This window comes from Microcella sp., from assembly GCF_040286215.1.
Lineage (GTDB): Bacteria > Actinomycetota > Actinomycetes > Actinomycetales > Microbacteriaceae > Microcella.
On record NZ_JAVKCK010000006.1, the window covers coordinates 1 to 54,927 of the forward strand.

Sequence of the window (54,927 nt, forward strand, 5' to 3'; positions counted from 1 at the left end):
CACGGGTGATCGAGGCTACGCCTCGCCGGCGCCGCCACGAGGCGCCGCATCCAGCGCTGTCACGGGTGATCGTGGCTACGCCTCGATAACTACCGGCAAGATAATCGGGCGGCGGCGGTTCTGGGTGTTTACCCAGCGGCCGACGACCCGGCGGATCGCCTGGCTGAAGGCGTGACTGTCGCGCGTGCCGTTCTCGGCGGCATCCGTGAGCGCCTTGATGATCTGCGGCTTGACGTCTTCGAAGATCGCCTCGTCGGGTGCGAACCCGCGAGCGTGGATCTCGGGGCCGACGACGACCTTGCCGGTCTGAGCATCCACGGCCACGAAGATGGAGATGAAACCCTCCTCGGCGAGGATGCGGCGGTCTTTGAGATCTGCGTCGGTGATCTCGCCGACCGTCGAGCCGTCGACGTACACGAAGCCGATGTCTAGCTGCCCGACGATCGACGCGACGCCGTCCTTGAGGTCGACGACCGTGCCGTCCTCGGTGAGCAGCACGTTCTTCTCGGGCACGCCCGTGTCGATCGCGATCTGCGCGTTCGCGACGAGGTGGCGCTGCTCGCCGTGCACCGGCATGACGTGGCGCGGCTGCAGGATGTTGTAGAAGTACATGAGCTCGCCCGCCGACGCGTGACCCGAGACGTGCACGCGCGCCGTGCCCTTGTGCACGACCTTCGCGCCGAGCTTCATGAGCCCGTTGATGACGCGGTAGACGGCGTTCTCGTTACCGGGGATGAGACTCGAGGCGAGGATGACCGTGTCGCCCTCCCCCACCTCGATCTGGTGCTCCAGGTTCGCCATCCGCGCCAGCACCGCCATGGGCTCGCCCTGGCTGCCCGTCGACATGTAGACGATCTTGTCGTCGGGCAGGTTCGCCGCCTTCTTCGCGTCGATGAGGGTGTCCTCCGGCACGTCGAGGAAGCCCAGATCAGCCGCGATCGTCATGTTGCGGATCATGCTGCGGCCCATGAGCGCCACGCGGCGTCCGTTCGCGTGCGCCGCGTCGAGCACCTGCTGCACGCGGTGCACGTGGCTGGAGAAGCTCGCCACGATCACGCGGCGCGGGGCCTTCGCGATCACCGTCTCCAGCACCGGCCCGATGTCGCGCTCGAGCGCCGTGAAGCCCGGCACGTCGGCGTTCGTCGAGTCTGTGAGCGCGAGGTCGATGCCCGACTCGCCCCAGCGGGCGATCGCCCGCAGATCGGTGATGCGGTCGTCGAGCGGCAGCTGGTCGAGCTTGAAGTCTCCGGTGTGAAGAACGGTGCCGGCATCGGTGCTCACCACGATGGCGAGAGCATCCGGAATCGAATGGTTCACGGCGATGAACTCGAGACTGAACGGGCCCAGGTTCTCGACCTGGCCCTCCTGCACGGTGAGCGTGTACGGCTGGATGCGGTGCTCCTTCAACTTCGCCTCGATGAAGGCGAGCGTCAGCCGGGAGCCGAGAATCGGGATGTCCTGCCGCATGCGCAGCAGGTACGGCACGGCGCCGATGTGGTCTTCATGGCCGTGCGTCAGCACGACGCCGAGGATGTCGTCGACCCGATCGCGGATGGGGCCGAAGTCGGGCAGGATCAGGTCGACCCCCGGCTGGGTCTCCTCGGGGAAGAGCACGCCGGCGTCGATGACGAGCAGCTTGCCGTTCAGCTCGTAGACGGTCATGTTGCGGCCGATCTCGCCCACGCCGCCGAGGGGGATGATCCTCAGGGTTCCGGGCTCGAGGGCGGGCGGGTCGAAGAGGTTCAAAGGCATGGGGCTCATCTCTGTCTCAGTGCCGGTCGGCACGGTGTGGGGCCGTCAGCCCCCTGGTGAAGTCTCTGTAGTTCGGTGGTGCGGTGGTGATGTGCGTGGCGCCGAACTGCGCTGACGCGGAGGTCAGCGGGTGGTGCCGGCGACCTTCGGCAGGGCGCCGCCAGCCGCAGCGTTGCGGTCGGGGCGGAACGTCGCGAGGTCGACGCCGGCGACATCGCGCACGAGAGCCATCTCGTCTTCGATGATCGCAGCCTCGTGGTCTTCAGGCCCCACGAGCGGCAGCCGCACGCGCGGCGAGCCGATGCGGCCGAGGCCGTGCAGCACGTACTTCGCCGCGACCGTGCCGGGCACGTGGGTCATGATGGCGCGCACGAGCGGCTCGAGCGTGCGGTGCTGCTGCGTGGCTGTCGCCAGGTCGTTGGCGTTGACCGCGTCGACGATGGCGCGGTACGGAGCCGGGGCGATGTTCGCCGTCACGCCGATGAGGCCCGTGCCGCCGATCGCGAGCGTCGGCAGCGCGTTGGCGTCGTCGCCCGCGAAGTACATGAGGTCGGTCTGGTTGAGCACGCGGCTCACCTCGCTCAGGTCGCCCTTCGCATCCTTCACGGCGAGGATGTTCGGGTGCTTCGCGGCGCGCAGGATTGTCTCGTAGCGGATCGGGATGCCGGCCCGGCCCGGGATGTCGTAGAGGATCACGGGCAGGTCGGTCGCGTCAGCGATCATCCTGAAGTGCGTGAGCACGCCCGCCTGCGTGGGCTTGTTGTAGTAGGGAGTGACGACCATCGCGCCGTCGGCGCCGGCCTTCGCGCTCGCCTTGTAGAGCTCGATCGCGTGCGCCGTCTCGTTCGACCCGCCGCCCGTGATGATGGATGCCCGGCCACCGCTCACGGACTTGCCGACCTCGACCAGCCGAACCTTCTCCGCGTCGGTGAGCGTGCTCGTCTCACCGGTCGTGCCGGTGACGACGATGCCGTCCGCACCCTCGGAGATCACGTGGTCGATGTGCTTCTCGACCGCGGGCCAGTCGACCTCGCCGTCGGCGGTCATGGGCGTGACGAGCGCCACGAGCACTTGGCCGAACGGGTTGCGGGTCTCAGTCACGCCCTCCAGGCTATCGCGGCGCGGGTCGGTGCCGCGCGCGGGGCGGCCCCGGGCATCCCGCACCTGCTGCCTGTGCCACCTCGACTCCGATCGCCGACCTGCCGCAGGGCGCCGCCTGTCGCGCCTCACCAGCGGAGTGGCGCGCCCGCACTGCGATGCGAGTCGAGATGATGCCCACGCGCGACGACCGCCACGACAGCGTCGACCACCGCCCCGACGTCGTAGAGCACCTCCGCCGCATCGACCCGCAGCGGCAGGAAGCCGAGAGCATGCGCATCCAGGTCTCGGCGGCGATCGGCGCGACGCTGCCGCGGAGTGCTGTGGTGCTCGTCGCCGTCGACCTCGATGACGAGACGATCGCCCACGAGGAAGTCCCAGCGCTGCAGGTCAGTGAGCGCGACGCGGGGCTGCGAGACGACCGGGATGCCCGCGCTCGCCAGTGCGATGCGCAGCACGCTCTCGGCGCCCGAGCCGGAACGCGGGTCGGTGCGTACGACACGAGCGCGCACCGCGGCAGGGGCATCGGCGAGCACACCGTGCAGGTCGGCCTGCGTCAGCGCCGTGCGCCGCAGCACCGAGTCGAGCACGGCGATCGCGAACTCCTCGCGCTCGAGCGCGGCGGTCGTGCGCACCACGCTCACGAGCGGGGCGACACCGAACCTGCCGTCGACGAACCGCTCGCGGAGCACCGTCACGGCAGCGGCGGCGGGGAGCGGCGCATCGGCTCGATCGGGGTCGAACGCGCGCACCCGCGGCGGCAGCGCCACGCACAGCTGGGACTCGGCGCCGGGCGGAACCCAGAGGCCGTGGCGGTCGAGCGCCGAGGTGTGCGCGAGGCGCCCGCCGACCCTCGCCGCGCGCGCGATGTCGACGGGCAGCGACGGTGTCGCGAGCACCCCGCGCCTGAGCCGCACGACCTCTCGGCGCCGAACCGCGCTCGCGAGCCGGTCTCGACTCAGTCCCGCGCGAGCAAGCTCGACCGTGGCGGCCACCCCACCGTGCGTCTGCACCGCGTCGAGAACGGCGAGGGCGTTGTGCGGGGACGGCATCGACACAGGGTGGATGCTCGGCAGGAGTCACCGCGCCACTCCCGGCAGCTCGGCGGGACGCGTGCGGGCTCGGGTAGCTGGGGAGGGGTCGACGCCGAGCGCGGGAGTCGAGCGGCGCGCCGGGTCAACATGCGTCGCGTGCGGCGTGTCGACCGCACCCTGCAATCGGAGTCGAGGTAGCCCGGCGGGCGCCGCGCAGCAGCCGGGCGGGAGCCGGCAGGACTGGAGCAGGCAGGACTGGAGCAGGCAGGGCTTGAGCCGGCAGGGCTTGAGCCGGCAGGACGCGCGGACTAGGGGGCGACGCGGCCGTTGGCGTTGAAGGTGTCGTACGTGAGCGGCATGAGGCGCGCGAAGTGCTGCTCCATTTGCTCGGCCGCCATCTCGATCTCGCGCTGCGGGAAGGAGGGGAAGTGCGTGCCCTCGCGCTTGGTGCGCAGCGACAGGAAGTTCATGAGCGAGCGAGCGTTCATCGTGACGTACATGGAGCTGTAGATCGTCACGGGGAGGACCGCGCGGGCCACTTCGCGCGCGATGCCCGCGGCGAGCATCCGCTGATAGGAGGCGTAGGCCGCCTCGCACACGCCGCGCACCTCCTGGTCGACGAGCGCGGTCTGCTCCGGGGTGCCGGGCAGAAACTCGTACGCGCCAGGCTTGCCGACCTGCACGAGGTTGCGCTCGGGGCCGGGAACGTAGAACACGGGGCGCAGCTCGCGGTAGCGGCCCGACTCCTCGTTGTAGGAGGCGATGCGGTGGCGCATGAACTCGCGGAAGACGAAGATCGGCGCCTGCACGTAGAAGGTGAAGGAGTTGTGCTCGAAGGGCGAGCCGTGGCGGTCGCGCATGAGGTAGTTGATGAGCCCGCGGTCGCGGTCGGTCGCCTCGGCTCCGCTCGCCGCCGACTCGAGCGTCTGCTCGCCCTGCGTCGAGACGCGCGCGGCGAACAGCACGTCGGAGTCGTGCGCGGCGGAGCGCACGAGCTCGACCGTCACATCGGAGCGGAACTGGATGTCGTCGGCAGCCTCGGTCACGCTCGTCACCCTATCGGGGCAGTACGGCGTCACACTGCGTCACACTCGGGAATAACCTGCACCCTCTGCATAGTTTCGACAGTCATGGATATCGTCTCGGCCCTCGTGGTCATCGCCTTTCTGCTCGCCGGGGCTACCGCCCTCGGTTTCGTGGTGCGCGCGCGCAGCACTCGGGTGGCGAGCGGCTGCGGCGGCGACGAGCACGATCTCTCGGTGGACGGCGCCACGGTGACGCTCGTGCAGCTGTCGAGCCCGGTGTGCTCGGCGTGCGTGGCCATGCGGCGCGTGCTCGGCGCGCTCGCGACCGCTGATGCGTCGGTCGCGCACCGCGAGCTCGACGTGACCGACCATGCCGACGTCGCGCAGCGCCACTCCGTCTACTCCACTCCGACGACCCTCGTGCTCGATGCGGAGGGCCGCGTGCGGTCGCGCCTCATCGGCGCAGTCCGCCCCGACGAGGTGCGCCGCGCCGTCGATGCGGCGCGCGGTGCGCTGGTGACGGCATGAGCGCGCCCGTGCCGCCCGTGAACGCGCATGCCCGGCTCATCGATGCGCGAGGCCCCCGCTTCGGCGCCGCCGTGACCTCGGTCCTTCTGCTCGTCGTCATCCTCTTGGGCCTCACGAGCCCGCTCTCGAGCTCGGTGCTCGGGCGGCTGACCGAGCCGGGCGCGCTGCTGCTCGCCGCCCTCGTGGCGCTCTTCGCGTGGGGGGCTGTCGCGGGCGTGCAGCGCCACCCCTACGGCGTGCTCTTCCGCCGGCTGGTCGCGCCGCGCCTCGGGCCGCCGAGCGAGCGGGAGGATCCCGCTCCCCCGACATTCGCCCAGCTGGTCGGCCTGCTTGTCACGGCGACGGGTCTGGTGCTGCACCTCGCCGGGGTTCCCGGTGCGCTCGTGGTGGCCGCCGCCGCCGCGTTCGTCGCGGCCTTCCTCAACGCGGCCTTCGCCTACTGCCTCGGCTGCCAGCTGTACGTGCTTCTCGTGCGCGCGGGACTGGTTCGCCGTCGCCCCGCCGCTTAGGCTGAGGTGATTCCGCCCGCGACAAGAGGAGCACGCTCATGGCTGTCACCAGCGAAGCAACGACCCTGTGGTTCGGTTCGCTCACGGAGGGGCACGGCACGACCTCGCTGGATTCGTCGGATGCCGCCGAGTTCCCGGTGACGTGGGCCGCGCGCTCGGAGGGTGAGAGCGGCAAGACGAACCCCGAAGAGCTGCTGGGCGCCGCGCACTCGGCGTGCTACTCGATGGCGCTCTCGCACGCGCTGTCGGGCGCCGGGCACGCGCCCGAGAGCCTGCAGGTGACCGCGGCGGTGACGTTCGTGCCCGGCGAGGGCATCACCGGCAGCCACCTCCTGGTGAGCGCGAAGGTTCCGGGAATGAGCGCTGAGGAGTTCCAGACGTTCGCCGAGGAGGCGAAGACGGGCTGCCCGGTCTCCGCGGCTCTCACGGGCACGTCGATCACGCTCGAAGCATCGCTCGCCTAGTGGGTGCGCCGCGACCGCTGCGCGTCCTCATCGGGGGCGCTTCGGGGATGATCGGCTCCGAGCTGCAGCGTCAGCTGCGAGCCGACGGCCATGAGGTTCTCACGCTCGTGCGCCGCAAGCCCGCGCACGAGCGCGAGTTCGCGTGGGCGCCCGACTCGCGCGTTCTGGACTTCAGGATTCTCGACACGGTCGACGCGGTCGTCAACCTGTCGGGGGCCTCGATCGCGCGCATCCCGTGGACCCGGGGCTACCGCCGAGAGATTCTGCAGTCTCGTGTGCAGGCGACGCGCGCGCTCGCCGAGGCGATGTCGATGGCGAGCACGCCGCCCGCCGTCTTTCTGAGCGGGTCGGCGGTCGGCGTCTACGGCGACCGGCCGGGTGAGCGTCTCACGGAGGACGCCCGCGCCGGTGAGGGCTTTCTCGCCGAGGTCGTGGAGGCGTGGGAGGAGGCGGCGAGCCTTGCCCCGGAGGCGACGCGCACGGTGCTGCTGCGCACGGGGCTCGTCGTCGGGCCCGGGGGTGCGATGACGCCCCTGCGGCTGCTCACGGCTCTCGGCGCGGCGGCGCGCATCGGCACCGGCGGGCAGCACTGGCCCTGGATCAGTCTGTACGACGAGGCGGCGGCGATCCGCCATCTGCTGACCTCCCGCGTGCGGGGGCCGGTCAATCTCGCCGGTCCGACCCCGGCGACGAGCGACCGCATGACGCGGGCGCTCGCGGCGGCGATGCACCGCTGGCACCTGTTCGCGCTGCCGGAGCGGCTCATCGGGCTGGCGATGGGCGACGCGGGGCGCGAGCTGCTGCTCGCGAGCCAGAAGGTCGTGCCAGCGAAGCTTCTCGACGATGGCTTCGCGTTTCGCGATCGGACCGTCGAAGACGCGATCGCCGCGCTTACGACGAAGGGCTCTCGTGGGGCGGCGGGTCGGCGGGGCTCTGACGAGCCTGACGCGCCTGACGCGCCTGACGCTCGAGCTTGATGGCGGTGCGCACCGCCCAGCGGGCGCGGGCGCGGTCACGCGACGCGTCGTAGGCCAGCCCGAGGCGGAACCAGCTCTGCCAGGAGTCGGGTTGCTCGCGCACCTCTTCCGAGTACCGAGCGAACGCCGCCTCTCGGCTGTCGCCCTCCGCATCCGGCGCGTCGCGCTCGCCCGCCGAGACCCCCGGGATGCCCCCCTCCTGCTCGAGCAGGCGGGCAAGCCGCTCGGCGCGGATGCCGAAGCGCAGTTCGACCACGAGAGCCCACGCTCCGAGGAGGGGCAGCACGATGAGCGCCCAGCCGATGCCCCGCACAATGGGCAGCGGATCGGTGACGAGTCTCACCGCGTAGAACGTGATGAGCACGAGGTAGAGGGCGAGCAGCACGGCCATGCCGAGCGCCGCCCACCGTGCGCGCGTCATGCGCCGTCGTCCACGTCGTCGTCCACGTCGTCGTCGACCTCGCCGCCGGAGACGGTGGAGGCGAGGTCGATGAGCCGATCGAGGCCGACGATGAGCCCGGTGCTCGTGGCCGCGGCGTGCAGGGCGACCAACATGCCGGCCTCGTACGAGCTCATGCCGTGGGTGTCGTGCGTGATGGTGAGTTCTTCGCCGTCGCCGCCGAAGTGCACCGACTGGCGGGCGGCAATGCCCTGCAGGCGCAGCGAGTGGATGGGCACGCTCGCGACCTGCTGCCCGCGGGCGCTCTGATCGATGTGGGGGGCGAGCACGGGCCCGATGTCGGCGCGCGCGTGGCCGATGAGCTCGGCGGTGCGCACGGCGGTGCCCGACGGAGAGTCGACCTTGGCGGCGTGATGCGCCTCGACGATTTCGATGGACTCGTAGAACCGCGCCGCGATGGTGGCGAAGTGGGTGGCGAGCACTGACCCGAGCGAGAAGTTCGGCACGATGATGACGCCCGCCTCGGGCGACGCGTCGAGGAGGGGGCGCAACGCCCGCTGGCGCTCCTCGCTCCAGCCGCTCGTGCCGACGACGACGCTGAGCCCGTTGCGCACGGCGTGGTCGACGACGGTGGGTGAGACGCCGGGGGTGGTGACGTCGAGGACGACGTCGGCGCCGAGCATCTCGCCGAGGTCGCTGCTCGAGTCGAGGCGCGCCACGAGCGAGAGGTCTGACTGCTGCTCGATGAGGCGGCAGGCCGCGCTTCCGAGACGACCGGTTGCTCCGACGACGGCGACACGCGTGACCATGCGCCCAGTCTAGGCTGGGCCGCATGGTGACCTGGCGCGAGGCCCGCACGACCGACGAGGCGGCCGTCGCGCTGCTCGACCAGTACTTCTCCGCTCGTGAGCACGGGTTCCCGCCCGAGCAGGGCGAGTACCGGCGGGCGTCCCCTGATCCTGCTCAGTTCGCTCCCCCGCGCGGGGTCTTCCTGCTCGTGGAGGGCGAGAACCTCTCCGGCGAGCCGGCCGACGTCGGCTGCGGGGGCATCCGCCGCATCGAGGACGGCCCGCGCGGAGGAACGCGGTTCGAGCTCAAGCATCTGTGGGTGCAGCCGCATGCGCGCCGCATCGGCCTGGGCCGTGCGCTCGTCGTCGAGCTCGAGCGCCGGGCGCGCGAGCTGGGCGCCGCCGAGCTGGTGCTGGACACGAACGACAGCCTCGCGGAGGCCGCCGCGCTCTACCGCGCGCTGGGGCTGACGCCGATCGAGCCGTTCAACGACAACCCGAACGCCACAGCCTGGTTGGGCAAGCGCCTGACGGACTCCTGAGGCGGGTGTGCCCCCGGGGAGCGCACCCGCGTCACGCGAGGCTCAGGAACAGCTTCTCCAGGTCGGCCAACTCGACGTCTGATGTCTCGCCGGTCTCGTCGCGCATGCAGTCCTTCATGGCCGCCGCGATGATCGCGAATCCGGCACGGTCGAGGGCGCTCGAGACGGCGGCGAGCTGCATCACGATGTCCCGGCAGTCGCGCTCCTCCTCGACCATGCTGAGCACGGCGCCGAGCTGACCCTGGGCGCGGCGCAGGCGGTTGGCGATCCTCTTCGCCTCGCTCGCCGGCACGCTGCTCACGCGGCGCTCCCGCGCTCGACGTCGAGGCCGCGCTGCACCCAGGCGGAGGTTCCGCCGGCGACGGAGACGGCGTCGACTCCGACGCTGAGGAGGTAGTCGGCGGCCCGGAGGCTGCGGGCTCCGGAGTGGCAGATGACGTACACGGTCTGGTCGCGCGGAAGGCTGTCGGCCTCGTCGGGCACCGTGGCCAGAGGGATGAGGCGCACGCCCGGTACGTGCCCCGCGGCGTACTCGTCCGGCTCGCGCACATCGATGATGGGGTGCCCCTGCTCGCGCAGCAGCACGAGCTCGTCGACGTCGATCTCTTTCGCCATGGTGTTCTTCCGTTTCGCTCGGGTGGTGGGGGTCAGACAATGAAGGGAGGGAGGGTAAGCGTGGTGGGGAGGGTCAGACGGTCGGGGCGGGTCAGGCAGACGTGGGGGCGAGGACGCGGGACGCGGTGCCGGAGCGCCAGGTGGTGTACCCACCGTCGAGGTTGGCGACGGTCACACCGTACTGCCGCAGCAGGGATGCCGCGGTGTGGCCGCGCTGACCGACCTTGCAGTGCACGATGACCCGCTCGCCGCGCAGCGACTCGGCGTGCTCGCGCAGGGTGTCGAGCGGCACGAGCTCGGCACCGGGGATGGCAGCATCCTGGTGCTCCTGCTCGGTGCGCACGTCGAGGAGCCGCCAGCCCTCCGCGAGCCGGGCGTCGAGCTCGTGCCACTGCACGCTGTCCTCGCCGTCGAGCAGGTTGTCGTCGACGTAGCCGAGCATGTTGACCGGGTCTTTGGCGGAGGCGTACTGCGGTGCGTAGGCGAGCTCGAGGTCGGCGAGGCCGCGAGCGGGAATGCCACCCGCCATCGCCGTCGCGATGATGTCGATGCGCTTGTCTGCCCCTCCCCCAACGGCCTGGGCGCCCAGGATCGCGTCCGTGCGGGTGTCGACGATGAGCTTGAGGGCGAGGGCGCTCGCACCGGGGTAGTACCCGGCGTGATCACTCGGGTGGGTGTGGATGACCCGCAGCTCGCGGCCCTCCTCCCGCAGCTCGCGCTCGGTGCGCCCGACGACCGCGGCGGTGAGCCCGAAGAGCCCGATCACGGCGGTGCCGAGCGCGGGCACCGCGCGGTGCGGTCGGCCCGCGATGGCATCGGCGGCGAGCCGGCCGTGGCGGTTGGCGAGGCCGGCCAGCCAGACGGGAGAGGCGGGCCCGTCGGCGCGCTGCTTGAGGACGGCGTCGCCGACAGCGTAGATGTGCGCGTCGCTCGTGCGCTGGCGCTCGTCGACGATGATGTAGCCGCGCGCGTCGAGCTCGAGCCCGGCCGCGGCCGCGAGCGAGCTCTCGGGGCGCACGCCCACGGAGAGCACCACGAGGTCTGCGGGCAGCTGCTCGGCGCCGTCGCCGCGATCGGCCGTGCCGTCGATCTCGACGCCGGACTCGGTGATGGCGCGCAGGGCTGAGCCGAGTCGCACGGTCACACCGTGCGCACGCAGGTGCTCGGTGACGATCTGGGCCATCTCGGGGTCGAGCGGGCGCAGCAGCTGGGGCAGCATCTCGACGACGGTGACGTCGAGACCCGCGTGCACGAGGTTCTCGGCGAGCTCGAGGCCGATGAAGCCGCCCCCCGCGACGACGGCGCGCCGGGCATCCTTCGCGGCGGCGATGATGGCGTCCATGTCGGCCAGGTCGCGCAGCACGAGGCCTCTCTCGACCCCGGGAACGGGGATGCGCACCGGGCTCGCACCCGGGCTCAGGATGAGCGCGTCGTAGGGCAGCGAGGTCTGCTCCCCTGTGCGCAGGTCGCGCACAGCGACCGCGCGGGCCTCTCGGTCGACGGAGACCGCCTCGGTGCGCGTGCGCACGTCGAGGGCGAAGCGGGCCGCGAGCGACTCGGGGGTCTGCAGGATGAGCGAGTCGCGATCGTCGATGACGCCGCCGACGTGATACGGCAGGCCGCAGTTGGCGAAGGAGACGTGCTCGCCGCGCTCGACGACGGTGATGCGCGCCGATTCGTCGAGGCGGCGCAAGCGGGTGGCGGCCGACATGCCGCCGGCGACGCCGCCGATGATGACGTAGGAGCGTGGTGGGGTCATACGGGAAGCATATACCCCCAGGGGTATCCTGTCCAGCGCGCAAGGCCATTCCCAGGCTACGCGCGAGAGCCGCTCAGAGCGATGTGCGACAGTCATGACCGTGCAGCGCCCAGCCCTCCTCACCCGCGCTCGCGGACGCATCCTGACGCTCTTCTCGGGCGACCCCGCCGGCGAGCCCGCCTGGGTGCGGGCGCTGGAGACCGGGGATGACGCCGGGTACTTCGGCCCGAACTCGGCCGTGTGGGAGGTGCACAGCGGTATTCCCACGGTCGTCGCGGGTGTGCGCGCGCTCCTCATGCAGACCCTGCATCCGGGCGCGATGGCCGGGGTGCACGACCACTCCCGATACCGCGACGACCCCCTCGGACGCCTCTCGGGCACCGTGCGATGGGTGCTGACCACCACCTTCGCCGACACGGCGCAGGCGCAGGCGGGCTGCGAGTGGGTCTCACGCCTGCACGGCCGCGTCTCGGGCACCTACGCGGCGACGAACGGCGAGGAGCGCACCTACGCCGCTGGCGACGCCGACCTGCTCGCGTGGGTGCACTGCGTCTTCGCCGACGCCTTCCTCGGCTGCCACGAGACCTGGGGCGGGGCCATCCCCGGCGGCTCCGACCAGTACGTCGCCGAGTGGGCGCAGGCCGGTGAGCTCATGGGAGTCGAGAACCCCCCGCGCTCTCGCGCCGAGCTCGATGCCGCCATCGCCTCCTACCTGCCCGTGCTGCGTCGAGACGAGCGCGTCGATGAGGCGGTGCGGTGGCTGCGCAGCCCCCCGCTGGGCCGTGGCGTCGGCCCGGCGTACCGCATCCTCTTCGCCGGAGCGGTCGCCTCGCTGCCCGCGCGGTACCGCCGACTCCTCGGCCTGCGCCGACCCTGGTGGCCCGCCCTGACCGCGACCCGCGTGCTGCTGATCGGGATGCGCGCGCTCCTGGGACGCGAATCCTCCAGCCGCGCCTACACCCGCCGACGGCTGGACCGCCTCGGCCTCGCCTAGAAAGGCTGGTCGACCGGGAGGCCCGTGCGCAGCTCGGCCGGAAGGTGCCCAAGATCGTTGTGCGTGACCAGCACCGGCGGCTTCGCCGAGCGCACCCGGATGATCGTGAGGCCGCAGTTGGCCTGATTCACGCCCATCCAGCGCCAGGCGGGTGCGCCGAAGGCCTCGCGCACGAACCAGGCGATGACGAAGTTGTGCGTGATGAGCAGCTCGTGGCGATCATCCCGAGACGGCGACAGCCACTCCGCGACCGCATCGGCCATCTGCGCCTCGCCCGCCACGATCTCCTCGTCGGTGACACCGCCGAAGAACGGCTCGAAGGCGTGGGGCATGTCCGCCGTGGGGCCGGACGGAATGCAGTCCATGAGCAGAGCCGAGATCTGGGGCTCCATCGCCGGCATGAGCTCGGTCATGTACGACGCCGTCTCCACCGCCCGCTGCAGGGGAGACGTGTGCACGCTCGCGAACGGAACGCCGCTCAGCCGCTCCGCGATCGCGCGGGCCTGCCGCTGGCCGCGCCCGCTCAGTGGCCCGTCGGGAAGACCGTGCTCGGCATCCTGCTGCTCCCCATGGCGAACCAGATACACGTACCGCGACACAACGCTCAACTCCTTCGACGACCCCGTCGAGCCTAGGCCATCAATGCACCCCGGATACGGACGATTCTGCGGACAGACAACTTTGTCTGTCCCCTCTGCTACAGTATTTTCGACGCCCTCCCCCGAACGGCGTCGAGACGGCGATGTCGCCGAACGAACAAGGAGGCACGCCGTGTCGGTCACAACCCCCCTCGCACCGACGCGGCGTGTCGCCCCGGCGAAAGCACGCATCCTCGAGACGGCCATGACGCGCTTCTACCAGGATGGCATTCGCAGCGTCGGCGTCGACAGGCTGATCGAAGAATCGTCCGTTACGAAGGCAACGTTCTACAAGCACTACGGCTCCAAAGATCGTTTGATCAGGGACTACGTCGACGCTCTTGCGACGCGCGCCCTCGACGACTTCGACACGCGCGCGGGCGCCGCAGTCACCCCCGAGCAGCTGCTGCGGGAGTGGACGGATCACCTCGTCGACTACGTGCACGGCGAAAACTTCCGCGGCGACCCTTTTCTCAACGCCGCAGCGGAGTTCGCCGACCCCGCGCACCCCGTCCGCGAGCGCATCACCGAGCACTTCGAGCTCGTAACGGAGCGGTTCGCGAGCGTGCTCGAGCAGCTCGGCCACCCCCTGCCCGGCGCAGCGGCGGATCGACTCCTTCTCGCCACACTGGGCCTGGAGGCCTGGAGCTACACCGGTGACGTCATCGCCGCCTCCGCGGCCTTCCGCAGCGCGGTCGAGGGCCTCATCGCTGAGGCGGCGACGGCGGCACCCTGACCCACCCGGGGCCTCTGCTCGACCCAGGCGAACGCTACTGGCTCACCCTGTCGAGCTCGGTGAGCTGCTGGCGGCTGAGCGCCAGGTGTGGGGCGGCCATCGCGGCGTCGAGCTGGTCGGGCGAGCTGACCGACACGACAGGCGCCACGACGTGCGGCCTGCTGAGCAGCCAGGCAAGGGAGGCGGTCGCCACTGCGCCGCCCGTCTCGGCCGCCACGCGGTCGAGGGCGTGCAGGATGCGCAGGTTGCGGCGCGTGAGCATCGCGGCGACCTCGCGGCCCCGACGGTGCCGTTCGAGATCGGCGCGATTGCGGTACTTGCCCGAGAGCAATCCCGAGGCGAGCGCGAAACGGGGCATGACGCCCAGATCGAGCTGGGCGGCGACGCGCGCCAGCTGAGCCTCGTACTCCTCCCGGTGCACGAGGTTGTAGTGCTGCTGCAGCGCGACCATGTGCGCGACGCCCGACTGGGCGGCGGCGATGCGCGCCTCGATGAGACGATTGCCCGTGTGGTCGCTGCCGCCGAAGTAGCGCACCTTGCCGGCGCGGATGAGCTCGTCCACGGCGAGCAGCGTCTCGTCGAAGGGCACCGTCGGGTCGTCGATGTGCAGGTACAGCAGGTCGATGGCGTCGACCCGTAACCGCTGCAACGACTGCTCGACCGCGCGCTCGATCGATCGGGCCGAGACACCCGGGTTGTCGGGGTTCTTGCCGACCTTCGTCGCAATCGTCAGAGAGTCGCGGTCGCTGCGGCCGTGCATCCAGTTGCCGATCATGATCTCGCTGCGCCCGCCGGCATACGAGTCGGCCGTGTCGATGAGGGTGCCGCCGAGCTCGACGAACCGATCAAGGATGCCCGTGGTCGTCGGCCCGTCGGCGGTCCAGCCGAACGCGGTGCCGCTCAGCGCGAGAGGGAACACCACGAGGTCGCTGGGGCCGATGCGTCGCGGGAGGGGCGTCGGCCCGGTTTCCAGCGCGACAGCACCCGGCTCGGGGGCACTCGTGCGGTCGTTCACGCTGCTGCGTCTTTCTCGGAGCCCGATTCAGGGGAGTCCGCGGTCGTTGATGCCGAGGGTAGCGCGCAGCGGGGGTCGACCCCGACTACGGCTCACGATCGTTACCGTGCCGTGTTGCGCTCCGCGGGCGCCGCACAGCACTGCGGGCGGGATTGCACCGGTGTGCTGATCCCGCCCGCAGTGTCAGTCGAGCCAGGGTGGCGCGGAGCGCTCAGGCGCCCTGCGTCTGGATACCGCCCTGGGCTTACTTGACGCCGACAGACCCCTCGACGCTGCTCTGCTTGGCCGCGCGCACGGCGACGATGCCGAAGCCGACCTTGTTGAGCACGTCCGCGATCACGTAGATGATCGCGGCGATGCCGATGGCGAGGGCGGCGTCGCCACCGCTGACCTCGATGAACTCCTGCGTCGCGGTGCCGATCGGGTAGATCGACCAGCCCACGATGACGAACCACTTCATGATGGTCACCGCGCGCTTGACGTGCGCGGGGCCCGTCGACACGTTCACCGTGAAGACGATGTACACGATGTAGAGCCAGGCGAGGACGGAGAGGATGAAGAAGATGTAGTTGCCGGCCGACCCGGGCTCGCCCACCTCACCGAGGTATCCGAAGACGATCATCGCGATGTCGGCGATGATCAGCTTCACCAGCAAGCCCTTCTTGAGCGCGCCCGCGATCGCGACGATGAGGGCGAACTCCACGAGCAGGAGCGGCGTGGTGAGCAACCAGTCGATGTAGCGCAGCGGCAGGGTGGCTTCGACGTCGGCTGACGTCGCGTTGCCGCCCGGGAACAGCACGACGTCCTTCATGACGTAGTACATGATCGCGGCGATGAACGTGATGACCGCCGCGTAGGTGGCCACCGACCTCAGTTCGGGCTTGAGCTCATTGCGCTCGAGGTAGAACCACAGGGTGCCGGCCGCCATGGCGACGAAACCGAGCATGAAAAAGGCCTGGACGATTTGGATGTCCACAATTCTCCTTTGAATGGTGCCAACCGTCCGCGGGGGCGGGCTGTCAGCGTGCAGGGTGAATACGATGAATTTTCATTCTTCGATACACGCTGGGATCGGGGCCAGTGCGTCTCGGAGCACTGCTGACTCTACGTCGCTATCGGGCCCGACGGGGAGGGAGTTTGCTGGGAGTAAGATGCGTGTCACCTGACACGAGCACGCTTCATCGGAGCGCCGGAGCGTTGCGGCCGAGTGAACGATCGTTTAGAATTCTGAACATGCGTTCAGCGGGCGATGATCTCACAACCAGAGCGCGCATTCGGGATGCCGCTCTCGCGCTGTTCGGCGCGCACGGCTTCGACGGCACGAGCGTGCGGGCGATCGCCGCGCGGGCCGGCGTGAGCGCCGCACTCGTGATCCACCACTACGGCAGCAAGGACGCCCTGCGCACGGCGTGCGACACGGCGATCGTCGACGAGATCATGGGGCGCAAGAAGAGCATGCTCGCCGAGGGCGACCTCGCGACCACGATGCAACGCTGGCTCACCGACCTCGTGACCTTCCGCCCCAGCCTCGACTACCTCGCGCGCATGATCATCGACGGTGGCGACGCGGGCCAGGCGCTCTTCGACCAGCTCGTCGACCGCACAGAGGCGATGATCAGCCAGGGCGTGGAGGACGGCGTCATGAAGGCCCCGAGCGACCTGCGCACAACGGCGGTGATCGTCGCGACGCACGGACTCATGCCCCTCGTGCTCGAGCGACATATCGGGCGCGCTCTCGGCGGCCTCGGTCTCAGCGGCCCCGGCCTGAGCCTCGACGTCGTGCGGCGCCTCACCCTTCCCACCCTCGAGCTCTACACGCACGGGCTCTACGCGGACGACTCCGCACTCTCCGCCGCACGAGCGGCACTGCAGGAAAGGACACCAGGGCCATGACCCCAGCCATCGACATCTCGGCGCTCACGAAGCGCTACGGACGCACCACCGCCTTGCACGGCGTCGACCTCGCCGTCGAACCAGGTCGGGTGTTCGGCGTCATCGGACCCAACGGGGCCGGCAAAACCACGACCATGCGGATTCTGCTCGACATTATCCGCCCCACCTCGGGTACGGTGCGCGTGCTCGGCGAGGACCCACGGCACGCAGGGCCCGCGCTGCGACGCCGCATCGGCTATCTGCCCGGCGAGCTCGCCATGGATGCCCGGCTCAGCGCTCGCGCGCTGCTCACCCACTACGCGCAGCTCAACGGCAGTCGCGATACCGCGCGCATCGAGACGCTGTCGGAGCGCCTCGGCCTCGACCTGAGTCGACCGGTGCGCTCGCTCAGCAAGGGCAACAAGCAGAAGGTCGGGCTCGTGCAGGCCCTCTCCCACTCCCCCGACCTGCTCGTGCTCGACGAGCCCACCAGCGGGCTCGACCCGCTTGTGCAGCAGGAGTTCCTCAGGCTGGTGCGCGAGGCGCGGAATGCCGGCCAGACGGTGTTCTTGAGCTCGCACGTCATCAGCGAGATCGAGCAGGTCGCCGACGAGGTCGCCGTGCTGCGCGACGGCCGCATCGTCGACGTCAGCACGGTCGAGCGCCTGCGGGCCGCCGCTCTCCGCGATATCCGCGTGACGGTGCCGGCCACGTCGGGAGCAGCGTTGGCGCGTCGGCTCGAGCAGCTCGACGCGGCGCAGGACGTCGCAGTGACCGTCGACGCCGGGCGCGAGATCGTGAGTGCTCGACTGAGAGACGGCATTCCCGCCCTGCTCGCGGCGCTCGCCGAGACCGAGGTGCTCGACCTCGTGGTGCAGGAGCCCGACCTCGAGCGCGCTGTGCTGCAGTTCTACGGCGCCGGATCCGCGACGGCCGAGGAGGTGCCGGCATGAGCGCGCTTCCCCTCTTCCGCCGTGCTCTCGCCGACTCGTGGCGAGGGCTCCTCGGCTGGGGCCTGGGCCTCGCCGCCGTCGTCGGACTGTACCTGCCGCTCTATCCCTCCATCGGCGGCAACCCTGAGTTCCTCGCGATCATCGAGAGCCTTCCGCCCGAACTGGTCACCGCCCTCAGCTACGACCAGATCACCACGGGATCGGGCTACACCCTCGGCACCGTCTACGGGCTGCTCGGCTTCGTGTTGCTCACGATCGCCGCCGTCGCCTGGGGCGCCAGCGCTATCGCCGGGGACGAGGAGCGCGGCACGCTCGAACTCACGCTCGCGCACGGCGTCAGTAGACACCAGATCGTGCTCGAGCGCCTCGCCGCGATCATCGTCAAGCTCGTGGTGCTCGCCGCCTGGGTGACGCTCCTCGTCTCCGCCGTCAACGGCCCGAGCGAGCTCGACCTCAGCACGGCGGGCATCCTCGCCGGTGGGGTCGCCCTGCTCGGCACCGGTCTGCTCACCGCGACGATCGGGCTCGCGGCCGGCGCCGTGACGGGCCGACGGATGATCGCGATCGGCACGGGCGCAGGCGTGGCCGTGCTGGGCTATGCGCTCAACGCCCTCGGCAATCAGAACGCCGATCTGGAATGGCTGCACGCCGCCTCGCCCTACCACTGGGCGTACGGCGTCAACCCTCTCGAGGCGGGGCTTGAGCCGAGCGTCTGGCTGCTGTACGCCGTCGCCGCCGTGGCGAGCGTGGTGGCCGTGCTCGCCTTCCGCCGCCGCGACGTCGGCGTCTGATCAGCCGGCTTCGGCCCGAACGACGGATGCCCGCCCCGAGCGATCGGGGCGGGCATCCTGTCGTTCTGCGGGGGTGGTCGGCGCTTAGCCGTCCTCACCCTCGGCGGGGGCGTCGCCGCCCTCGCCCTCGGCGAGCACCGGCGCGAGCGAGAGCTTGCCGCGGTCGTCGGTCTTCGTGATCTCGACGAGGATCTTCTGACCCACCGCGAGCACGTCTTCGACGTTCTCGACGCGCTTGCCACCGGCGAGCTTGCGCACCTCGCTGATGTGCAGCAGGCCGTCCTTGCCGGGCAGCAGCGAGACGAACGCGCCGAAGGCGGCGATCTTCACGACCGTGCCCAGGTACTGCTCGCCGACCTCCGGGTTGACGGGGTTGGCGATCGCGTTGACCTGCAGGCGGGCGGCCTCGGCCGAGGGGCCGTCGACCGCACCGATGTAGACGGTGCCGTTCTCCTCGATGGAGATCTGCGCGCCCGTCTCATCCTGAATCGAGTTGATCGTCTTGCCCTTCGGCCCGATGAGCTCGCCGATCTTGTCGACCGGAATCTGCACGCTGATGACGCGCGGCGCGGTCGGGGCCATCTCGTCGGGAGCGTCGATCGCCTGGTGCATCACGTCGAGAATCGCGTGGCGCGCCTCGCGAGCCTGGGTCAGCGCGCCCTGCAGCACCGACGACGGGATGCCGTCGAGCTTCGTGTCGAGCTGGATCGCCGTGACGAACTCGCGCGTACCGGCGACCTTGAAGTCCATGTCGCCGAGGGCGTCCTCGGCACCGAGGATGTCGGTGAGGGCCGCGTAGCGGGTCTCACCATCCACCACGTCGCTGATGAGGCCCATCGCGATGCCCGCGACCGGCGCCTTGAGGGGCACACCCGCGTTGAGCAGCGAGAGGGTCGACGCACACACCGAGCCCATCGAGGTCGAGCCGTTCGAGCTGAGCGCCTCGGAGACCTGGCGGATCGCGTAGGGGAACTCCTCGCGGCTCGGCAGCACCGGCACGAGCGCGCGCTCGGCCAGGAAGCCGTGCCCGATCTCGCGACGCTTCGGGGAACCGACACGGCCGGTCTCGCCGGTCGAGTACGGCGGGAAGTTGTAGTGGTGCATGTAGCGCTTGCTCGTCACCGGGCTCAGCGAGTCGATCTGCTGCTCGAGCTTCAGCATGTTGAGCGTCGTGACGCCGAGAATCTGCGTCTCGCCGCGCTGGAAGACGGCCGAGCCGTGCACGCGCGGGATGACCTGAACCTCGGCGTCGAGCGCGCGGATGTCGGCGAGACCTCGGCCGTCGATGCGCACACCCTCGGTGAGAACGCGCTGACGCATGATCTGCTTCGAGACCGACTTGTAGGCGGCGCTGAAGTCTTTGAGCGCCTCCTCGTCGAGTTCTCCCGCGGCGACCTTGCCCTCGATCGCGACCTTCGTGCGCGCCTTGAGCTCGTCGTCGGCCGTCTGACGCTCCACCTTGTCGGCGATCTGGTAAACCTTCGCGAGCTCGTCGTGCGCGAGACCGTCGACGGCGGCGTAGAGCTCGTCGCTGTAGCTGAGGAAGACCGGGTAGTCCTGGATCTCCTTCGCCGACTGCGCCGCCAGCTCCTGCTGCGCCTTGGCGAGCTTCATGATGAAGGGCTTCGAGGCCTCGAGACCCTCCGCCACGATGTCCTCGCTCGGCTTGACGGCACCGCCCTGGATGAGACCCCAGCTGTTCTCCGTGGCCTCCGCCTCGACCATCGTGATCGCGACATCCTCGCTGCCATCGGCGGCCGTCACGACGCGACCGGCGACGATGATGTCGAACACGGCCTCCTCGAGCTGGCTCGCCTTGGGGAACGCGACCCACTGGCCGCCACCCTTGCTGTCGGGCATGAGCGCGAGGCGCACCGAGGCGATCGGGCCGCTGAACGGCAGCCCGGAGATCTGCGTCGACGCGCTCGCGGCGTTGATCGCGAGAGCGTCGTAGAACTCGTCGGGCGCGATGCTCATGACGGTGATGACGATCTGCACCTCGTTGCGCAGACCCGTGACGAAGGTCGGGCGCAGCGGGCGGTCGATGAGGCGGCACACGAGAATCGCCTCGGTCGAGGGGCGGCCCTCGCGGCGGAAGAACGAGCCGGGGATCTTGCCGGCGGCGTATGAGCGCTCTTCGACGTCCACCGTGAGGGGGAAGAAGTCGAAGCCCTCACGAGGGTGCTTGCCGGCGCTCGTCGCGCTCAGCAGCATCGTCTCCTCGTCGAGGTACGCGGCGACGGCGCCCTGCGCCTGCTGCGCGAGACGACCGGTTTCGAATCGGACGGTGCGGGTGCCGTACGTGCCGTTGTCCAGCACGGCTTCGGCGAACTTGATTTCAGGACCTTCCACGAGGTCTTACTCCTTTGCGTCTGTGCCCACCCGCCCCGTATGGGCGGGCGTGCGAGAACGCGCAGAGCAGGAGCGGGCAGGAAGGGACTGTGTCGGCGAGGGACGGTGTTGCTGTGTGTCGCCGGACGTCTGTTTCTGGCCAACAGTAGACATCCACCGAATCATGCGAGAGTCGGGAGATCACCACCGGTGACCAGCTTCGAGCCGGCCTGCTCCGTGCGGTTTTCAGTTGATGGCGCAGAACTGCGCCGTCGGACAGGCTATCAGGGCGTTCTGCGGGTTCCTAGCGAACGACGCGCTTGCGCGCCGACAAGATCGCGACGGCCTGATCTCTCCGGAGGCATCGTGGCCGCGCGGGATCAGCACCGGTCACGAGAGACTGTCGGGACGATACGGGTCGTGGGGCGCGCCGTCATCACGGTCGGTGCCGGTCGCGCCGAGATCACGGGAGTCGAGGTCGTCGGGCCCGGGTGGAAGGCCCGTGTGATCGATCACCCTCAGGCCGATGACACCCGCGAACGCTTCGATGCGCGCTGACCCCAGTCTGACGCTGAGAGGCATGATCGGCCTGCGCCCCTCGAGCACCCACAGTCGGGGCCGTTGCCGTCGGTCGAGCCAGCGGCCGATCGTGAGGCCGTCGTGGAACGGTACGACGCTCGCGCCGAGCGGCCCGCGCACCACGAGAGCCTCGCCGTCTGACCGGATGCTCGTGCGCCACCTCACCGTGACGGCCCACACCGCAGCGGCCAGCCACCCGAAGGCGAGCAGCAGCGCCACAGCGACGACGAGTCGAGCGGTAGCGGGGATCACGCCGTCGAGTCCGAGCGCGAGCGCACCGCTGACGACGACGCCGAGAGCGAGGACGAGAGCCGCGCCCCAGCGGCCCAGCGGAGCGCGCAGCACGGCGCGTGGTCGCGCTGTCACGGCGCCTCCGCCCCGCTCGCGCCCCTCGGCAATGGTGGGATGCTCGCGAGAAGGCTCGAGGGGTGCGGGCACAGCGCGCTCAAGCGGGCGCGCTCGGCGATATCGCCTCCGGCCGCCGCGTAGGGATCCCACCCCGGAGTGCTTCCGCCGGAGAGGATCGCGAATGGCCCATCGGGGGCGGGCGGGGCGTGCACGCCGCTGCGCCGCAGGCACGACGGCAGGCCCACGCGCACATACTCGGTGATCCAGGCCACCTCGACCGGCCCTGGGTCGTTCACCGCGAGGCTCGGAGGCGGAAAACGTGATTCGCAGCTGTACGTCGCCAGGTCGAGCGCGCGAGCCCCGTCGGTGACACTCGTCAGTTCGTAGATGCACCGCGGGTAGACCTGCCCCCACTGGCCCGGCTCGAGCCACGCCTCGACCTCGTGCTGCGGCAGCTGCATGTCCGGCCAGCGGCTGCGGAGGTACGCTGCATGGCTCTCCAGAAGCACCTCCACGCGGCTCTCCAGCCGGTCATAGCGCTCGGTTGCCACATCGTCGAGGTCGAACTGCGGCGAGGGAGCGGGCGCGCAGGCTGTTAGTACTGCGCCGACAGCGAGTGCGAGCATCCCGACAACGGCGTTGCGCCCCGTCATGACGCGCCCTCCAGCACAACCTCGGGGGGCGGGCACTGCGTGCGGGCTCGCTGCTCGAGCACGGGGTCGGCGGCGAGTTCCGCGTACGGATCCCAGGCGTCGTCGGCACCCCACTGCGCCAGGAACTCCGATTCGGGTGGGAGTGCCGGCGGCCGGTGGCCGAAGGCGAGCAGGCACGGCACGAGCACCTCGCGAGCGTACTGCCAGGCCCACGGGCCCTCGATTCCGGCAAGCTCGTCGGCATACCAGCCACGAGAGGGGTACCGCGATTGGCAGACGAGCACCGCCACATCGGCGAGGAAGAGCTCGCGGGGCCCCTCGGCCCGCACCCCGCTGAAGTCGATCCGCTCGCCGTCGTCGGCGGGGCGTGCGCCGACGACACCCTCCCCCTCGAGACAGGTCGATATGACCTGCGCCCACTCGCTCGCTCCCACCCAGCGCTCGACCGAGGTCTCCGGCAGCGTCACCGGGCCCCACTTGTCGCGCAGAAACCTGGTCGCCCTGTCGAGATCCACCTCGAACGATTCTGCGGCGGCACGATCGCGATCCACCACCGTCGCGGTGAGCGAGTCCTCCACCGCCCCGCTGGGAGCGGAGCAGCCAGCGACGACGCTGAGGATGAGAGCGGATGCCGCCGCGCCGGCCACGCGACGGCGCGCGCGCCCGCCGCGCCCGGACGCCGCACCGCGAAGCATTACGCCAGGTTCGCACGAGTGGCGCCGAATCCGCTGACAACCGGGGCAGCCGCCGCGCGCGGTGCGCCGCTCATGTTGTAGCGTTCGAGTCGGATGCCGACTCGCGGCGCCGTCGGCCTCCTGGAGCAGCCCGTGTCAACGCCCGCCGATCGTTTCGCACCCATCGAACCGCCGACCCCCGAGCGCGAGCACGAGGTGACGGCGGCGCAGTCGGCCCATCCGACGGCGCCTCGCACCCCGGTGAGTCGAGAGCGCGCCCCGTGGTCGACGTCACGGCGGTGGACCCTCGGTGTGGGCATCGCCGCGGCATCACTCGGCCTGCTCTCCGCGCTCGTCGCCGGGGTCGTCGCCGTCGGCGGGGCGATCGTGGAATCCGCCGGAGAGTGGGGAATCCTGCCTCCCGAGGAGGTTCCGCTCGTGGTCGGGGATGAGCCTGCGCTTGAGCCTCTCGAGCCCGAATCGTGCCCGGAGCGCTGCTTCGGGCCAGAGGCCATCGATGCCTCGCGCCTCGACGCCTCGCTCTACAACGACCTCGGGCTCTCCGTGATCTACGGCGGCATGGGGTGGCAACCGCAGACGCAGGGCGCGGAGGCCTTCGATATCGCGGCCAACGCGTGGTCGATCGAGGACGGCGCGCCGGACTCGTGCTTCGTCACCTATTCCGAGGCTCCGCTCGCCTATGCCCTCGACGATGGGCCCACCGTCGGCGCCGATACCGTGCACTACATCGCCTCGCGCGGCTCGGAGGACGAGCAGAACGTGCTGAGCCAGACTCTGCGGCTCTTCCCGACCGGGGACGAGGCAGCGGCCCACATGAGAGATCTGCACGGTCTTCTCAGTGCCTGTTCCCGCTACCGACTCGGAAGCGGCTGGAACGCCGCCGTCAGCACCTCGCCCGCCCTCTCGGTACCCCCGACGGTCGTCGGCGTCGGCTGGGTCGAGGTCGATGAGTTCGGCTGGCGGTACTACTCGTTCGACCTGCAGCGGGGCAACGCCGTCTCTCGCATCGCCCTCTCCACGGATACGAGCATCAGCGAGAGCGAGTTCCGAGACCTCGTCGAGTCGGCCGCGGTCGACATGGCGGGGTGGAGCCTCACGTCGCCCTGAGTCGTCGACTCGCCGACAAGGGGGCCGCCTTGGCGCGTTATCCGCGCCGCTTGAGCAGCCATTCGACGACGTAGCTGAACACGAGCGCGAGCGCACCGATCACGAGCAGGAGGCGGAAGACGCCGCGGAACGGCCCCAGCCAGTTGGCGAACGCGAGCACGATGGTCAGCAGCAGCACCCCGACGATCACGATGCGCAGCGTGCTCAGTCTCCGCACTGCAGAGCGAGGTCGGTCGCGGTTCACCGCCCTATCGTCGCAGATGCGACGGCGCTGCCTCCCGAGTGCGCGCGCGTGGACTCGGGAGGCCAACGCGCCGGGTCAGCACTCTCGCAGAGCGAAGACTCTGCTCGACAGAACCGCGGTGCCGCCGAGGAGGGTCACGGTGGAAGGATCCACGCCATCGGGACCCAGTTCACTCAGCACACCCGAGGGCACGCAGTTGGAGGGAACGGAGAACAGCGCCGCGTTCCGTGCTCCGGCAAGGGCAGCACCGGCGAGAGCGTCAGCGAATCCCGTTCCGGTCGCGAAGTACGCCGTGCTGAAGGTCTTGGAACCGGTGCCGTTGATGAGCAGGGACGTCGCGTAGCGATCAGCCCCGCCCAGGCGCGTCACCGCCGATGAGCCGAAGGCGCTCCGCAGCTGCGAGGCGATGCCGGAGGAGACAGCACTCGTGCCGCCGGCGATGATGATCTCCGTCGCGCCGCTCGAGGTCAACCACGAGAGCTGCGAGGTGGACAGACGCGACGCGTCGCCGTCGACGAGCACGACAGGCCAGTCGAGTCCGCCAGCGGATGCCGCCGCCGCCAGTGCATCGGCGTAGTTTCGGCCCGTCGCGATGAAGGCACCGTCGAAACCCGTGGGGAACGCATCATCGACGAGCAGTCGGGCGGTCGAGTAGCGATCGGCGCCACCCATGCGGCGCACAACCGGAGCGAGAGCCTCGAGTTGAGTCTGTACTCGAGCGGAGACGACGCTCGTGCCGCCCGCGATCACAATCTCGCCCGGCTGGAAACGCTGAATCTCTGCCTTCACTGCGGCTGGCAGCGAATCCGAAGGCGTCAAGAGCAGCGGGCTGTTGAATTTCGCGGCAAGCGCGGCTGCGGCCAGGGCATCCGGGTAGTTGCTGCCGGCGGCGATGTACAGGATGGCTCCGGGGTCTCCGCTCGCCGTATCGAACTCACCCGACACCGCCACCGCGGTGGCGTAACGGTCGGAGCCCGACAAGCGGTCGACTGTAATCGGCCCGAGGACGGACATCTGTGCGGTGAAGGACGCCGAGCCGTTGTTGAACAGGGCGATTTCCTCGGCCTCCGCCGCGAGCTTGGTCTGCGAGTGGTACATCGTGCGGTAGTTGGTCGAGCCGAAATCGAAGTAGCGAATCTGGAATCGGCCAGGCTGGACGTTGTCCACGCTCCAGTTGCCCGACGCATCCAAGGGGAAGACTAGACTCCCGCCGCTGTAAAGCCACGTTCCAAAACCGTTGTCGACGAGGATGTCAATGCTGACGCTCCAGTCGTTGCTGGGACCGTTCTCGCCCGTGACGGTGCCGCTGAGGCTGACACCCGTCACCACCTCGATGTCGACCACCTCTGTATCACTCTCCGCGAGGGCAAAGGTCCCGGACGATGAGACCGTCGGCTTGTAGTCCCAGCAGACGTTGGCGTGGATGGGAGTCGCCCCGCCGCCTTGGACGCAGACTTTGTAGTCGTCTGCTGCCAGGTCGGGGAATGCGTAGTTTCCGGACGAATCGGTCGTGTCGAAGGCGACCGTTTGGTTGATCGAATCGAACAGGATGACCGTCGAGTTCAACACCGGGGCACCACCGGGAAAGAACGTCACGACGCCCTGGACGACCGCGTCATCGGCGGCCTGCGCTGGCGCTGCGGGAATCAGCAGAGCCGCTCCGACGAGGACGCTTGTGAGGAGCGCGGGCCAGCGCGATCGCCGTGCGGTGGATTCGGTAGATGCAGCTGACGTCATCGTCATCTTCGGCTTCTCTCATCAAGGCGTGAAAACGACTCTAGTTCTTGCCGATCATCCACCGCTACCCGCACCTCGAGAGGGCAAGCCGCGTTGGCGATGGCAGAGGGGCCGATCGAGACCCGCGGAACGACGAAAGCCGCCTCCCGACGATGCGGGGGCGGCCTTCGCGCAAGAAGTTCGCGGTGTCAGTCGCTTAGCGGCGCAGACCCAGGCGCTCGATCAGCGAGCGGTAGCGCTCGATGTCGATGTCCTGCAGGTAACCCAGCAGGCGGCGGCGCTGGCCAACGAGCAGCAGCAGGCCACGACGTGAGTGATGGTCGTGCTTGTGCTCCTTGAGGTGCTCCGTGAGGTCCTTGATGCGACGCGTGAGCATCGCCACCTGGACCTCGGGGGACCCAGTGTCACCGGGGTGGGTTGCGTACTCGTCGATGATCGCCTTCTTGACGTTTGCTTCGAGTGCCATAGAGGGGATCCCCTTCCTGCTCGTTGCGCGGCGCCCTGGGCGGGATGCCCGAGCTCTCTTGACCCGCGGCCGTTAGACGGCAACCTTGCGATACTAGCAGGCGGTCAGATCGCGCACTCCGTTGGTGAGGACCGCAGTGCCGCCCAGCAGCCAGATCTTCTCCACCTTCATCGTTTCGAAGAGGTCGAGCACATCGGAAGGCACGCACGTACGAGGAACAGTGAACAGGGGCGCCGAGGGGTCCTGTGCGCCCGCGAGAGCGGCCCCGGCGAGAGCGTCGGCGAAGCCAGTGCCGACCGCGAAGAAGGCGTTCGGGTCATCCCCGACGTCCTGAGTCACGAAGAGCTCGGAGTTGATGAGCACCGACGTCGCATAGCGGTCTGCGCCTCCGAGGCGCGTGACGCTCGAGACCGAATCGATACCGGCCAACGAGGAGCTGACTCCGTTCGAGACGACGGCCGTACCGCCCGCGATGTAGACATCCGTGACACCCAGTCCTCCGGAGCCGATGAGCGAACGAGTTGCCGACGGCACCGACGAGGCCGTGCCATCGACGAGGATGACCGGGGCCGACTTCTTCGCGGCAGCAGCGGTCGCCGCAAGCGCATCCGGAAAGTTCGCGCCCGTAGCGATGAACGCGTCGCTCGCGCTCGGGAACGCATCGTCGACCAGCAGACGCGAGGTCTCATAGCGGTTCGCGCCGCCGATGCGAACGACGGTGTCGACGACGGCGTCGATCGCCGACCTCACCGAATTCGAGACGACGGCGCTGCCGCCAGCGATGATCACGGTCTCTGGCTGCAGACGAATGAGCTCGTTGCGCACCGCCGTCGGCAGGCTGGTGCCTTCCGTCAGGAGGAGGGGGGCATCCCGGAATGCGGCAGCCGGACCAGCGCTCAGCGCATCCGGGTAGTTGGCACCGCTCGCGATGTAGACGTAACTGCCCTCAGCGCCCGCGAACGAGTCGAACTGCTGCGAGACAGCCACCGCCGTCTCGTAGCGATTCGCCCCCGAGAGGCGTTCGTTGGCGACCGGACCGAGTGTGGTCATGGTGACCTGCGGCACGTCGAAGACCTGGCTTGACACCACCGTGATCTCGACACCGTCCTCGAACGCGAACACATTGTCGTAGACCTCGGTGCGGTACGTGCCCGGTCCGTCAGGGCGCTGATCCGAGAAATTCAGGACGTAGGTGCCTGGGAGCAGGTCGATCTCCCAACTCACGGGGTTCGTATCCCACTCGACCAAGTCGCCGCCGACGGAGGTGTACTCGCCTCCGTCTTCCTCCCACGCCTGCACAAAGAGCTCGTCGCCTGTCGGTCCGTCCGCACCGACCACGGTTCCCTGAATCGTGGCCTCTGTCACGAGCTCCGCATCCGCCACGAGCGTTTCCGCGTCCGCGAGCGTAAAGGGGGTCGCATTAGGGAAGAACGTTCCGCTGGGGTACCACGCCGGCCGATAATTCGCCGTTGGCCCGACACCCGTGAACGAGAGTTTGTAGGTGCCAGCGTCCAGGCCCTCTAGTGAGTATTCACCGTTCTCGTCGGTCGACGCGTTCGCCACGTCGGTGAGCGGGAGATCAGAATTCCAGAGCGTGACCGTAATGCCCTGGATCGGAAGGGTAGAACCCTGGTCGATCACCGTGCCCGAAATGCTGGCCGTGCCCGCGGCGCTCGCAGCGGTCGGTGCGACGAGAAGACTGCCCACCACCGCCACGGTCAGGACTACAGGAGCGAAACGGCGGCGAAAACGAAGTGCGACGGTCTTATCCTGAGCTCCCTCACCACGAAAACGAATCAGGTTTCGACCCTAACTGACGGGAAGGTCGTGCGCCAGAACCGCTCACGCCAAGCTACCCGTGCCCGTGTAGCCTTCGGCAGACTCAGCCGCGGCCGGGCAGCCTGCAGCGGCCGCGCCCGCGCCTTCCGCGTCGGCGGCTGGGGCCGCCCGCTCGCCGCTCGCACTGTGGGCGATGATCTCGGGCATCGTCGCTATCGTGAGCGCGGCCATTTCGGGCCTGAGCTTCGTGGCCTGAATTCCCGGTGTTGCCCGCTGGCCCCGACTCGATCGGCGTCGCGACGATCACCCACAACGGCAGCCGCGACGTTGCGATCTGGTCGCTCAACGAAGGACTGGAGCAGAGCGACCTGCTCGTCGACGAGATCGGCAACTACATCGGCCAGGTGCGCTGGCAGCGTGGGAGTGCACTGATCCAGGTGTCGACCGACGGCGACTGGTCGATCGACCTGCAGTAACCCATTTCGGGTGCGGACATGCGACCCCTCGCCCGCACCCGCGACCAGGTTCTCCGTTCATCGCCCGCGCTGAACCTTCCGGTCACGACCCGGGACCTTCGTCCTCATCTCGCCTGCAACGCTCGCGCACGCGGCGCGCGGCGCGCAGACTGGCCTCATGCTGCTTCCCGCGATCATCCTCATCACCCTCGCCCTGGTCTTCTACACGATCGGCGTGTGGGCCGAACGCGCGCAGAAGGTGCTCAAGGCCTGGCACACGGTGTTCTTCGGGCTCGGCCTCGCCGCCGACGCGAGCGGCACCTACCTCATGAGCCTCATCGCCGAGGGCAATCGCGAGGCTGGCGTCGAGCCGGGCATCCTCACCCAGATCATGGCCATCAGCGGAGTCATCGCCCTCGTGCTCATGGCGGTGCACTTCGTCTGGGCGATCGTCGTGCTCGTGCGCGACCGCGAGGCTGAGAAGCACCGCTTCCACCGGTTCTCCGTCATCGTGTGGGCCATCTGGCTCGTGCCGTACCTCACGGGCGCGGTCGGCTCGAGCCTCGGCTGAGAGGGCTTCCCATGACGTCCGCTGCCCTGACCTACCGCGTGAGCGCCCGAGCCGACGTCGCATCGGCCACCGTGCGTGCCGCCGCCGACGAGCTGACTCTCGACACCCGATGGCAACCCTCCGAGCCCAGCGGCCACCCCGGGCCCGCCGAGCTGCTCGCGAGCGCCTTCGCGGCATGCCTGCTCAAGAACGTCGCGCGCTCGAGCGCGCTGCTGCCGTTCGCGTACGAGAGCGCAGAAGTCACGGTCGTGATGCATCGACAGGATGCTCCACCGCGGTTCACCGCCCTCGAGTACGCCCTGCACCTGGTCACGAGCGAGCCCGCGCACCGCGTCGAGCTGCTGCACCGCAACCTTCAGAAGTTCGGAACGGTGTACAACACTCTTGCGGCGGTGTGCGACGTGAGCGGCGCGGTGACGAGCAGCCCGCCCGCATAGAGCACGCGTAGCCTGGGCCCCGTGACCGCACCCCCGTCGAGAGAGCCATGACGGCCGTGCTGCCGCTCGTCATCGACGTGCTGCTGATCCTCGCCCTGCTCGGCGCCGTCCTGCGCGGCGCGCGCGCAGGCTTCGTGTACACCCTCGGGTCGACGATCGGCGCCGTCGTCGGAGCCCTCGCCGCCGTCGTACTCGTGCCCGCCATCGCCTCGTGGGTGCCCGACCCGCAGTGGCGCATCGGCGCCGTCTTCGCCGCCATCGCGCTGCTCGTCATCGGAGGCTTGAGCCTCGGCGAGGTGATCGGGCACCACTGGCGGCGCCGCGTGCGCAAGAAACTGCGCAGCGTCGACCGTGTCGTCGGAGCAGTCGCGGGCGGCACCGTCGGGGTGCTCGTCGTCAGTCTGCTCGCCCCCACCGTCACCGCACTCGGCATACCCCTCGTCTCCCCCGCCGTCGCGAACTCGACCGTGCTCAGCACGATCGAGAAGTACACGCCAGACCCGGTGGCCCGAGCGCTCGGGCAGGTGCGCGGGCTCGTCGTGGGCGAAGGCATCCCCCGCATTGCGGACGCCCTCGGCGCACTCGACACCGGCCCGCCGCCCACCATCGACGGCGGAAGCGCCGCCCTCACGGCCGCCGCGCAGTCGGTGGGAAGGGTGACAGGCGCCGCCTACGCGTGCGGCCAGACGCAGTCCGGCAGCGCCTTCGTCATCGCCGAGGGGCGGCTGCTCACCAACGCGCACGTCGTCGCGGGCGTGACCGAGCCGACCGTCGACATGCCCGGAATCGGGGGCATCGCCGGGCGCGTCGTCTACTTCGACCCTCAGCAAGACATCGCCGTCATCGCGATCGACGGGCTCAGTACGGCCCCGCTCGCGCTCGGGGAGACGCTCTCCAGCGGCACCGTCGCCGTGCAGGGGTATCCCTACGGAGGGCCCTTCGCCTCGACCGGTGCCGAGATCGTCGAGGTGCGCACGATCGAGGCGGCGAGCATCGACGGCGGCAGCCGCGCACCCCGCGAGTCGTACACCCTCGCGGCGGACGTCAACCCCGGAAACTCGGGCGGACCGGTGCTCGACCTCGACGGGGCCGTCATCGGCATGGTGTACGCCCGCTCTGCCACGCGCGACGACATCGGGTACGCGCACACCGTGCGCGAGCTGGACAAGGTCATCGCCGAAGCGCCCGAGCTGACCGACACCGTCGACTCGGGGCGCTGCACGACCCGGTAACCGACTCGCGGAACCGGGCAGCGATCGTGGCGATGCGATCGGCCAGCACGGGAGCGGCGACGGTGATCGCCTCGATGTCGATCATCGTCACGCGGCCGGCCCACCGGTAGCGGACCGCGCGAGCAACCAGTACGCGAGAACCGGACGTCATGCCGCCGCGCTGGGCAGGCATCGGCGTCGATATCGGGACCTTCGCCCCTACCCTCGCGGCGCCGGCCGGTCTGGGATAGGGGCATCGGTACACGCGACGACGGGAGTGCGATCATGGTCATGGGATTCGGGGAAATCACCGAACTCGACGCCGAAGACTGCTGGCAGATGCTCAGCACGACCGACCTCGGCCGCATCGCCGCGAGCGCCGGAGACTCGATCGACATTTTTCCCGTCAACTACGCGATCGACGATCACACGATCATGTTCCGCACGGCGCCCGGCACGAAGCTGCTGGAGCTCGCGATCAACGACCGCGTGGCGTTCGAGATCGACGGCCACGACGATGAGACGGCGTGGAGCGTCGTCGTCAAGGGTCGCGCCGAGCGCATCGAGCGGCAGAGCGACATGGATGCCGCCGAGGAGCTAGGCCTGACGCCGTGGATCCCGACGCTCAAGTACCGCTGGGTGCGCATCGCGCCGACCGAGGTCACGGGTCGCCGGTTCGCCCGAGGGCCCGAGCCCGAGAGATTCTGACGACCGTCAGGCGCTGAGCGAGCCCCGCACGATCGAGTCGCCCGAGTGCGTCGGGTCGCCGTCGAGCGGCTCCCAACTGATGTCGACGACCGAGAACCGCGTCAGATCCACCGACTCCGGAACGACGAACTCGCCCTGACTGCCAGCCAGAAGCCCGAGGCTGATGAGGCCGTCCACGTTCTCGGTGAGCAGCCAGACCTCGCGCACGCCGTCCCCCGACGCCGTCGCGTCGAGCGAGACGCGCAGAACGCGCTCCCCCGACGCGGTCTGGGCGACCTCGGCGGAGCCCGTCGAGTCTGTCCACTGCGGGAGCGCCTCCAGTTGGGCGCTCGCCAGAATCTGCTCGCTGAGGCGCGGCGCTGCGGCGTTCCAGGTGAGCGCGGCGCCGACGACGAGCGCCGCGGCAGCGGCGACGCCGATCAGCGGAGTGACGATGCGACGCGCGAGACTCGGGCGCCGCCCACGAACGTCAGAGCGATCACGAGCGTCAGAGCGATCACGAGCGTCAGCGAGCGAGACGACCGACGCAGACGGCGCGGTGGGAGTGATCGAGGGCGACAGACCCAGTTCGCGCTGGATGCTCTGCCAGACCCGTGCGGGCGGCTGCTGCAATTCTGCCTCCCCCAGGGTTGCACGAGCCACGGTCACGGTCTCCTCGAGTTCGGTGACCTCATGTCGGCACTGAGTGCACGACGCGAGGTGCGCGCGCTCGGACGCCCTCGCAGGCGGCTCGCCGAGCGCGAGCAGGGCAGCGGTATCGGGATCAAGATGCTTCATGGCTCACCTCCAGCCGTCCTCTCAGCCTCACCAGACTGCGTCTGATGTGGGATTTCACCGTTCCGATCGGCATCTGCAGCCGTTCGGCGATCTGCGTGTGTGTCAGATCGTCGAAGAACGCCAGATGCACGACGGCGCGAGCCGTCGGTTCGAGCTTCGCCATCTCATCGGCGATGAGGAGACGGTCTGCGAGGTCGATATCGGATGCCGGTGCGACCTCTTCTCGCGTGATGGCCGTGACTTCCGCGGTGATGGTGCGCTCGCGCCCACGAGACGCGTGCGTGTCGGCGATCGTGTGGCGCGTGATGCCCACGAGCCAGGCGCCGAGCGGCGAGCGTTCGGCGTCGTAGCGATGCCGGCCCTGCCAGGCGGCCACGAAGACCTTCTGCGTCACGTCCTCGGCGTCCGTTGCGTCTCCCAGCGACCGCACCGCCAGCGAGTAGATCAGGGACGCCCACCGGGAATACATCTCGGCAAGTGCCGATTCCTCTCCGGCCGCAAAGCGTCGGGCAAGGTCGACCGAGGCCTCGTCCGTCATGGTCGTCACCGCGGTGTACCGCCTCTGATCTTCCTGCCGGGCTGGGCCCGATGCGCTCGTGCGCGCCATCGTAGCCTGTGCGACTGTCATGAGACCTTCTCCGCCGTCACGATGTAGTTGTCGAGGTACTGCCCTGGCCCTCGCCAGTCGTATTCGCCGCCGCAGGTCACCAGAACCAAGTGGGGTTCTCCTGTGGCCGTGAAGACGCGATCGAGGGGAACCTCATCTTTGTCGATGCGTTCCACCGAGACGACGCGGTACTCGTGCACCGTGCCCGAGTCGTCCGTCACCGTGATCGCCATGCCCTCCCGGGACTCGCGCAGACCCGCGAAGGGGCCGATGCCCTCAGGCAGCGAGTCGACGTGCGCCGCGATCACAGTCGCGCCCATGCGGCTGTCGGGTGCTGAACCGTAGGCGTACCATCCGGCGACGAACGGACTCTCGGGAAGCGACATGTATCCGTCGTTCTCGATGCCATGAGCCTCGACCCGCATGTCGATGCCGAGGTCCGGCATTCGAAGGCGAGCCGGTGGGGTGGCCACCTGCTGCAGCAACTCCAACGTCGACACGGTCTCGACGTCGGAGAGCACGATCTTCGTCTCTCGCTCAGAAGCGCCCCGCTCCCGGGCCTCTGAGGGCCCGAGAGCGGAGCAACCGGAGAGAAGCAAGAGGCTGGCCATGGTGAACCCGATCGTCCGGGCCAGCCCCTTGCTTCGGCTCATGGTCGGCACTGCTCCTTAGCGCTGCGCCGACGCGGTCTGACGACGGACGATGATGCCCGCCGCGACGAGGAGCATCAGGAGGAGCGCGGCTCCACCAGCGGCCCAGCCGGCACCGAAGCCAGCACTCTCGTCGACAAGACCGGCACTGCCGGCAGGAACGCCGTCGGGGGTCGTGAGACCGCCGATGGTGAACACGACGGCCGAGAAGGCGCCCTCGTCGGGCCCGAAGGCGTGCACGAGGATGTTGGTGCCGGCGGGAAGCGTGACGTCGCTCAGCTCGATCGCCGGAGTCTCGGCGTCGGGGCCTGCGTAGACGTTCGGGTAGGTCGCCGCGGGAACGTCGAGAACGCCCTCGTCGCCGTTCGCCAGCGGACCGGCGAGCTCAGTACCGTCGGAGAAGACGCTCACCGGGCCCACGTTGGCGGTGTGGCGCACGGTGATGAGACCGTTGCCGACCTCGCTCGTCGTAAGCTGGTTCTCGAAGACCGACACGGTGAAGTCACCGGCGGGCTCGGTCGGGTGCGCGACGACCGTGTACGACACACCGGCCATGAGCGACAGGTCGCTGTTGAACAGCTCCGAGTCGTCGGCGGTGTTCGTGATCACCACGTTGTAGTCACCGGGTGCGAGACCACCGAGGGCGTCGACGCCCACGTTGGGGCTCGCGAGGCCGGGGCCAGCTGCAACGCCGGGGCCGACGTCGTCGAGCGTAATGGCGCCCGAGGCGATGTTGATGTCGACGGTCGCGCCCGGGAAGGCGTGGACGATGTAGACGTCAGCCGTCTCATCGGTCACAGCGTTCGCGGGGGCCGCGAGGCCGACGGTGGCGAGGGTGGCTACACCCAGGCCGGCGAGAATTCGATTGCGCATGGTTCCTCCTTGATCTGTGCCTCGCGGGGGGAACCGGCGAGGCTGTCGGCGGAAGTGCCTTCACTCATCACTTCCCCCGGAAGCCCGCGAACGGATGCGCCCCAACCTGGCAACCCGCTGTGAGACCGCTCAGGAGAGGATCACTGAATACCGCACGAGGGTGACCGCCAGACCGACGACCCACAACACGACGTTGACCGCACCGGTCGCCAGACCCGCCAGCGCGAAAGGGCGACCCCTCATGGCGCCGCCCCGCGTCTGGCGGAGAGCGCGAAGGCCCAGCACACCGCACAGCACGAGCAGCGCGGCATTGACCAGGAACATCAGCGTCAGGGTGGTCAGGAACGGCGCCCACGCACCATCGGGGCGCCCGGCGTTGATGGCCTCGACCGCCTGAACCCCGAGCAGGGAGGCGAGAGCGTTGCCCCCGACCGAGACGAGCAGAGGTGCCACGCCGGCGAGCAGCGCCCCCACCGCCGCACGGCTGAACGGGGCGGCTGCGACAGGCGCGGGCGGCGGGATGCGCGCGGGAATCGCGGGCTCGTGCGCCGCGGGCGAGGCGGCGGAGGGCGCAGGCCGAACCGGACTCATGGGCGGCGCAGGGTTCACCGACTCGGCGCTCGACGGCTCGCGGGGCGCCGCCGCGACCTCGAGGACGGCAGGCGCGGGCGCATCCTCGACGAACTCGACCTCAGGGCGCGGGGCGACCGCCGTGCCGCACCGCGTGCAGAACCGTGCGCCCTCCCGCACCGGACTGGCGCACGCGATGCAGTTCACCATGCCAGCCCCCGCTCCGACTATCGACGCCTCTGCGCACGCGATCGCGCCTGTCGGTCAGGCTAGCAACGCACTGCCTCTTGACGAGCGTCCCCAAGAGGGGGACGATGATGACCAGATCAACTCGCCGCCCAGGCGCGCCGGAGGCATCGCCCCGCCACTGGGCGGCGAGTCTGTTAAGCGCCGCCGCGCAGAGCGTGGCGCGAGCGCGCCAGAGCAGCCAGAAGGGCCGCCTCATCGGCGCGCGCGCCGATGTCATCCCGATCGCCGAGGATGCGCTGGCGCGCGTACGCGAGGCGGGTCGCGTCGCGGATGAACGCCGCCATCAGAGCGCCCACCCCGTGCCGCTGCGCCCACGCCGTGGCCTGCCGCCGCCCGGCGGCACTCGCGATCATCGCAACCTCCTGGGGGTGCAACCAACCGACCGCGGCGTACTCGGCGAGGCGCTCCTCGGTGAGCTGCCGCTCCTGGCCGCGCAGCATCGCCACGATGCCGACCGCGACGAGGAACAGAGGAACCTGCACGAGCAGGTAGTAGCCGTAGAAGTCGCCGACGAAGAACAGGGCGCCATTCCAGAAAGCGTGCAGGAGCACAGCCGGAACGAGGCCGAGCACGAAGTACCCGAGCACTCCGACGGCACCCGTGCGCCGGGCGGCGAAGCCGAGAGCGGCCCCGAGGCACGCCGAGAACATGACGTGCGCGAAGGGCGACATGAGTCCGCGCACGACGAAGGTCTCCACGGTCGTCGCCGTCGACCCGTCGAAGAGCGACTGACCGAAGTAGAGAATGTTCTCGGTGAAGGCGAACCCGCCTCCCACGCACGCCGCGTACACGATGCCGTCGACGGGCCCGTCGAAGTGCCGCCGCACCGCCCAGAACAGGATGAGGACCCCGAGACCTTTGCCGACCTCCTCGACGATGGGGGCCTGCACCGCGGCGGCGATGAAATCGAAGCCGGGCCCGGGGCCGCCCACCGCGGCGAGCGCATTCTGGATCTCCGCATCAACCGCGAGGGCGATCAGCACACTGGCGCCCGCACCCCACAGGAAGGCGAAGGCGAGCGCCGACCGCGGCTCGGGCTCCCACCGGTCGATCCACCGGATGCCCAGCACGACGATCGCCAGGGGCACGAGCGCGAGCAGGCCTCCCACGACGGCGCCGGCTGTGCCGAGCGCGATCACGAGGTACGCGAGCACGACCAGCAGCACGAGCGCGAGCGCGATGAATCCGAGCACGGCGAGCACGATGAGGAGCGGGCTCGTGCGCCGCGGTGCGACTGCCAGCCCTGGCTGGGCGACGCTCGCCGCTTCTGACCGCACCGGCTCCGGCGCGCGCGAGACCGCCGGGGCGGGCGCCCGCCCCACCCCGGTCGCGGTGTAGTCGGGCAGTCGAGGGGAGGCGGTCATGTGCGCCACTGTAGCCGCGCTCGCCCGATGAGAGTGACAGAGTGCCGCGTCCGATTCCCGTTGGTGCCGGCGCCCCGCAACTGGCACGCTGGCACCGTGCCCACGCTCGATCACGACCGCTGCTACCGCGTGCTCACCGCACGTGACGCCCGGTTCGACGGGCAGTTCATCGCGGGCGTCCACTCCACGGGCATCTACTGCCGGCCCAGCTGCCCCGCCACGACGCCACGCAAGCGCAACGTACGCTTCTACCCGACCGCGGCCGCCGCCCATGAGGCCGGGCTTCGGGCTTGCAAGCGATGCCAGCCCGACGCTACCCCGGGCAACCCGCAGTGGAATCTGCGCGACGACCTCGTGGGTCGCGCCATGCGGCTCATCCTCGACGGCGTCATCGAGCGCGACGGCGTGCCGGGCCTCGCCGCGCACCTCGGCTACAGCCCGCGCCATCTCACCCGGGTGATGACGGCGGAGCTCGGCGCCGGCCCCCTCGCCCTCGCCCGCGCACACCGCGCCGAGACGGCCCGCACTCTGCTGTCGGCAACCGAGCTGCCTGCCGCCCAGGTGGCCTTCGCGAGCGGCTTCCGCAGCATCCGGCAGTTCAACGACACCGTGCGCGCGGTGTACGACCTGACCCCGAGCGAGCTGCGAGCGCTCGCGCGTCGAGAATCCCGCAGCGCCCGGCCCTCGTCGCAGACCGAGGGTCCAGGCGGCACCGGCACGACCATCACCCTGCGCTTGGCCGCCCGCGCGCCGTTCGACGGCGCTGGCGTACTGCGCTACCTGGCCGACCACGCCGTGCCGGGCGTCGAGCGCGTCACCGACGAGGGCATCGAGCGCTGGCTGCGCCTGCCCGGCGGACTCGCGCACGTGCACGTGCGCCTCGACGAGGAGCGGGCCGGCGTGCGCTGCACGGCGACACTCGCGACGCTCCAGGACGTCGCCCCGCTCACGGCGCGCGTGCGCCGCTGGTTCGATCTCGACGCCGACGCCGCCGCGATCGATGCCTCGCTGGCGCGGGATGCCCTGCTCGCGCCCCTCGTCGCCGCTGTGCCGGGCATCCGCGTGCCGGGAGGTCTCGATCCCGCCGAGACGCTGCTGCGCACCATGGTCGGCCAGCAGATCTCCCTCTCCGCCGCGCGCACCGTGCTCGGGCGCATCGCCGCCGACATCGCGCAGCTCGACGGCACGCCGGCGGCCGACGGTGCCCTGCTGCCCTTCCCCACAGCCGGGCAGCTCGCCCTGCACGGCGCCGCGGTGCTGCGCGGCCCCGCATCCCGCGTGCGGGCGATCCTGGGCGTGAGCGAGGCGCTTGCGAGCGGCGAGCTGGCCCTCGACGTGGGGCTGACCGCCGCTGAGTTGCGCGCGCGGTTGCTCGGCCAACCCGGCGTCGGGCCGTGGACCGCCGACTACGTCACCATGCGCGTGCTGGGCGCACCCGACATCCTGCTGGCGAGCGACCTTGTGCTACTCGCCACGCTGCGCGCCCGAGGGCTCGCGTCAACACCGCGGCAGGCGGCCGAGCTCGGCGAGCGCTGGGCGCCGTGGCGCAGCTACGCGACCCTGCACCTGTGGCGTGCCCGATGACCGGGTAGCGCGCGGAGCGCGTGCCGAGCACAATGGTGCCCACGCCGAGCCCGGCGCTTCGAGCAGCTCGCGACCAGATGGGGAGGCCAGCATGGACCGGGAGTACGAGCCGCACAGCGACGACGAGCGCGAGGTCGACCTCGACCCGATCGACGAGACGCTGCCCCCGCCGACCATCGACCCGGACGAGCGCGTCGAGCTGCCGGGGGTCGAGCACGGCGAGCAGCCGGTCGACGAGGACGACAGGCCGGCCTGAGCCGAGCCTCAGTTCTCGGGCGGCACCATCGGCAGGGCGATAGCACCCGTGGCCGGCACCACCCCGCTCAAGCGCTCCGGCGAGAGCACCTTAGCGATCTCCGCCTCCGTCATCAGGCCGCGCTCGATGACGAGCTGCCGCACGGGCACGTCAGAGCTGAGCGCCTCGTAGGCGAGCGCGGCCGAGCGCTGGTAGCCGATGTACGGCGTGAGCGCGGTGACGACGCCGACGCTCGACTCGACCATGCTCGTGAGCCGCTCCACGTTCGCCGTGATGCCGTCCACGCAGTTCAGACGCAGAGTGCGGCACGCGTTCGTCATCCAGGCGAGAGACTGCAGAATGCTCGAGGCGATCACCGGCTCGAAGGCGTTGAGCTGCAGCTGCCCGCCCTCCGCCGCAGCCGTCACCGTCGCATCGGCGCCGATGATCGAGAACGCGACCTGGTTGACGACCTCCGGGATGACCGGGTTGACCTTGCCCGGCATGATCGACGACCCCGCCTGGCGGTGCGGCAGCGAGATCTCGCCGAGGCCCGCCTGCGGCCCGCTCGAGAGCAGGCGCAGGTCGTTGCAGATCTTCGACAGCTTCACGGCTGCGCGCTTGAGCGTGCCGGAGACGGTCATGAAGATGCCGGTGTCGCTCGTGGCCTCGATGAGGTCCGGTGCCGTCACCATCGTGTAACCGCTGATCTCGCTCAGGTGCCGCCGCACCGACTCGGCGTAGCGCGGATCTGCGGTGATGCCCGTGCCGATTGCCGTCGCACCCAGGTTGATCTCGTTGAGCCACGGGATGATCTCGCCGAGCCGCTCCTGATCCTCACCGAGGGTCGTCGCAAAGCCGCGGAACTCCTGACCGAGCGTCATCGGTACGGCGTCCTGCAGCTGGGTGCGGCCGACCTTGAGGATCGAGGCGAACTCCTGCCCCTTCGCCGCGAACGCCTCGATGAGCAGCCGGTGCTCGTCGAGCAGGCTGCGCAGGCTGAAGACCATGGCGAGCTTGATGGCGGTCGGGTACACGTCGTTCGTGGACTGACTGCGATTGACGTGGTCGATGGGGTGGAAGTTGTCGTAGTCGCCCTTCGGCAGGCCCATGAGCTCGAGGCACCGGTTGGCGATGATCTCGTTCGCGCACATGTTGGTGCTGGTGCCCGCGCCGCCCTGCAGCACCCCGAGCACGAACTGGTCGTGCAGCTCGCCCTCGATGATCTCCTGGCACGCCCGGTCGATGAGGTCGGCGCGCTCGGGCCGAATCACCCCGATCTCCTTGTTCGCGCGAGCCGCCGCCTGCTTCACCATCGCGAGGGCGATCACGAGATTGGGGTGGTTGGAGAGCGCCCGGCGCGTGATCGGGAAGTTGGTCAGGGCCCGCGCTGTGTGGATGCCCCAGTAGGCATCGGCGGGTATCGGCATCTCGCCGAGCGAGTCGGACTCGACGCGCATCTCGCGCGGAGCATCCTCGTCCTCGTCCAGCCCCGGTCGGTAGACGGGCTCTCCATCGTCGCTCGTCATGAAGCTGGGGGCGGGGCCGGTTGTGCGCACCATGGGATGACTGCCTCTTCCTTGCAGATCGATGAACAGTGCGGTGGCGACGCTCACTCTAGCCCCTGGCGGCGCCGTGCGGGCTTGCTACAGTCTGCGACGTGTCGACATCCTCTCCCCTTGCCCGAGCCCTCGACCTCGCCGTGCGCAACGTCGCCGCTGGCGGGGGGCCGTTCGGCGCCGTCATCGTGATGCCCGACGGCAGCGTCGTCGAGGGCACCAACCGCGTGACGCTCGACAACGACCCGACCGCGCACGCCGAGGTGGTCGCCATTCGGGCGGCAGCGGTGCGCTTGGGCACCTTCGATCTGAGCGGATGCTCGCTCTACAGCTCGTGCGAACCCTGCCCCATGTGCGGGGCCGCCGCCCTGTGGGCACGGCTCGACACCGTGATCTTCGCCGCCGACCGGAACGATGCCGCCGCCGCAGGATTCGACGACTCGGCCTTCTACGCGCTCTTCGAGCAGCCTGGCGGCGACTGGCCGACCGCGCTGCGGCACGAGCCCTCCCCCGACCGGCTTGCGCCCTTCGAGGCCTGGAGCAGTTTCGCGGAGCGCACCGAGTACTGAGTGCTCGCGACGGCGTGCCCGGCGCTGCAACCCGAGTCGGCGACTAGCCGATCGCGGTGACGCGCACCCGCCGCGTCACGAGCCTGTCGGGCACGGGCGTATGCGAGATGATGACAACCCCGCGATCGTCGCCAATCGCCCTCACCAGCTCCCCCAGCAGCGCCTCTGCGCGCGCGGGGTCGACGTTCGCCGTCGGCTCGTCGACGACCAGCACGGTCGCCGACGACAGCAGTGCACGGGCGAGGGCCAGACGCTGCGCCTCGCCGCCCGAGACGAGGCGCCCCCGCTCACCGACCGGGGCATCGAGCCCGCCCCGCTCTCGGCACCACTGGCCCAGACCCACGCGATCGAGCACCCCGAGAAGGTCGGCGTCGGTGGCCGTGTCGCACGCGAAGAGCAGGTTCTGCCGAATGCTCGTGTCGAACAGGTGCGGCGACTGCTCGCACAGCACCACGTGGCGGCGCACGTCGTCGGGGTCGAGACGGCGCACGTCGACGCCGCCGAGCAGGTAGTCGCCCTCGTGGTCGAGGAATCGTACGAGCACGTGCGCGAGCGTCGACTTGCCGGCGCCGCTGGGCCCTTCCACGATGACGCGATCGCCGGGACCGACCTCGAGGTCGAGCGGCGCCATCGCGGGCGTCGACTGGCCCGGCCAGCGGGCGGTGACCCCACGCAGGGTGAGCGGCGTCGCCGAGGCAGGCGGCGGCGCGGGAGTCGCGGGCGGGCCCGGGATCTCGGGCGGGACGCGCGCCGGCACGGCAGCCGCGATGCGGTCGGCACTCGCCCGCACGCGCCACCACGCAGCCATGGCGAGCGGGAGCGCCGCCGCCACCTCGAGCACGGCGAGCGGCACGAGCACGAGCAGTGCGAACTGGGGGCCGGTGAGCGCACCGGTCGAGAGGGCCGGCTCCGTCGCGACGAGCGTGACGAGAGCGGTGGCACCCGCGCCGAGCGTGAAGAGGGCCGCCACGCTGCCCGCAGCGGCCGACTGCCGCGACTGCGCACGACGCAGCTCGCCGTCGAGGTCGAGGATGCTCGCCCGTCGCTCCTCGGCAGCGCCGAACGCGTTCAGCACCTCCCATCGTGTGACGTACTCGAGCACGGCGTCGGCAAGACGCGCGCGCAGCGGCGCGATGCGGGCGTCGGCGGCGCGACTGAGCAGATGCAGCACACCGAATGCCGCTGCGCTGGTCAGCAGCAGTCCGAGTGCCAGCACGGTGCCCGACACGGGAGAGAGCCAGGCGACCCCGACAACGGCGAGCCCGGCCACGATGCCTCCGCTCACGAGCGGTTGCGCCACCCGCAGGGGGAGGTCCTGCAGCGTGTCGACGTCGCGCACGAGCGTCGTCAGCAGATCGCCGCGTCGCACTCCGCGCACGCCGTCGGGGGCGAGGGGCAGGAGCCTCTGGAAGATCGTGACCCGCAACGAGGCGAGCGATCGGAACGCGCCATCGTGCGCGACGGTGCGTTCGAGATAGCGGAACACTGCCCGGCCGAGCGCGAAGGCGCGCACGCCGACGATGGCGAAGCCGAGGAACAGGATGGGCGGCTGCTCCGCTGCTCGAGCGATGAGCCACGACGAGGTCGCGAGCAGTGCCACGGCGGAGCCCGCGGCGAGCACCCCCAGCGCGAGGGCGGCGAGCACGCTCGCCCGCGCGGGCATCGCGGCGCGCAGCACGGGGCGCCGGCTGGCGCGATGTGCAGCGCGACGCTCACGAGCGGACGCGCTCATGATGCCCCCAGTCCGGCCTGAATCGGCTGGAGATCGAGGTGGAGGTCGGCCGCATCGACGACCGAGCGGCGGTGCGAGACCACGATCACGAGACGGCCCTCATCGGCGAGCTCGCGCACGCTCGCGAGCACGGCAGTCTCGGTCACGGTATCGAGGGCGGAGGTCGGCTCATCGAGCAGGATGATCCGGCAGTCCCGGGCGCGCGCCCGGTAGACCGCTCTCGCGAGCGCCAGCCGCTGCGCTTGACCGCCGGAGAGCCCGTCTCCGGCGGGCCCGAGCACGGTATCGCGCGGCAGGTCCTGCAGCCGGGCCCAGCGCAGTGCCGCGTCGACCGCGGCGCGGTCGGCCCTCGCGCCGCCCAGAGCGATGACCTCATCGAGCGTGCCCTCGGTGAGATCGGCAGACTGCGGGGACCAGGCGATGCGTGCTGCGCGCTGGCCCGGCTCGAGGCGCTCGCCTGCCACGACAACCAGGCCCTCGGCCTCGTGGAGGCCGAGAATCGCGAGAAGGAGCGACGTCTTGCCTGTGCCGCTCGGGCCCGTGATCGCGACGACCTGGCCGGCCTGCCAACTCGCCGAGAGCCGATCAACGACGACCCGATCGCCACGACGCACCGTGAGCTCGCGCAGGTCGAGCGCGGCCTCATCCTCCGCGCCGAGGGGCGCAGCCGCGACACCCTCGCCGACGTCAGGGCTGACCGCGTCGTCGGCCTGCTCGAGGAACGCGAGCGCATCGTCGGCGGCGGCGATGCCCTCCGCCGCCGCGTGGTACTGCGCGCCCACCTGCCGCAGCGGAAGGTAGGCCTCGGGCACCAGCACGAGCACGAAGAGGCCGAGGGCGAAAGCGATGTCGCCGTCGATGAGCCGTACACCAATCGATACGGCGACGACGGCGACCGAGAGGCTCGCGGCGAGTTCGAGAGCGAAGCCGGAGAGGAACGAGAGCCTCAGAACCCGCATGGTGCGCTGGCGGTACTGCTCGGTGACGGACTCGATGCGAGGCGTCTGGCGGTGCTGACGACCAAAGATCATGAGCGTCGAGAGACCGCGCACCACCTCCAGGAAGCCTTGGGAGAGAGTGCCGAGGGCCTCCCACTGGCGGCGCTGCATCGCCTGGGTGGCGAGACCGATGAGGATCATGAAGAGCGGGATGAGAGGCAGGGTGAGGATGACGGCCACTCCGGTCGCCAGATCGGCCGTGAGCAGGGCGAGCACGACGAGCGGCGTGGCGACGGCGGTCAGGATCAACTGCGGCAGGTAGCGACCCACGTACCCGTCGAGCGCATCCAGTCCCTGCCCGACCAGCGTGGCAACGCGCGCACTCGACGTCGAGCCGAGCAGCGAGGACCCGCCGCGGTCGAGTCCCTCGAGCACGCGCCGACGCAGCTGGCTCTTGACGACGGCCGCACCGCGCACGGCGAGCCCGTCGAGCACGGCCTGCGTTCCCGCGCGGGCCAGCACGCTGACCGCCGTTCCGAGGACCGGCACGGCGAGCTGCTCGAGCGACTCGCCCCCGATGAGACCGGCGACACTGTGCGCCAGGAACCAGCTGAAGGCGATGATGCTCGCGGTGTGCACGACCGCGACGGCCGACCCGATGAGAAGGAGCGATCGGGCTGCCGTCGCCGTGCGCAGCAGTCGCGGGTCGAGCGGCCTCAGTGCGCGTCCGCCGGAATCAGATCTCGGGTGAGCCGCTGGCGGAACACCCAGTAGGTCCAGCCCTGGTACGCGAGCACGAGGGGCATCGCGAACACCGCCAACCAGGTCATGATCTGAAGAGTGTACGTCGAGCTCGACGCGTTCTCGATCGTGAGACTGAAGGCCGGATCAGTGGTCGACGGCATGACATTCGGGTACATCGCCGCGAGGATCGCGCCCACGGCGAGGGCGATCGTCGTCGCCGTGAGCCCGAAGGCCCACCGTTCGCGCCCGCCAGCGTTGGCGACCCACGACCCGATGAGAGCGACTGCTGCTCCCCCCGCGAGAGCGAGGATGAGCGGCAGGTGCGCGACGTCGAGGTGCTGCACGGCTGTCCACACCAAGAACGCCGCGGCGACGACGATCGTGAGCAGCCCCGAGCGCTTCGCGAGGGCGCGAGCCCTCTGGCGCATGTCTCCGTCGGTCTTCAGCGCCACGAACTGCACGCCGTGCGTGAAGAACAACAGCAGCGTCGTGAGTCCGCCGAGAATCGCGTACACGTTCAGCAGATCGAACAGCGAGCCCGTGTACGTGCCGGATTCGTCGATCGCCACCCCCTGCACGATGTTCGCGAACGCGACGCCCCACAGCAGGGCCGGTACCGCGGAGCCGACCACGATCATCCCGTCGAACCACGCCTTCCACCGCGGCGACTTGCCCAGACGGCGGTACTCGAACGACACGCCGCGCGCGATGAGCGCCAGAAGGATGAGCAGCAGAGCGAGGTAGAAGCCGTCAAACAGGGTGGCGTACCAGAACGGGAAAGCGGCGAAGAGCGAGGCGCCCGCCACGATGAGCCACGTCTCGTTGAGATCCCAGACGGGACCGATCGTGTTGATGAGCAGCCGCTTGTCAGTGTCGTCCTTCGCGAGGAAGGGCATCGACATGCCCACGCCGAAGTCGAAGCCGTCGAGCACGAAGTACCCGATGAAGAGAAAGCCGACGATGCCGAACCAGAGGAGTGCGAGATCCATGATGTGTCCTGTCTGCGTGGTCGTGTCGTCGGGCTAGTAGACGGTCGCGAGGGTGCGGGGGTCGACCGTGCCGTCGCCGTCCTCGTCTGCGTCGTACTTCGCCCAGTCCTGCGGGCCCTCGACGGCGGCCTTGACGATGAGCTTGAACTCGACGACCGCGAGTGCGCCGTAGATGAGGGTGAAGGCGACGAGCGAGAGCAGAACCTCGAGGCCCGTCACGCCCGGCGAGACGCCGTCCTCCGTCTTCATCAGGCCGAACACGATCCACGGCTGCCGGCCCATCTCGGTGAAGATCCAGCCGACGAGGCTCGCCACCAGGGGAAGAGGCGCCGACCAGATGGCGACCTTCCACGCCCACCCGGCCGGGGTACGGCCGCCGCGCGTCAGCCACAGGCCGACGACGGAGACGAGGGCCGCGAGGGCGCCAAGGCCGATCATCCAGCGGAAGCTCCAGTAGGTCACCCAGATGATGGGCGTGTAGTCGCCCGGGCCGAACTCCGACTGGTACTGCGCCTGTAGGTCGTTGATTCCCTCGACGGTGCCCATGATGTCGTGCGTGGACAGGAACGAGAGCACGTAGGGGATGCGGATCGAGAACAGCTCGCTTGACCCGTCCGGCGTGCCCCAGGTGAAGATCGAGAAGGATGCTCCGGCCGTCGTCGTGTAGAGCGCCTCGGCCGCCGCCATCTTCATGGGCTGCGTCTCGACCATGATGAGGCTCAGCTGGTCTCCCGTGAGGGCCACCCCGGCGAAGCACACGATGTTGGTAACGAGGCCGAACCGCAGAGCCGTGCGCATCTCGTCGACGTACTGGCCCCGCGAGAGGTGGAAGGCGGCGACGGCGACCATGACGACCGCGGCGAACATCGTCGCGGCGAAGATCGTGTGCGGAAACTGTGCGAGGGCGACGGGATTGGTGAGCACCGCGACGATGTCGGTCAGTTCGGCGCGACCGCGCTCCTCGTTGATCGCGAAGCCGACCGGGTTCTGCATGAAGGCGTTGGCGGCGAGGATGAAGTACGCCGACAGCGTCGTGGAGACCGCGAGCATCCAGATCGTCGCGAGGTGCAGCCTGGCCGGCAGCTTGTCCCATCCGAAGATCCACAGGCCGATCATCGTGGCCTCGAGGAAGAAGGCGATCAGGCCCTCCATGGCCAGCGGCGCCCCGAAGACGTCTCCGACGAAGCGCGAGTAGTCGCTCCAGTTCATGCCGAACTGGAACTCCTGCACGATGCCGGTGACGACGCCCATCGCGAAGTTGATGAGGAAGATCTTGCCGAACAGCCGGGTGAGGTGCAGGTACTTGAGCTTGCCGGTGCGCACCCACGCGGTCTGCAGGATCGCCACGAGGACGACCATGCCGATCGTGAGCGGGACGAACAGGAAGTGGTACAGGGTCGTAAGACCGAACTGCCAGCGGGCGAGCAGCAGCGGATCGAGCCATTCGAGCACGAGGGGCGACCTTCCACGAGCGAGGGAGAGGGGACGATTCGACCCTACGAGCCGCGCTCAGGAGCGGGACAGGGCCGAAGGTCCCGAGTACCCCTTGCCGCGCGGTAGCGGCGCACAGCCCGCCCCCGTTCAGCATCGCTAGGCTCGCGATCGTGAACGAACTGCTCGACGACCTGCTCGGCTACGTGCAAGCCGTCGACCCCGTACTGCGCACCCTCCTGGCCGGCCTGTTCATCTTCTTGGAGACGAGTGTGCTGGTCGGCCTCGTCGTGCCAGGCGACACCGTGGTTCTCGTTGCGAGCACCGCCGTCGACACCCCCCTCGGCTACTTCTCGCTCGTCGGGATCGCGATCGCGGGGGCGCTCGGCGGCGCCTCGGTGGGCTTCGCCATCGGGCGCTTCTTCGGCCCACGCCTGCGCGCCTCACGGCTCGGTGCGCGCATCGGCGAGAAGAACTGGCGGCGAGCAGAGAACTTCCTCGACCATCGCGGCGGCATCGCCGTCTTCATCTCGCGCTTCCTGCCGGTGCTGCACTCGCTCACACCGCTCGTCGTGGGCATGAGCACGCTGCGCTACCGCACCTTCATGCTCTGGCTGGCGCCCGCCTGCGTGATCTGGTCGTTCGCCTACGTCTCGGTGGGCTCGGCTGCCGCCGAAGGCTATCGGTCGATCTCAGGTCAGTTGAGCTCGGCCGCCTACTTCTTCGTCGCGGCGATCCTCGGCTTCTGGCTGCTCGTGTACGCCGTCAAGCGGCTGCTCGACCGCTACGTCGCGCGCTTCTCCGACCGTGTGGGAGACGGCGACGCGACGACGCCGGAGGATTGAGCATCGCGCGCTCCGTGCCCGCGCGCAGCGAGGGTGAGAACGGCTGGCGCGACCGCCGCTCAGAGTCGATCGACGACGACCGCCGTGACCGCGCGGCGCGCCTCAGCAAGCAGGGCGTCTTCGCCCGGTGAGGACCGCGCGAACGCGCGAGCGACGAGAGCATCGGCGACCTCCACCGCCGAGCCCACGGCGAGGCGGAACTCAGCGGAGTCTGCCGCACCGAAACGCTCGACGAAGGCATCGCCCACCGCGCCGGCGATCACCGTCGATGCGGGCTCCTCCGTGGCCGGCGGGAGCAGGTCGAGCACGTCGCCCACGCGCAACGACCGGAACCCCGGCTCGGAGCGGAACAGGTCGACCAGGGTGTCGACGACGGCGAGCAGGGCATCCTGCGCCGAGGCGTGGTCGCCGCGCGCGAGCTCCTCCGAGATGCGCACCATGAGCCGCTCCAGGTTGCGGGAGGCGAGGGACTGCAGCACGGCGATGCGGTCGGGAAAGTAGCGGTACACGGTGCCGATGGAGGCACCAGCGCGCTCGGCGACCATCGCCGTCGTGAGCTTCTCGTAGCCGATCTCATCGATCGCCGCCGCTGCGGAGTCGAGCAGTGTGGCGAGTCGCGCAGTGCTGCGCGCCTGCACCGGCTCGTTGCGGATCAGTGCGGTGGCGCCGGGGTGCAGGGTGTAGGTCTCAGAGTTCGACACGATGAGGTCCTTTCGCTCGACCGATGCCCACAGTAGCGCCCTCAGCGACTCGAACGCGCATGACTCTCAGGTGCGTCGCGGCTCGCTCCATGGTTCGCGTCTCCCCAGAACGAACCATTGCGCCGCTGTGCTCTGACAGACTGGGCCGGTGACGGACGAGACGCCGGACCCCTCCCCGCCCTCCCGATGGGCGACCTGGGCCTCGGGCCTCGAAGACCGCTTTCACCGCTTTCGCGAGCGTCGCGCGCGCAAACGCGGGCTCGTCCCCACGGTCATCCCGTACAGCGGCTACGGCAACGACGGCTGGATACGGGTGCTGTGCCGCGTGCTGCTCACCCGGCCCCAGGCCTCCGCGAAGGCGGCCAAGAAGTCGATACGCGGCTGGCGCAGCTTCGTGAGCATCCCGGTCGCCGACGCCGAGGTCACGGTGCGCGCCGACGGTCAGGAGTCCATCGTGCGCGCGGACCGCGGCGGCGTCGTCGACGCGGAGATCCCTGTGAGTCTCTCTCCCGGCCTGCACACCATCACTCTCGAGACGGAGGGTTCCGAGCCGGTCTCGGCGCGCATCTACGTAGTGAATCCGGAGGCTCGGATAGGGGTGCTCTCCGACATCGACGACACCGTCATGGTGACGGCGCTGCCCCGGCCCTTCCTCGCCGCCTGGAACACGTTCGTGCTCGACGAGCACGCACGACGCCCCGTGCCGGGCATGGCGGTGCTGCTGGAGCGCCTCACGCAGGAGCACGCGGGTTGCCCCGTCGTGTACCTCTCGACGGGCGCGTGGAACGTCGCCCCCACCCTCGACCGCTTCATGGGCCGGCACCTCTACCCGCGCGGCACGCTGCTGCTCACCGACTGGGGGCCGACGCACGACCGCCTCTTCCGCAGCGGGCGCGACCACAAGCGCGAGAGCCTCGAGCGGCTCGCACGAGAGTTCCCCGCCGTGAGCTGGGTGCTCATCGGCGATGACGGCCAGCACGACGAGGAGCTCTATCGAGCATTCGAGAAGTCGCACCCCGAGAACGTCGCCGCCGTGGCTATCCGGCAGCTCTCCACCCCGGAGGCCGTGCTTGCGGGCGGGCGCCGGCACATCGTCGCTCCCGACGGCGCAGCGCCGTGGGTGTGGGCCCCGGACGGCGCGGGGCTCGCGAAGAAGCTCGCCCAGGTCGGAATCCTGCGCCGCTACCGCTGAGGGCCCAGCCGCTCCGTGCCCAGCGCGGAGGGGCACGCGCTACTATCGAACACACGTTCGACGACGGCATGGAGACAAGGCGAGGAGGGCGTGCATGGCACGGCGCCTGACGCGCTCCGCGGGCCCTGAGCATCCCCTGCTGTTCGAGACCGAATCCGACATTCCGCCGGCGCCGATTCCGCCCGATCCGAATGCCGCCCGCGAGCTCGATGCCTACCGCGCCCTGCTGGCCGAGGCAGAGGTGACCGCCCTCGCCGCCGCCGCGGCGCAGCCCGCGGGGCGCGAGGTGGTCGTCGCCGGGCGACGCGAGTCTGCGGTGGATGACGCAGCGGCCGTGCTCGATGACGGCACCGCACGCCTGCCCCTGGTGCTCGGATCGACGGCGAGCGCCGCCCTGCGGGAAGCCCTGAGCGCACGCGTGCTGCTCGTGAGCGCGACGACGTCGAGCGCCGGCGGCGCGCCCGTGCTGCGCGTCAGCGCGGCACACGACCTGCGGCGGCTCGGAAGGGAGCACGAGGCCCGCCTGCGCTCGATCGGCCCCCGCCATTGACGCATGAGAGTCCTCTCATGCGAGGCCTTCTCGCCTGTGCCGCGCCGATAATGGGATGATGCGCTCGCCCCTTCTCCGCGTCTCGGTGCGCTCGCGCATTCTCGCCGTGATCCTGGTGGTGACGGCGCTCGGCATGACGGTCGCCGGCCTGACTGCCTACCTCGTGCAACGCGACAGGGTGCTGGCGAGCATCGACACCGAGCTCATCTCCTCGGTGGAAGCGGCCCGAGCGATCGTGACGGGCGAGACTACGGCGAACGAAGGATCAACGACCGCCGCCCCCGAGGCCGAGCCTGCCGGCTTCGCGACGGTCGAAGAAGCACTCTCGGCGATCATGTCTCGGCTCGTGCCCGGGCGCAACGAGAGCAGCGTGGCGCTCATCGACGGCGAGGCGCGCCTGATCCCGGGCACCCGCATCGCCTTCCACTTGGAGGATGATCCGGCCTTCATCGACCGCGCCTGGCAGGAGGCCAGCGGCGGCGTCGTCACGCTCGGCACCGCCGTGACGCAGGTCGGCACCCTGCGCTACATCGCCGCGCCGGTGTCGGTCGCCGACGATGACCAGGTGGGCGTCTACGTGACCGCAGTGGATGCTCAGGCGGCGGTGGACGAGGTCGGCGGGGCCTTCCTGACCTACGCGGGGCTCGCGCTGCTCTCGCTCGCGGCAATCGGAGTGGCCGGGTGGTTCGTCGCCGGCCGGCTTCTCTCCCCCCTGCGGGATCTCACCGAAACGGCGTCGCGCATCACTGCTGCAGAGCTGAGCGAGCGGATTCCGGTTCACGGCAACGATGACGTGTCGGCTCTCACCGAGACCGTGAATGCCATGCTCGAGCGCCTCGACGAGTCGTTGACCGCGCAACGGCAGCTGCTCGACGACGTGCGGCACGAGCTCAAGACCCCCCTGACGATCGTGCGCGGCCATCTCGAGCTCATGGATCCGCGCAACCCTGCCGATGTCGACTCGGCTCGCCAGATCGCGATCGACGAGCTCGACCGCATGAGCGAGCTCGTCGACGACATCGACGCGCTCGCCCGCGCTGAGCGGGCGCAGCTGCTCACCGAGCCGACGGATGTCGCCGACTTCACGGCTCTCGTCTTCAGCAAGGCCAGCGCGATGAGCGGCCACGACTGGCAGCTCGCCGAGAGCGCAGAGGCGATCGCCCCGCTCTCTCCGTCGCGACTCACCCAGGCGTGGCTGCAGCTCGCCGACAACGCGGCCAAGTACTCACCGCCGAGCTCGACGATCCGCCTCGGGAGCACGGCGTACGCCACCGCGGTCGAATTCTGGGTAGCGGACGAGGGCCCGGGCATTCCGGAAGGAGCGGAGGAGCGCATCTTCGAGCGCTTCGGCCGCGCCGATACCGGACGCGGCATCGCCGGCTCGGGGCTCGGCCTGCCGATCGTCGCCGCGATCGCCCGCGCTCACGGCGGCTATGTGACGCTCGACAGCTCAGGGGCCGGCGCACGATTCGGCATCGTCCTGCCGACGGGGGCCGAGCAGGACGCCCCTCCTCCGCCCGCGGCCGGTTTCGGTGGCGCCGAACCTGCGAGGAGTGACACGTGAGCAGCATTCTGGTCGTGGAGGATGAGTCTCGCATCTCCACCTTCGTGGAGAAGGGGCTCACCGCCGCCGGCTACGTCACCACCGTCGTCACGGACGGTCAGAGCGCGCTCGACTACCTCGCGACCGGGTCTTTCGACCTCGTGCTGCTCGACGTCGGCCTGCCCGGCGTCGACGGCTTCGAGGTGCTGCGGCGCTTCCGCGCCGGAGGGGCGACCACGCCCGTCATCATGCTCACCGCCCGCACCAGTGTCGACGACACCGTGACCGGCCTCGACGGCGGCGCGAGTGACTACCTGCCGAAGCCCTTCAAGTTCGACGAGCTGCTCGCGCGCATTCGCGTGCGGCTGCGCGAGGCGGACCAGCAGGGCACCGCGGATACCGTGCTGCGTCACGGTGACCTCGCCCTCGACCTGCGCGCTCGGCGCATCACCGTCGAGGGCACCGCGCTCGATCTCTCCGCGCGCGAATTCGCTCTCGCCGAGCAGTTTCTGCGCCACCCCGACCAAGTGCTGTCGCGCGAGCAACTGCTCAGCCGCGTGTGGGGCTTCGACTTCGACCCGGGCTCGAACGTCGTCGACGTCTACGTGCGATACCTGCGCGCGAAGATCGGTGCACACCGCATCGAGACGGTGCGCGGCATGGGGTATCGCCTGGCCTCTGCGCCCTAGCGGAACCGCCGCACTCAGTCGTCCGAGCCTGCCGAGGCGGGACTCTCGACCGACGGCGGGGTGTCGACCGAGGCTGGGCTGGCGGGCGGTGCGGGAGCAACCGGCTGCGGCGCGGGCGCCGGCGCCACCGCCGGAGCTGACCGCGGGCTCGGCGTGGGAGCATCAGGCGCGGTGGCCGCAGCCGGGGCTGGCACGCTCGCGCCCGCGCTGCCCACCCCCTTGACCTCTTCGAGCGAGACGCTCGAGATCGGAGGCACGGCGGCCTCCGTCGTCGAGTCCACCAGCGGCATGGCCCCTGCCAGAGACGCGGCGCTCGCGGCGACGAGGCCGAGTCCCAACGCGGAGGCGGCGCCGACAGACAGCCACCCGTGCGCGGTGCCTCGGGCGCGGGGCGCGCGAGCCGACGATGAGGTCATGATTCCAGTATCAGCCCTGCGGCGCGAAGCGTGGGTGAGACCTCTCTCATGGACTCCACCCCGTGAGGGCGGCGACCGCGCTGCTACCAGACGGACGTCGTAAGCGGCCTCTCGTCGGCGGTCACGACACGCTCTGCCCGCTCGAGCAGCAGCTGTGCATCCTCCGACCCCGCTGCGGAGCGCGCGAGCGCGTGGCCCAGCAGCTGGGTTCCGGCGATCGCGTGCGCACGGTCGGCGAAACCCGAATCCCGAGAGCCGAACCAGCGGCGGCGCCAGCCGTCGGCTAGAGACGAGCTGCGGCGCGCGCGCACGGTGGCCGCGGTGCCGCCATCGTGGACGACAGTCGCAATGAGGTGGGCGTAGAGCGCTGCGGCGTCGTCGGCGGGATCGCCCCACCCTGAGGTGTCGATATCGAGTACGCCCGTGACGCTGCTGGGCTCGCTCGGGTCGACGAGCAGCTGCGCGAGATGCAGGTCACCGTGCACCGTGCGCGAGGGGGGCGGTTCACCCCCCGCGCGATAGCGGGCGCCGATCGCCCGCGCGGTGCGCTCGATACGCGCATCGTGGTCGGGCAGCTGGTCGAGAAGGCGCTCCTCGTACCAGTCGAGGCGTCGCACGAGCGAGGCCCGCGCGGGGGCCTCAGACGGCACAGAGGCGATCTGCACGACGAGACGCTCGAGCTCGTCGAGCAGCGCCCGCTGGTCGGTCGCCCGGTCAAGGACGCTGATGAGCTCGGCGCCCGCGAGGGCCTCGAGAGCCACGAGCCCCTCCTCGCTCCAGCCGAGCACCGTCGGCACGGGCACCCCGTGCTGGCGCCACTGAGTGTGCTTGCGCTGCAGCGGCTCCGCGGTCGAGGGGCGGACCACCTTGAGGAAGTACGCCGTGCCCGACGTGTCGACCCGCACGACCGCGCGCTTGCCGGGGCGGTACGCGGCGAGAGAGACCTTGAGGTCGTCGACGGGCAGACCGAGGCGGCCCAGCACGACGCCGGCGGCTTCGGCGTAGACCGCCGTTCTCAGCGCCGGCAGTGCAGGGTCGGCGGGGTACACCCAGACATCCACGCGCTCGCCCGTGCCGGGCTGCGTGAGCGTGAGCACCCCTGGTCGGGTCGTATCGGGTGGCGAGGTCTCGACGAACACGGTGTGGTCGGCCGTCTTCCCTTCGGCGTCCGTGAGCGAGACGCGGTACCCGTGGGTGAAGCCCTGACCGGTCGGCTCCACCTGCAGCGCCGTGACCTCTCCGAGCGTCGAGCCGAGAGACGACGCGACAGCCGTGAGCACGTCATGGTGCGGGAGAGGGCGGGCCGTCGTCGACATTGCTCACATTCTGTCGGATGACACGCCCCGTGGGGCAATCCGCCGCACGGGGTTGAGGTGCCAACGCACACCATTTCTCGAGATCCTCTCACCTTCCCCCCGTTGTGGGGGTGGCCCTGCCATGGATCGCCGCACGAGAGAGGCGTAGGGTGAACGCATCGTGTCCCCCTTTTGGCGGACACAGCGATCCCGCTCCCTCTCCCCGACACCCGACCCACCCCGGCGCCCGACCCACGGGTTGCCTGCACCATCCGAATGGGTTCCTTCACCCGAAAGGAAGGCCCGTCATCATGCCCGCACTTCTCGTCACCGCCGTGACCCTCATCCTCGTCGGCGCGATCGTCGTCTCCCTCGAGCGGCATCGCCACCTCACGCCCATCACGGCAGCACTCACGGGGCTTGCGACGCTCGCCGTCGTCGGCGGTGCGATCCTCGTGACCTTCTCGGCAGCCTCGCCCGCTCTCGCCGGCGAGTTCGCGCCGCGCGGCGTCGACGACAACTCCCTCGAGCGCGTTGACGCGCTGCAGCTGCCGACCCTGTAGCGCGCCGCCCCGTCGGCGCGCCTCCGTCCGCGGCCGCTAGTCCTGGCCGCGAGGCGATTCTCCCCAGCACTTCGGGCCGCAATCCCGATACGGCCCCGCCTCCCCCGACGCGGCACGTCGCGTGCCGATGAGCCGCCGCACGGAGTCGTCGACCGAGGTCTCGGAGACAGCGCCCTCCTCGACGGCGGCGACAAGGGCATCCAGCAGCGATGCCGGGTCGATGCCGACCGATCGGGGATCGCCGGGCAGCACGTAGAGCAGCAGGTCATTGCCGGCGGCGAGCGCGCGCACGGCATTGCGCTCCGGGTCCGCGTACTCGGCAATTCCCGAGCGCTGCAGCATGAGCATGTCGTCAGTCACGACGATGCCCTCGAAGCCGAGCTCGCCGCGCAGAATCGCGATCCACTCGCTCGACAGCGTCGCCGGCACAGCGCTGATGCGGTCAAACTGC

At 70.0% G+C, this 54,927-nt stretch carries 60 protein-coding genes (1 of these 60 only partly in view); 25 read left to right on the plus strand and 35 right to left on the minus strand.

Features of this window, described 5'->3' with window-relative positions; translation table 11 throughout:
* Positions 1-75: 75 nt before the first annotated feature.
* The 4 genes from RJQ01_RS02330 to thyX form a co-directional block, all read right to left on the minus strand.
* On the minus strand, positions 76-1,752 hold the full coding sequence (locus tag RJQ01_RS02330) for a ribonuclease J (RefSeq protein WP_350475095.1): 1,677 nt from the start codon (positions 1,750-1,752) through the stop codon (positions 76-78).
* A 123-nt stretch (positions 1,753-1,875) separates the two neighbouring features.
* Positions 1,876-2,853: a 4-hydroxy-tetrahydrodipicolinate synthase gene (dapA, locus tag RJQ01_RS02335; RefSeq protein ID WP_350475097.1), complete on the minus strand. Its 978-nt coding sequence runs from the start codon at positions 2,851-2,853 to the stop codon at positions 1,876-1,878.
* Between the two features lie 125 nt (positions 2,854-2,978).
* Positions 2,979-3,902, minus strand: a complete 924-nt coding sequence (locus RJQ01_RS02340; protein WP_350475098.1) for a DUF559 domain-containing protein — start codon at positions 3,900-3,902, stop codon at positions 2,979-2,981.
* Positions 3,903-4,192: 290 nt separating this feature from the next.
* Positions 4,193-4,930, minus strand: coding sequence for an FAD-dependent thymidylate synthase (gene thyX / locus RJQ01_RS02345; RefSeq protein WP_350475099.1), 738 nt, complete (start codon positions 4,928-4,930; stop codon positions 4,193-4,195).
* Positions 4,931-5,014: 84 nt separating this feature from the next.
* Here thyX and RJQ01_RS02350 point away from each other — a divergent pair, with 84 nt between their 5' ends.
* From RJQ01_RS02350 to RJQ01_RS02365, 4 genes are read left to right on the plus strand one after another with little or no spacing between them, the layout of a single operon-like run.
* Complete coding sequence (locus RJQ01_RS02350; RefSeq protein WP_350475100.1) at positions 5,015-5,437, plus strand: thioredoxin family protein; 423 nt, start codon at positions 5,015-5,017, stop codon at positions 5,435-5,437.
* Positions 5,434-5,946, plus strand: a complete 513-nt coding sequence (locus RJQ01_RS02355; RefSeq protein WP_350475101.1) for a DUF4395 domain-containing protein — start codon at positions 5,434-5,436, stop codon at positions 5,944-5,946. Before RJQ01_RS02350 ends, RJQ01_RS02355 begins: the two co-directional genes overlap by 4 nt.
* A gap of 38 nt (positions 5,947-5,984) precedes the next feature.
* Positions 5,985-6,410, plus strand: coding sequence for an OsmC family peroxiredoxin (locus RJQ01_RS02360; protein ID WP_350475102.1), 426 nt, complete (start codon positions 5,985-5,987; stop codon positions 6,408-6,410).
* A complete protein-coding gene (locus RJQ01_RS02365; protein ID WP_350475103.1) occupies positions 6,410-7,387 on the plus strand; it encodes a TIGR01777 family oxidoreductase in 978 nt (325 codons plus the stop codon). The genes RJQ01_RS02360 and RJQ01_RS02365 overlap by 1 nt, the downstream gene beginning before the upstream one ends.
* Here the strand turns inward: RJQ01_RS02365 and RJQ01_RS02370 are convergent.
* Positions 7,302-7,808, minus strand: coding sequence for a hypothetical protein (locus tag RJQ01_RS02370; RefSeq protein WP_350475104.1), 507 nt, complete (start codon positions 7,806-7,808; stop codon positions 7,302-7,304). The genes RJQ01_RS02365 and RJQ01_RS02370 overlap by 86 nt on opposite strands.
* Entirely contained in the window at positions 7,805-8,596 is a 792-nt protein-coding gene (gene dapB / locus RJQ01_RS02375; protein ID WP_350475105.1) for a 4-hydroxy-tetrahydrodipicolinate reductase, read from the minus strand. Before dapB ends, RJQ01_RS02370 begins: the two co-directional genes overlap by 4 nt.
* Before the next feature lie 23 nt (positions 8,597-8,619).
* On the opposite strand from dapB, the gene RJQ01_RS02380 reads away from it, so the two are divergent.
* Positions 8,620-9,117 carry a GNAT family N-acetyltransferase gene (locus tag RJQ01_RS02380; protein ID WP_350475106.1) on the plus strand — a complete coding sequence of 166 codons (498 nt, stop codon included), beginning with the start codon at positions 8,620-8,622 and terminating at the stop codon, positions 9,115-9,117.
* Positions 9,118-9,148: 31 nt separating this feature from the next.
* Here the strand turns inward: RJQ01_RS02380 and RJQ01_RS02385 are convergent, their stop codons facing one another.
* The 3 genes from RJQ01_RS02385 to RJQ01_RS02395 form a co-directional block, all read right to left on the minus strand.
* Positions 9,149-9,418 (minus strand): metal-sensitive transcriptional regulator, encoded by a 270-nt coding sequence (locus RJQ01_RS02385; protein WP_350475107.1) that lies wholly within the window; start codon positions 9,416-9,418, stop codon positions 9,149-9,151.
* Positions 9,415-9,732 (minus strand): rhodanese-like domain-containing protein, encoded by a 318-nt coding sequence (locus RJQ01_RS02390; RefSeq protein ID WP_350475108.1) that lies wholly within the window; start codon positions 9,730-9,732, stop codon positions 9,415-9,417. The genes RJQ01_RS02385 and RJQ01_RS02390 overlap by 4 nt, the downstream gene beginning before the upstream one ends.
* Positions 9,733-9,823: 91 nt before the next feature.
* Positions 9,824-11,491: an FAD-dependent oxidoreductase gene (locus tag RJQ01_RS02395; RefSeq protein WP_350475109.1), complete on the minus strand. Its 1,668-nt coding sequence runs from the start codon at positions 11,489-11,491 to the stop codon at positions 9,824-9,826.
* Positions 11,492-11,585: 94 nt separating this feature from the next.
* On the opposite strand from RJQ01_RS02395, the gene RJQ01_RS02400 reads away from it, so the two are divergent.
* The gene (locus tag RJQ01_RS02400; RefSeq protein WP_350475110.1) at positions 11,586-12,485 is read left to right on the plus strand and encodes an oxygenase MpaB family protein; all 900 of its coding nucleotides are present in this window, start codon (positions 11,586-11,588) and stop codon (positions 12,483-12,485) included.
* Here RJQ01_RS02400 and RJQ01_RS02405 read toward each other — a convergent pair.
* Positions 12,482-13,084 (minus strand): histidine phosphatase family protein, encoded by a 603-nt coding sequence (locus RJQ01_RS02405; protein ID WP_350475111.1) that lies wholly within the window; start codon positions 13,082-13,084, stop codon positions 12,482-12,484. The two genes, RJQ01_RS02400 and RJQ01_RS02405, sit on opposite strands and share 4 nt — an antisense overlap.
* A gap of 172 nt (positions 13,085-13,256) precedes the next feature.
* Here RJQ01_RS02405 and RJQ01_RS02410 point away from each other — a divergent pair, with 172 nt between their 5' ends.
* Positions 13,257-13,859 carry a TetR/AcrR family transcriptional regulator gene (locus RJQ01_RS02410; protein ID WP_350475112.1) on the plus strand — a complete coding sequence of 201 codons (603 nt, stop codon included), beginning with the start codon at positions 13,257-13,259 and terminating at the stop codon, positions 13,857-13,859.
* Between the two features lie 34 nt (positions 13,860-13,893).
* Here RJQ01_RS02410 and RJQ01_RS02415 read toward each other — a convergent pair whose 3' ends face one another.
* A complete protein-coding gene (locus RJQ01_RS02415) occupies positions 13,894-14,874 on the minus strand; it encodes an aldo/keto reductase (protein WP_350475113.1) in 981 nt (326 codons plus the stop codon).
* A 244-nt stretch (positions 14,875-15,118) separates the two neighbouring features.
* Entirely contained in the window at positions 15,119-15,850 is a 732-nt protein-coding gene (locus tag RJQ01_RS02420; protein ID WP_350475114.1) for a bacteriorhodopsin, read from the minus strand.
* A gap of 257 nt (positions 15,851-16,107) precedes the next feature.
* Here RJQ01_RS02420 and RJQ01_RS02425 point away from each other — a divergent pair, with 257 nt between their 5' ends.
* From RJQ01_RS02425 to RJQ01_RS02435, 3 genes are read left to right on the plus strand one after another with little or no spacing between them, the layout of a single operon-like run.
* Complete coding sequence (locus RJQ01_RS02425) at positions 16,108-16,767, plus strand: TetR/AcrR family transcriptional regulator (protein ID WP_350475115.1); 660 nt, start codon at positions 16,108-16,110, stop codon at positions 16,765-16,767.
* Positions 16,764-17,699 carry an ABC transporter ATP-binding protein gene (locus RJQ01_RS02430; RefSeq protein WP_350475116.1) on the plus strand — a complete coding sequence of 312 codons (936 nt, stop codon included), beginning with the start codon at positions 16,764-16,766 and terminating at the stop codon, positions 17,697-17,699. Before RJQ01_RS02425 ends, RJQ01_RS02430 begins: the two co-directional genes overlap by 4 nt.
* Entirely contained in the window at positions 17,696-18,490 is a 795-nt protein-coding gene (locus RJQ01_RS02435; RefSeq protein WP_350475117.1) for an ABC transporter permease, read from the plus strand. Before RJQ01_RS02430 ends, RJQ01_RS02435 begins: the two co-directional genes overlap by 4 nt.
* An 84-nt stretch (positions 18,491-18,574) precedes the next feature.
* Here the strand turns inward: RJQ01_RS02435 and RJQ01_RS02440 are convergent, their stop codons facing one another.
* The 4 genes from RJQ01_RS02440 to RJQ01_RS02455 form a co-directional block, all read right to left on the minus strand.
* Positions 18,575-20,842 carry a polyribonucleotide nucleotidyltransferase gene (locus RJQ01_RS02440; protein WP_350475118.1) on the minus strand — a complete coding sequence of 756 codons (2,268 nt, stop codon included), beginning with the start codon at positions 20,840-20,842 and terminating at the stop codon, positions 18,575-18,577.
* 369 nt (positions 20,843-21,211) lie between these two features.
* The gene (locus RJQ01_RS02445) at positions 21,212-21,766 is read right to left on the minus strand and encodes a hypothetical protein (RefSeq protein WP_350475119.1); all 555 of its coding nucleotides are present in this window, start codon (positions 21,764-21,766) and stop codon (positions 21,212-21,214) included.
* On the minus strand, positions 21,763-22,401 hold the full coding sequence (locus RJQ01_RS02450) for a hypothetical protein (RefSeq protein WP_350475120.1): 639 nt from the start codon (positions 22,399-22,401) through the stop codon (positions 21,763-21,765). Before RJQ01_RS02450 ends, RJQ01_RS02445 begins: the two co-directional genes overlap by 4 nt.
* On the minus strand, positions 22,398-23,096 hold the full coding sequence (locus RJQ01_RS02455) for a hypothetical protein (RefSeq protein WP_350475121.1): 699 nt from the start codon (positions 23,094-23,096) through the stop codon (positions 22,398-22,400). The genes RJQ01_RS02450 and RJQ01_RS02455 overlap by 4 nt, the downstream gene beginning before the upstream one ends.
* A gap of 93 nt (positions 23,097-23,189) precedes the next feature.
* On the opposite strand from RJQ01_RS02455, the gene RJQ01_RS02460 reads away from it, so the two are divergent.
* Complete coding sequence (locus tag RJQ01_RS02460; protein ID WP_350475122.1) at positions 23,190-24,203, plus strand: hypothetical protein; 1,014 nt, start codon at positions 23,190-23,192, stop codon at positions 24,201-24,203.
* A gap of 37 nt (positions 24,204-24,240) precedes the next feature.
* Here the strand turns inward: RJQ01_RS02460 and RJQ01_RS02465 are convergent, their stop codons facing one another.
* The 4 genes from RJQ01_RS02465 to RJQ01_RS02480 all read right to left on the minus strand — a co-directional run bounded on the left by RJQ01_RS02465 (position 24,241) and on the right by RJQ01_RS02480 (position 28,357).
* Positions 24,241-24,447, minus strand: coding sequence for a hypothetical protein (locus RJQ01_RS02465; RefSeq protein WP_350475123.1), 207 nt, complete (start codon positions 24,445-24,447; stop codon positions 24,241-24,243).
* 75 nt (positions 24,448-24,522) lie between these two features.
* Entirely contained in the window at positions 24,523-26,190 is a 1,668-nt protein-coding gene (locus tag RJQ01_RS02470; protein ID WP_350475124.1) for a cell wall-binding repeat-containing protein, read from the minus strand.
* 190 nt (positions 26,191-26,380) lie between these two features.
* Positions 26,381-26,650, minus strand: coding sequence for a 30S ribosomal protein S15 (rpsO, locus tag RJQ01_RS02475; protein ID WP_350475125.1), 270 nt, complete (start codon positions 26,648-26,650; stop codon positions 26,381-26,383).
* A gap of 93 nt (positions 26,651-26,743) precedes the next feature.
* Entirely contained in the window at positions 26,744-28,357 is a 1,614-nt protein-coding gene (locus tag RJQ01_RS02480) for a cell wall-binding repeat-containing protein (RefSeq protein WP_350475126.1), read from the minus strand.
* 335 nt (positions 28,358-28,692) lie between these two features.
* Here RJQ01_RS02480 and RJQ01_RS02485 point away from each other — a divergent pair, with 335 nt between their 5' ends.
* The 5 genes from RJQ01_RS02485 (at position 28,693) to RJQ01_RS02505 (ending at position 31,811) form a co-directional block, all read left to right on the plus strand.
* On the plus strand, positions 28,693-28,905 hold the full coding sequence (locus RJQ01_RS02485) for a hypothetical protein (RefSeq protein WP_350475127.1): 213 nt from the start codon (positions 28,693-28,695) through the stop codon (positions 28,903-28,905).
* A 157-nt stretch (positions 28,906-29,062) separates the two neighbouring features.
* A complete protein-coding gene (locus RJQ01_RS02490; protein WP_350475128.1) occupies positions 29,063-29,455 on the plus strand; it encodes an HsmA family protein in 393 nt (130 codons plus the stop codon).
* An 11-nt stretch (positions 29,456-29,466) separates the two neighbouring features.
* On the plus strand, positions 29,467-29,892 hold the full coding sequence (locus RJQ01_RS02495; protein ID WP_350475129.1) for an OsmC family protein: 426 nt from the start codon (positions 29,467-29,469) through the stop codon (positions 29,890-29,892).
* Positions 29,893-29,939: 47 nt separating this feature from the next.
* Complete coding sequence (locus RJQ01_RS02500) at positions 29,940-31,124, plus strand: MarP family serine protease (RefSeq protein ID WP_350475131.1); 1,185 nt, start codon at positions 29,940-29,942, stop codon at positions 31,122-31,124.
* 270 nt (positions 31,125-31,394) lie between these two features.
* On the plus strand, positions 31,395-31,811 hold the full coding sequence (locus RJQ01_RS02505) for a pyridoxamine 5'-phosphate oxidase family protein (RefSeq protein WP_350475132.1): 417 nt from the start codon (positions 31,395-31,397) through the stop codon (positions 31,809-31,811).
* A gap of 6 nt (positions 31,812-31,817) precedes the next feature.
* Here RJQ01_RS02505 and RJQ01_RS02510 read toward each other — a convergent pair whose 3' ends face one another.
* From RJQ01_RS02510 to RJQ01_RS02535, 6 genes are all read right to left on the minus strand, one after another.
* Positions 31,818-32,453 (minus strand): anti-sigma factor, encoded by a 636-nt coding sequence (locus RJQ01_RS02510; RefSeq protein ID WP_350475133.1) that lies wholly within the window; start codon positions 32,451-32,453, stop codon positions 31,818-31,820.
* A gap of 121 nt (positions 32,454-32,574) precedes the next feature.
* Entirely contained in the window at positions 32,575-33,216 is a 642-nt protein-coding gene (locus RJQ01_RS02515; RefSeq protein ID WP_350475134.1) for an RNA polymerase sigma factor, read from the minus strand.
* The gene (locus RJQ01_RS02520) at positions 33,213-33,848 is read right to left on the minus strand and encodes a class F sortase (protein WP_350475135.1); all 636 of its coding nucleotides are present in this window, start codon (positions 33,846-33,848) and stop codon (positions 33,213-33,215) included. Before RJQ01_RS02520 ends, RJQ01_RS02515 begins: the two co-directional genes overlap by 4 nt.
* Positions 33,849-33,863: 15 nt before the next feature.
* Entirely contained in the window at positions 33,864-34,718 is an 855-nt protein-coding gene (locus RJQ01_RS02525) for a DUF4397 domain-containing protein (protein WP_350475136.1), read from the minus strand.
* A 129-nt stretch (positions 34,719-34,847) separates the two neighbouring features.
* A complete protein-coding gene (locus tag RJQ01_RS02530) occupies positions 34,848-35,498 on the minus strand; it encodes a zinc ribbon domain-containing protein (RefSeq protein WP_350475137.1) in 651 nt (216 codons plus the stop codon).
* A gap of 173 nt (positions 35,499-35,671) precedes the next feature.
* Positions 35,672-36,901: a PrsW family intramembrane metalloprotease gene (locus RJQ01_RS02535; RefSeq protein WP_350475138.1), complete on the minus strand. Its 1,230-nt coding sequence runs from the start codon at positions 36,899-36,901 to the stop codon at positions 35,672-35,674.
* A 96-nt stretch (positions 36,902-36,997) separates the two neighbouring features.
* On the opposite strand from RJQ01_RS02535, the gene RJQ01_RS02540 reads away from it, so the two are divergent.
* Positions 36,998-38,485, plus strand: coding sequence for an AlkA N-terminal domain-containing protein (locus RJQ01_RS02540; protein ID WP_350475139.1), 1,488 nt, complete (start codon positions 36,998-37,000; stop codon positions 38,483-38,485).
* Between the two features lie 91 nt (positions 38,486-38,576).
* The gene (locus RJQ01_RS02545) at positions 38,577-38,741 is read left to right on the plus strand and encodes a hypothetical protein (protein WP_350475140.1); all 165 of its coding nucleotides are present in this window, start codon (positions 38,577-38,579) and stop codon (positions 38,739-38,741) included.
* Positions 38,742-38,749: 8 nt separating this feature from the next.
* Here RJQ01_RS02545 and RJQ01_RS02550 read toward each other — a convergent pair whose 3' ends face one another.
* Positions 38,750-40,180: an aspartate ammonia-lyase gene (locus RJQ01_RS02550; protein WP_350475428.1), complete on the minus strand. Its 1,431-nt coding sequence runs from the start codon at positions 40,178-40,180 to the stop codon at positions 38,750-38,752.
* Between the two features lie 200 nt (positions 40,181-40,380).
* Between RJQ01_RS02550 and RJQ01_RS02555 the strand changes: the two genes are divergently transcribed.
* The gene (locus RJQ01_RS02555; RefSeq protein WP_350475141.1) at positions 40,381-40,848 is read left to right on the plus strand and encodes a nucleoside deaminase; all 468 of its coding nucleotides are present in this window, start codon (positions 40,381-40,383) and stop codon (positions 40,846-40,848) included.
* A 43-nt stretch (positions 40,849-40,891) separates the two neighbouring features.
* On the opposite strand, the gene cydC is transcribed toward RJQ01_RS02555, so the two are convergent.
* From cydC to RJQ01_RS02575, 4 genes are read right to left on the minus strand one after another with little or no spacing between them, the layout of a single operon-like run.
* Positions 40,892-42,580 carry a thiol reductant ABC exporter subunit CydC gene (gene cydC / locus RJQ01_RS02560; RefSeq protein WP_350475142.1) on the minus strand — a complete coding sequence of 563 codons (1,689 nt, stop codon included), beginning with the start codon at positions 42,578-42,580 and terminating at the stop codon, positions 40,892-40,894.
* A complete protein-coding gene (cydD, locus tag RJQ01_RS02565) occupies positions 42,577-44,298 on the minus strand; it encodes a thiol reductant ABC exporter subunit CydD (RefSeq protein WP_350475429.1) in 1,722 nt (573 codons plus the stop codon). Before cydD ends, cydC begins: the two co-directional genes overlap by 4 nt.
* Positions 44,235-45,251, minus strand: coding sequence for a cytochrome d ubiquinol oxidase subunit II (gene cydB, locus RJQ01_RS02570; protein WP_350475143.1), 1,017 nt, complete (start codon positions 45,249-45,251; stop codon positions 44,235-44,237). The genes cydD and cydB overlap by 64 nt, the downstream gene beginning before the upstream one ends.
* A gap of 33 nt (positions 45,252-45,284) precedes the next feature.
* Positions 45,285-46,703 carry a cytochrome ubiquinol oxidase subunit I gene (locus tag RJQ01_RS02575; protein WP_350475144.1) on the minus strand — a complete coding sequence of 473 codons (1,419 nt, stop codon included), beginning with the start codon at positions 46,701-46,703 and terminating at the stop codon, positions 45,285-45,287.
* Between the two features lie 152 nt (positions 46,704-46,855).
* On the opposite strand from RJQ01_RS02575, the gene RJQ01_RS02580 reads away from it, so the two are divergent.
* A complete protein-coding gene (locus RJQ01_RS02580; protein ID WP_350475145.1) occupies positions 46,856-47,527 on the plus strand; it encodes a DedA family protein in 672 nt (223 codons plus the stop codon).
* Positions 47,528-47,586: 59 nt separating this feature from the next.
* Here the strand turns inward: RJQ01_RS02580 and RJQ01_RS02585 are convergent, their stop codons facing one another.
* Positions 47,587-48,228: a TetR/AcrR family transcriptional regulator gene (locus RJQ01_RS02585; protein WP_350475146.1), complete on the minus strand. Its 642-nt coding sequence runs from the start codon at positions 48,226-48,228 to the stop codon at positions 47,587-47,589.
* A gap of 148 nt (positions 48,229-48,376) precedes the next feature.
* Here RJQ01_RS02585 and RJQ01_RS02590 point away from each other — a divergent pair, with 148 nt between their 5' ends.
* The 4 genes from RJQ01_RS02590 to RJQ01_RS02605 all read left to right on the plus strand — a co-directional run bounded on the left by RJQ01_RS02590 (position 48,377) and on the right by RJQ01_RS02605 (position 52,202).
* The gene (locus tag RJQ01_RS02590) at positions 48,377-49,420 is read left to right on the plus strand and encodes an App1 family protein phosphatidate phosphatase (RefSeq protein WP_350475147.1); all 1,044 of its coding nucleotides are present in this window, start codon (positions 48,377-48,379) and stop codon (positions 49,418-49,420) included.
* A gap of 94 nt (positions 49,421-49,514) precedes the next feature.
* The gene (locus tag RJQ01_RS02595; protein ID WP_350475148.1) at positions 49,515-49,970 is read left to right on the plus strand and encodes a hypothetical protein; all 456 of its coding nucleotides are present in this window, start codon (positions 49,515-49,517) and stop codon (positions 49,968-49,970) included.
* A 58-nt stretch (positions 49,971-50,028) separates the two neighbouring features.
* Positions 50,029-51,534 (plus strand): sensor histidine kinase, encoded by a 1,506-nt coding sequence (locus RJQ01_RS02600; RefSeq protein ID WP_350475149.1) that lies wholly within the window; start codon positions 50,029-50,031, stop codon positions 51,532-51,534.
* Positions 51,531-52,202, plus strand: coding sequence for a response regulator transcription factor (locus RJQ01_RS02605; protein WP_350475151.1), 672 nt, complete (start codon positions 51,531-51,533; stop codon positions 52,200-52,202). Before RJQ01_RS02600 ends, RJQ01_RS02605 begins: the two co-directional genes overlap by 4 nt.
* 14 nt (positions 52,203-52,216) lie before the next feature.
* Here the strand turns inward: RJQ01_RS02605 and RJQ01_RS02610 are convergent, their stop codons facing one another.
* Positions 52,217-52,618 carry a hypothetical protein gene (locus RJQ01_RS02610; RefSeq protein ID WP_350475152.1) on the minus strand — a complete coding sequence of 134 codons (402 nt, stop codon included), beginning with the start codon at positions 52,616-52,618 and terminating at the stop codon, positions 52,217-52,219.
* Between the two features lie 83 nt (positions 52,619-52,701).
* A complete protein-coding gene (locus tag RJQ01_RS02615; protein WP_350475153.1) occupies positions 52,702-53,934 on the minus strand; it encodes a phosphotransferase family protein in 1,233 nt (410 codons plus the stop codon).
* Positions 53,935-54,224: 290 nt separating this feature from the next.
* Here RJQ01_RS02615 and RJQ01_RS02620 point away from each other — a divergent pair, with 290 nt between their 5' ends.
* Positions 54,225-54,476, plus strand: coding sequence for a hypothetical protein (locus RJQ01_RS02620; RefSeq protein ID WP_350475154.1), 252 nt, complete (start codon positions 54,225-54,227; stop codon positions 54,474-54,476).
* A gap of 36 nt (positions 54,477-54,512) precedes the next feature.
* Here the strand turns inward: RJQ01_RS02620 and RJQ01_RS02625 are convergent, their stop codons facing one another.
* On the minus strand, positions 54,513-54,927 hold the 3' end of the coding sequence (locus tag RJQ01_RS02625; RefSeq protein ID WP_350475155.1) for a glycoside hydrolase family 3 N-terminal domain-containing protein. The gene runs 815 nt beyond the window's last position; only the last 415 of its 1,230 coding nucleotides appear in the window; its start codon lies off the right edge, out of view — the gene reads right to left on this strand; its stop codon occupies positions 54,513-54,515.

Coding starts and splice junctions, on each gene's coding strand:
- RJQ01_RS02330 (WP_350475095.1), bottom strand. CDS start 1,752: ATGCCTTTGAACCTCTTCGACCCGCCCGCCCTCGAGCCCGGAACCCTG.
- RJQ01_RS02340 (WP_350475098.1), bottom strand. CDS start 3,902: ATGCCGTCCCCGCACAACGCCCTCGCCGTTCTCGACGCGGTGCAGACG.
- RJQ01_RS02350 (WP_350475100.1), top strand. CDS start 5,015: ATGGATATCGTCTCGGCCCTCGTGGTCATCGCCTTTCTGCTCGCCGGG.
- RJQ01_RS02355 (WP_350475101.1), top strand. CDS start 5,434: ATGAGCGCGCCCGTGCCGCCCGTGAACGCGCATGCCCGGCTCATCGAT.
- RJQ01_RS02360 (WP_350475102.1), top strand. CDS start 5,985: ATGGCTGTCACCAGCGAAGCAACGACCCTGTGGTTCGGTTCGCTCACG.
- RJQ01_RS02370 (WP_350475104.1), bottom strand. CDS start 7,808: ATGACGCGCGCACGGTGGGCGGCGCTCGGCATGGCCGTGCTGCTCGCC.
- dapB (WP_350475105.1), bottom strand. CDS start 8,596: ATGGTCACGCGTGTCGCCGTCGTCGGAGCAACCGGTCGTCTCGGAAGC.
- RJQ01_RS02380 (WP_350475106.1), top strand. CDS start 8,620: ATGGTGACCTGGCGCGAGGCCCGCACGACCGACGAGGCGGCCGTCGCG.
- RJQ01_RS02390 (WP_350475108.1), bottom strand. CDS start 9,732: ATGGCGAAAGAGATCGACGTCGACGAGCTCGTGCTGCTGCGCGAGCAG.
- RJQ01_RS02395 (WP_350475109.1), bottom strand. CDS start 11,491: ATGACCCCACCACGCTCCTACGTCATCATCGGCGGCGTCGCCGGCGGC.
- RJQ01_RS02400 (WP_350475110.1), top strand. CDS start 11,586: ATGACCGTGCAGCGCCCAGCCCTCCTCACCCGCGCTCGCGGACGCATC.
- RJQ01_RS02425 (WP_350475115.1), top strand. CDS start 16,108: ATGCGTTCAGCGGGCGATGATCTCACAACCAGAGCGCGCATTCGGGAT.
- RJQ01_RS02430 (WP_350475116.1), top strand. CDS start 16,764: ATGACCCCAGCCATCGACATCTCGGCGCTCACGAAGCGCTACGGACGC.
- RJQ01_RS02435 (WP_350475117.1), top strand. CDS start 17,696: ATGAGCGCGCTTCCCCTCTTCCGCCGTGCTCTCGCCGACTCGTGGCGA.
- RJQ01_RS02450 (WP_350475120.1), bottom strand. CDS start 22,401: ATGACGGGGCGCAACGCCGTTGTCGGGATGCTCGCACTCGCTGTCGGC.
- RJQ01_RS02455 (WP_350475121.1), bottom strand. CDS start 23,096: ATGCTTCGCGGTGCGGCGTCCGGGCGCGGCGGGCGCGCGCGCCGTCGC.
- RJQ01_RS02460 (WP_350475122.1), top strand. CDS start 23,190: ATGCCGACTCGCGGCGCCGTCGGCCTCCTGGAGCAGCCCGTGTCAACG.
- RJQ01_RS02470 (WP_350475124.1), bottom strand. CDS start 26,190: ATGACGATGACGTCAGCTGCATCTACCGAATCCACCGCACGGCGATCG.
- rpsO (WP_350475125.1), bottom strand. CDS start 26,650: ATGGCACTCGAAGCAAACGTCAAGAAGGCGATCATCGACGAGTACGCA.
- RJQ01_RS02490 (WP_350475128.1), top strand. CDS start 29,063: ATGCTGCTTCCCGCGATCATCCTCATCACCCTCGCCCTGGTCTTCTAC.
- RJQ01_RS02495 (WP_350475129.1), top strand. CDS start 29,467: ATGACGTCCGCTGCCCTGACCTACCGCGTGAGCGCCCGAGCCGACGTC.
- RJQ01_RS02500 (WP_350475131.1), top strand. CDS start 29,940: ATGACGGCCGTGCTGCCGCTCGTCATCGACGTGCTGCTGATCCTCGCC.
- RJQ01_RS02505 (WP_350475132.1), top strand. CDS start 31,395: ATGGGATTCGGGGAAATCACCGAACTCGACGCCGAAGACTGCTGGCAG.
- RJQ01_RS02515 (WP_350475134.1), bottom strand. CDS start 33,216: ATGACAGTCGCACAGGCTACGATGGCGCGCACGAGCGCATCGGGCCCA.
- RJQ01_RS02520 (WP_350475135.1), bottom strand. CDS start 33,848: ATGAGCCGAAGCAAGGGGCTGGCCCGGACGATCGGGTTCACCATGGCC.
- RJQ01_RS02525 (WP_350475136.1), bottom strand. CDS start 34,718: ATGCGCAATCGAATTCTCGCCGGCCTGGGTGTAGCCACCCTCGCCACC.
- RJQ01_RS02530 (WP_350475137.1), bottom strand. CDS start 35,498: ATGGTGAACTGCATCGCGTGCGCCAGTCCGGTGCGGGAGGGCGCACGG.
- RJQ01_RS02535 (WP_350475138.1), bottom strand. CDS start 36,901: ATGACCGCCTCCCCTCGACTGCCCGACTACACCGCGACCGGGGTGGGG.
- RJQ01_RS02545 (WP_350475140.1), top strand. CDS start 38,577: ATGGACCGGGAGTACGAGCCGCACAGCGACGACGAGCGCGAGGTCGAC.
- RJQ01_RS02550 (WP_350475428.1), bottom strand. CDS start 40,180: ATGCGCGTCGAGTCCGACTCGCTCGGCGAGATGCCGATACCCGCCGAT.
- cydC (WP_350475142.1), bottom strand. CDS start 42,580: ATGAGCGCGTCCGCTCGTGAGCGTCGCGCTGCACATCGCGCCAGCCGG.
- cydB (WP_350475143.1), bottom strand. CDS start 45,251: ATGGATCTCGCACTCCTCTGGTTCGGCATCGTCGGCTTTCTCTTCATC.
- RJQ01_RS02595 (WP_350475148.1), top strand. CDS start 49,515: ATGGCACGGCGCCTGACGCGCTCCGCGGGCCCTGAGCATCCCCTGCTG.
- RJQ01_RS02600 (WP_350475149.1), top strand. CDS start 50,029: ATGCGCTCGCCCCTTCTCCGCGTCTCGGTGCGCTCGCGCATTCTCGCC.
- RJQ01_RS02610 (WP_350475152.1), bottom strand. CDS start 52,618: ATGACCTCATCGTCGGCTCGCGCGCCCCGCGCCCGAGGCACCGCGCAC.
- RJQ01_RS02615 (WP_350475153.1), bottom strand. CDS start 53,934: ATGTCGACGACGGCCCGCCCTCTCCCGCACCATGACGTGCTCACGGCT.
- RJQ01_RS02620 (WP_350475154.1), top strand. CDS start 54,225: ATGCCCGCACTTCTCGTCACCGCCGTGACCCTCATCCTCGTCGGCGCG.